Annotated in this window: 58 protein-coding genes, 1 tRNA gene and 2 riboswitches (1 of these 61 running past the window's edge); of the genes, 19 read left to right on the plus strand and 40 right to left on the minus strand. The window is 52.4% G+C overall.

Annotated elements, in window-relative coordinates; genetic code table 11:
• Nucleotides 1-66: 66 nt before the first annotated feature.
• The gene (locus tag ACZ2GZ_RS12710) at nt 67-294 is read right to left on the minus strand and encodes a hypothetical protein (RefSeq protein WP_021065275.1); all 228 of its coding nucleotides are present in this window, start codon (nt 292-294) and stop codon (nt 67-69) included.
• A 329-nt stretch (nt 295-623) separates the two neighbouring features.
• Between ACZ2GZ_RS12710 and ACZ2GZ_RS12715 the strand changes: the two genes are divergently transcribed.
• Entirely contained in the window at nt 624-1,493 is an 870-nt protein-coding gene (locus ACZ2GZ_RS12715; RefSeq protein ID WP_214715530.1) for a hypothetical protein, read from the plus strand.
• 56 nt (nt 1,494-1,549) lie between these two features.
• Here ACZ2GZ_RS12715 and ACZ2GZ_RS12720 read toward each other — a convergent pair whose 3' ends face one another.
• The gene (locus ACZ2GZ_RS12720) at nt 1,550-1,921 is read right to left on the minus strand and encodes a hypothetical protein (protein ID WP_029596068.1); all 372 of its coding nucleotides are present in this window, start codon (nt 1,919-1,921) and stop codon (nt 1,550-1,552) included.
• A gap of 103 nt (nt 1,922-2,024) precedes the next feature.
• Here ACZ2GZ_RS12720 and ACZ2GZ_RS12725 point away from each other — a divergent pair, with 103 nt between their 5' ends.
• Nucleotides 2,025-2,438, plus strand: a complete 414-nt coding sequence (locus tag ACZ2GZ_RS12725) for a VOC family protein (RefSeq protein ID WP_029596069.1) — start codon at nt 2,025-2,027, stop codon at nt 2,436-2,438.
• 9 nt (nt 2,439-2,447) lie between these two features.
• On the opposite strand, the gene ACZ2GZ_RS12730 is transcribed toward ACZ2GZ_RS12725, so the two are convergent.
• Nucleotides 2,448-3,497, minus strand: coding sequence for an NAD(P)/FAD-dependent oxidoreductase (locus ACZ2GZ_RS12730; protein WP_214715532.1), 1,050 nt, complete (start codon nt 3,495-3,497; stop codon nt 2,448-2,450).
• 189 nt (nt 3,498-3,686) lie between these two features.
• Between ACZ2GZ_RS12730 and ACZ2GZ_RS12735 the strand changes: the two genes are divergently transcribed.
• Nucleotides 3,687-4,535, plus strand: coding sequence for an ABC transporter ATP-binding protein (locus tag ACZ2GZ_RS12735; protein ID WP_214715534.1), 849 nt, complete (start codon nt 3,687-3,689; stop codon nt 4,533-4,535).
• A gap of 107 nt (nt 4,536-4,642) precedes the next feature.
• Nucleotides 4,643-5,197: a methyltransferase family protein gene (locus ACZ2GZ_RS12740; protein WP_021065269.1), complete on the plus strand. Its 555-nt coding sequence runs from the start codon at nt 4,643-4,645 to the stop codon at nt 5,195-5,197.
• A 47-nt stretch (nt 5,198-5,244) separates the two neighbouring features.
• Here ACZ2GZ_RS12740 and ACZ2GZ_RS12745 read toward each other — a convergent pair whose 3' ends face one another.
• On the minus strand, nt 5,245-6,054 hold the full coding sequence (locus ACZ2GZ_RS12745; RefSeq protein WP_058765707.1) for a DUF368 domain-containing protein: 810 nt from the start codon (nt 6,052-6,054) through the stop codon (nt 5,245-5,247).
• Between the two features lie 85 nt (nt 6,055-6,139).
• A complete protein-coding gene (locus ACZ2GZ_RS12750) occupies nt 6,140-6,706 on the minus strand; it encodes a GNAT family N-acetyltransferase (RefSeq protein ID WP_470295304.1) in 567 nt (188 codons plus the stop codon).
• A 100-nt stretch (nt 6,707-6,806) separates the two neighbouring features.
• Between ACZ2GZ_RS12750 and ACZ2GZ_RS12755 the strand changes: the two genes are divergently transcribed.
• On the plus strand, nt 6,807-7,556 hold the full coding sequence (locus tag ACZ2GZ_RS12755; RefSeq protein ID WP_029596072.1) for a sugar nucleotide-binding protein: 750 nt from the start codon (nt 6,807-6,809) through the stop codon (nt 7,554-7,556).
• Between the two features lie 20 nt (nt 7,557-7,576).
• On the opposite strand, the gene ACZ2GZ_RS12760 is transcribed toward ACZ2GZ_RS12755, so the two are convergent.
• Nucleotides 7,577-8,824, minus strand: a complete 1,248-nt coding sequence (locus tag ACZ2GZ_RS12760) for a cytochrome P450 (RefSeq protein WP_353048278.1) — start codon at nt 8,822-8,824, stop codon at nt 7,577-7,579.
• Nucleotides 8,825-8,903: 79 nt separating this feature from the next.
• Here ACZ2GZ_RS12760 and ACZ2GZ_RS12765 point away from each other — a divergent pair, with 79 nt between their 5' ends.
• Nucleotides 8,904-9,263 carry a potassium channel family protein gene (locus ACZ2GZ_RS12765; protein ID WP_131472430.1) on the plus strand — a complete coding sequence of 120 codons (360 nt, stop codon included), beginning with the start codon at nt 8,904-8,906 and terminating at the stop codon, nt 9,261-9,263.
• A gap of 18 nt (nt 9,264-9,281) precedes the next feature.
• Here the strand turns inward: ACZ2GZ_RS12765 and ACZ2GZ_RS12770 are convergent, their stop codons facing one another.
• Nucleotides 9,282-10,640, minus strand: a complete 1,359-nt coding sequence (locus tag ACZ2GZ_RS12770) for an alanine/glycine:cation symporter family protein (protein ID WP_021065263.1) — start codon at nt 10,638-10,640, stop codon at nt 9,282-9,284.
• Between the two features lie 129 nt (nt 10,641-10,769).
• Entirely contained in the window at nt 10,770-11,045 is a 276-nt protein-coding gene (yidD, locus tag ACZ2GZ_RS12775; protein ID WP_082665786.1) for a membrane protein insertion efficiency factor YidD, read from the minus strand.
• Between the two features lie 198 nt (nt 11,046-11,243).
• Here yidD and ACZ2GZ_RS12780 point away from each other — a divergent pair, with 198 nt between their 5' ends.
• On the plus strand, nt 11,244-12,026 hold the full coding sequence (locus ACZ2GZ_RS12780) for a pyrroline-5-carboxylate reductase family protein (RefSeq protein ID WP_058765705.1): 783 nt from the start codon (nt 11,244-11,246) through the stop codon (nt 12,024-12,026).
• 37 nt (nt 12,027-12,063) lie between these two features.
• On the opposite strand, the gene ACZ2GZ_RS12785 is transcribed toward ACZ2GZ_RS12780, so the two are convergent.
• From ACZ2GZ_RS12785 to ACZ2GZ_RS12810, 6 genes are all read right to left on the minus strand, one after another.
• Complete coding sequence (locus tag ACZ2GZ_RS12785; protein WP_021065260.1) at nt 12,064-12,768, minus strand: DUF554 domain-containing protein; 705 nt, start codon at nt 12,766-12,768, stop codon at nt 12,064-12,066.
• 159 nt (nt 12,769-12,927) lie between these two features.
• A tRNA-Val gene (locus ACZ2GZ_RS12790) sits at nt 12,928-13,000 on the minus strand.
• Nucleotides 13,001-13,087: 87 nt separating this feature from the next.
• Nucleotides 13,088-13,645: a GNAT family N-acetyltransferase gene (locus ACZ2GZ_RS12795; RefSeq protein WP_029596076.1), complete on the minus strand. Its 558-nt coding sequence runs from the start codon at nt 13,643-13,645 to the stop codon at nt 13,088-13,090.
• Nucleotides 13,646-13,712: 67 nt separating this feature from the next.
• Nucleotides 13,713-14,027, minus strand: coding sequence for a DMT family transporter (locus ACZ2GZ_RS12800; RefSeq protein ID WP_021065258.1), 315 nt, complete (start codon nt 14,025-14,027; stop codon nt 13,713-13,715).
• Nucleotides 14,024-14,353 carry a DMT family transporter gene (locus tag ACZ2GZ_RS12805; protein ID WP_029596077.1) on the minus strand — a complete coding sequence of 110 codons (330 nt, stop codon included), beginning with the start codon at nt 14,351-14,353 and terminating at the stop codon, nt 14,024-14,026. Before ACZ2GZ_RS12805 ends, ACZ2GZ_RS12800 begins: the two co-directional genes overlap by 4 nt.
• Before the next feature lie 11 nt (nt 14,354-14,364).
• Nucleotides 14,365-14,943 carry a TetR/AcrR family transcriptional regulator gene (locus ACZ2GZ_RS12810; RefSeq protein ID WP_021065256.1) on the minus strand — a complete coding sequence of 193 codons (579 nt, stop codon included), beginning with the start codon at nt 14,941-14,943 and terminating at the stop codon, nt 14,365-14,367.
• A gap of 126 nt (nt 14,944-15,069) precedes the next feature.
• Between ACZ2GZ_RS12810 and ACZ2GZ_RS12815 the strand changes: the two genes are divergently transcribed.
• Nucleotides 15,070-15,852 (plus strand): alpha/beta hydrolase, encoded by a 783-nt coding sequence (locus ACZ2GZ_RS12815; RefSeq protein ID WP_214715538.1) that lies wholly within the window; start codon nt 15,070-15,072, stop codon nt 15,850-15,852.
• Nucleotides 15,853-15,893: 41 nt separating this feature from the next.
• On the opposite strand, the gene ACZ2GZ_RS12820 is transcribed toward ACZ2GZ_RS12815, so the two are convergent.
• Nucleotides 15,894-17,132, minus strand: coding sequence for an aminopeptidase (locus ACZ2GZ_RS12820; RefSeq protein WP_214715540.1), 1,239 nt, complete (start codon nt 17,130-17,132; stop codon nt 15,894-15,896).
• Between the two features lie 113 nt (nt 17,133-17,245).
• On the opposite strand from ACZ2GZ_RS12820, the gene ACZ2GZ_RS12825 reads away from it, so the two are divergent.
• The 3 genes from ACZ2GZ_RS12825 to ACZ2GZ_RS12835 all read left to right on the plus strand — a co-directional run bounded on the left by ACZ2GZ_RS12825 (nt 17,246) and on the right by ACZ2GZ_RS12835 (nt 21,311).
• Nucleotides 17,246-17,653, plus strand: coding sequence for a YkvA family protein (locus ACZ2GZ_RS12825; protein ID WP_021065253.1), 408 nt, complete (start codon nt 17,246-17,248; stop codon nt 17,651-17,653).
• Between the two features lie 87 nt (nt 17,654-17,740).
• Complete coding sequence (locus ACZ2GZ_RS12830; RefSeq protein WP_021065252.1) at nt 17,741-18,607, plus strand: YitT family protein; 867 nt, start codon at nt 17,741-17,743, stop codon at nt 18,605-18,607.
• Nucleotides 18,608-18,707: 100 nt separating this feature from the next.
• Entirely contained in the window at nt 18,708-21,311 is a 2,604-nt protein-coding gene (locus ACZ2GZ_RS12835; RefSeq protein ID WP_251135299.1) for a putative bifunctional diguanylate cyclase/phosphodiesterase, read from the plus strand.
• 40 nt (nt 21,312-21,351) lie between these two features.
• On the opposite strand, the gene ACZ2GZ_RS12840 is transcribed toward ACZ2GZ_RS12835, so the two are convergent.
• Nucleotides 21,352-23,421 (minus strand): alpha-amylase family protein, encoded by a 2,070-nt coding sequence (locus ACZ2GZ_RS12840; protein WP_251135300.1) that lies wholly within the window; start codon nt 23,419-23,421, stop codon nt 21,352-21,354.
• Between the two features lie 165 nt (nt 23,422-23,586).
• On the opposite strand from ACZ2GZ_RS12840, the gene ACZ2GZ_RS12845 reads away from it, so the two are divergent.
• Nucleotides 23,587-24,207 carry a CHASE3 domain-containing protein gene (locus ACZ2GZ_RS12845; protein WP_236355795.1) on the plus strand — a complete coding sequence of 207 codons (621 nt, stop codon included), beginning with the start codon at nt 23,587-23,589 and terminating at the stop codon, nt 24,205-24,207.
• Nucleotides 24,208-24,242: 35 nt separating this feature from the next.
• On the opposite strand, the gene ACZ2GZ_RS12850 is transcribed toward ACZ2GZ_RS12845, so the two are convergent.
• Both ACZ2GZ_RS12850 and ACZ2GZ_RS12855 read right to left on the minus strand, forming a co-directional pair.
• A complete protein-coding gene (locus ACZ2GZ_RS12850; protein WP_214715542.1) occupies nt 24,243-26,276 on the minus strand; it encodes a heavy metal translocating P-type ATPase in 2,034 nt (677 codons plus the stop codon).
• A 104-nt stretch (nt 26,277-26,380) separates the two neighbouring features.
• Nucleotides 26,381-26,755, minus strand: coding sequence for an ArsR/SmtB family transcription factor (locus tag ACZ2GZ_RS12855; RefSeq protein ID WP_021065247.1), 375 nt, complete (start codon nt 26,753-26,755; stop codon nt 26,381-26,383).
• A 146-nt stretch (nt 26,756-26,901) separates the two neighbouring features.
• Here ACZ2GZ_RS12855 and yhfH point away from each other — a divergent pair, with 146 nt between their 5' ends.
• Nucleotides 26,902-27,060, plus strand: coding sequence for a protein YhfH (gene yhfH, locus ACZ2GZ_RS12860; RefSeq protein WP_021065246.1), 159 nt, complete (start codon nt 26,902-26,904; stop codon nt 27,058-27,060).
• 34 nt (nt 27,061-27,094) lie between these two features.
• On the opposite strand, the gene ACZ2GZ_RS12865 is transcribed toward yhfH, so the two are convergent.
• The 3 genes from ACZ2GZ_RS12865 to ACZ2GZ_RS12875 all read right to left on the minus strand — a co-directional run bounded on the left by ACZ2GZ_RS12865 (nt 27,095) and on the right by ACZ2GZ_RS12875 (nt 29,132).
• The gene (locus ACZ2GZ_RS12865; RefSeq protein ID WP_029596084.1) at nt 27,095-27,439 is read right to left on the minus strand and encodes a fluoride efflux transporter FluC; all 345 of its coding nucleotides are present in this window, start codon (nt 27,437-27,439) and stop codon (nt 27,095-27,097) included.
• Nucleotides 27,436-27,840, minus strand: a complete 405-nt coding sequence (gene crcB / locus ACZ2GZ_RS12870) for a fluoride efflux transporter CrcB (protein ID WP_021065244.1) — start codon at nt 27,838-27,840, stop codon at nt 27,436-27,438. Before crcB ends, ACZ2GZ_RS12865 begins: the two co-directional genes overlap by 4 nt.
• Nucleotides 27,841-27,929: 89 nt before the next feature.
• On the minus strand, nt 27,930-29,132 hold the full coding sequence (locus tag ACZ2GZ_RS12875) for an ornithine--oxo-acid transaminase (protein WP_021065243.1): 1,203 nt from the start codon (nt 29,130-29,132) through the stop codon (nt 27,930-27,932).
• Between the two features lie 156 nt (nt 29,133-29,288).
• Between ACZ2GZ_RS12875 and ACZ2GZ_RS12880 the strand changes: the two genes are divergently transcribed.
• Complete coding sequence (locus ACZ2GZ_RS12880) at nt 29,289-31,331, plus strand: bifunctional diguanylate cyclase/phosphodiesterase (protein ID WP_058765698.1); 2,043 nt, start codon at nt 29,289-29,291, stop codon at nt 31,329-31,331.
• Between the two features lie 41 nt (nt 31,332-31,372).
• On the opposite strand, the gene ACZ2GZ_RS12885 is transcribed toward ACZ2GZ_RS12880, so the two are convergent.
• The gene (locus ACZ2GZ_RS12885; protein WP_021065241.1) at nt 31,373-32,776 is read right to left on the minus strand and encodes a basic amino acid/polyamine antiporter; all 1,404 of its coding nucleotides are present in this window, start codon (nt 32,774-32,776) and stop codon (nt 31,373-31,375) included.
• Nucleotides 32,777-33,000: 224 nt separating this feature from the next.
• Here ACZ2GZ_RS12885 and ACZ2GZ_RS12890 point away from each other — a divergent pair, with 224 nt between their 5' ends.
• The gene (locus ACZ2GZ_RS12890) at nt 33,001-34,629 is read left to right on the plus strand and encodes a peptide ABC transporter substrate-binding protein (protein ID WP_021065240.1); all 1,629 of its coding nucleotides are present in this window, start codon (nt 33,001-33,003) and stop codon (nt 34,627-34,629) included.
• Nucleotides 34,630-34,742: 113 nt separating this feature from the next.
• On the opposite strand, the gene ACZ2GZ_RS12895 is transcribed toward ACZ2GZ_RS12890, so the two are convergent.
• From ACZ2GZ_RS12895 to ade, 3 genes are all read right to left on the minus strand, one after another.
• On the minus strand, nt 34,743-36,335 hold the full coding sequence (locus ACZ2GZ_RS12895) for a Na+/H+ antiporter NhaC family protein (protein ID WP_214715546.1): 1,593 nt from the start codon (nt 36,333-36,335) through the stop codon (nt 34,743-34,745).
• Nucleotides 36,336-36,447: 112 nt separating this feature from the next.
• A riboswitch (Lysine riboswitch) is annotated at nt 36,448-36,622 on the minus strand.
• A gap of 57 nt (nt 36,623-36,679) precedes the next feature.
• The gene (locus ACZ2GZ_RS12900) at nt 36,680-36,964 is read right to left on the minus strand and encodes a hypothetical protein (protein WP_021065238.1); all 285 of its coding nucleotides are present in this window, start codon (nt 36,962-36,964) and stop codon (nt 36,680-36,682) included.
• 117 nt (nt 36,965-37,081) lie between these two features.
• Nucleotides 37,082-38,791: an adenine deaminase gene (gene ade / locus ACZ2GZ_RS12905; protein ID WP_214715548.1), complete on the minus strand. Its 1,710-nt coding sequence runs from the start codon at nt 38,789-38,791 to the stop codon at nt 37,082-37,084.
• A gap of 120 nt (nt 38,792-38,911) precedes the next feature.
• On the opposite strand from ade, the gene ACZ2GZ_RS12910 reads away from it, so the two are divergent.
• Together ACZ2GZ_RS12910 and ACZ2GZ_RS12915 are read left to right on the plus strand one after the other, a co-directional pair.
• Nucleotides 38,912-39,439: a gamma carbonic anhydrase family protein gene (locus tag ACZ2GZ_RS12910; RefSeq protein WP_029596089.1), complete on the plus strand. Its 528-nt coding sequence runs from the start codon at nt 38,912-38,914 to the stop codon at nt 39,437-39,439.
• Nucleotides 39,440-39,558: 119 nt separating this feature from the next.
• A complete protein-coding gene (locus tag ACZ2GZ_RS12915; protein ID WP_214802928.1) occupies nt 39,559-39,738 on the plus strand; it encodes a hypothetical protein in 180 nt (59 codons plus the stop codon).
• A gap of 143 nt (nt 39,739-39,881) precedes the next feature.
• Here ACZ2GZ_RS12915 and ACZ2GZ_RS12920 read toward each other — a convergent pair whose 3' ends face one another.
• The 11 genes from ACZ2GZ_RS12920 to ACZ2GZ_RS12970 all read right to left on the minus strand — a co-directional run bounded on the left by ACZ2GZ_RS12920 (nt 39,882) and on the right by ACZ2GZ_RS12970 (nt 50,372).
• Nucleotides 39,882-40,430 carry a nitroreductase family protein gene (locus ACZ2GZ_RS12920; protein WP_214715550.1) on the minus strand — a complete coding sequence of 183 codons (549 nt, stop codon included), beginning with the start codon at nt 40,428-40,430 and terminating at the stop codon, nt 39,882-39,884.
• A 117-nt stretch (nt 40,431-40,547) separates the two neighbouring features.
• Entirely contained in the window at nt 40,548-41,840 is a 1,293-nt protein-coding gene (gene lysA, locus ACZ2GZ_RS12925; protein ID WP_058765694.1) for a diaminopimelate decarboxylase, read from the minus strand.
• On the minus strand, nt 41,810-42,898 hold the full coding sequence (gene alr, locus ACZ2GZ_RS12930) for an alanine racemase (protein ID WP_021065232.1): 1,089 nt from the start codon (nt 42,896-42,898) through the stop codon (nt 41,810-41,812). The genes lysA and alr overlap by 31 nt, the downstream gene beginning before the upstream one ends.
• A gap of 13 nt (nt 42,899-42,911) precedes the next feature.
• Nucleotides 42,912-43,838, minus strand: coding sequence for a branched-chain amino acid transaminase (locus tag ACZ2GZ_RS12935; protein ID WP_021065231.1), 927 nt, complete (start codon nt 43,836-43,838; stop codon nt 42,912-42,914).
• Nucleotides 43,839-43,884: 46 nt separating this feature from the next.
• Complete coding sequence (dapD, locus tag ACZ2GZ_RS12940) at nt 43,885-44,592, minus strand: 2,3,4,5-tetrahydropyridine-2,6-dicarboxylate N-acetyltransferase (RefSeq protein ID WP_021065230.1); 708 nt, start codon at nt 44,590-44,592, stop codon at nt 43,885-43,887.
• On the minus strand, nt 44,570-45,319 hold the full coding sequence (dapB, locus tag ACZ2GZ_RS12945; RefSeq protein ID WP_029596093.1) for a 4-hydroxy-tetrahydrodipicolinate reductase: 750 nt from the start codon (nt 45,317-45,319) through the stop codon (nt 44,570-44,572). Before dapB ends, dapD begins: the two co-directional genes overlap by 23 nt.
• A complete protein-coding gene (gene dapA / locus ACZ2GZ_RS12950) occupies nt 45,316-46,197 on the minus strand; it encodes a 4-hydroxy-tetrahydrodipicolinate synthase (protein WP_021065228.1) in 882 nt (293 codons plus the stop codon). The genes dapB and dapA overlap by 4 nt, the downstream gene beginning before the upstream one ends.
• Before the next feature lie 12 nt (nt 46,198-46,209).
• Nucleotides 46,210-47,205 (minus strand): aspartate-semialdehyde dehydrogenase, encoded by a 996-nt coding sequence (locus tag ACZ2GZ_RS12955; protein WP_214715564.1) that lies wholly within the window; start codon nt 47,203-47,205, stop codon nt 46,210-46,212.
• A 12-nt stretch (nt 47,206-47,217) separates the two neighbouring features.
• Entirely contained in the window at nt 47,218-48,417 is a 1,200-nt protein-coding gene (locus ACZ2GZ_RS12960; RefSeq protein ID WP_021065226.1) for an aspartate kinase, read from the minus strand.
• A gap of 114 nt (nt 48,418-48,531) precedes the next feature.
• Nucleotides 48,532-48,712, minus strand: a riboswitch (Lysine riboswitch).
• A gap of 77 nt (nt 48,713-48,789) precedes the next feature.
• Nucleotides 48,790-49,218, minus strand: coding sequence for a GNAT family N-acetyltransferase (locus ACZ2GZ_RS12965; protein WP_214715572.1), 429 nt, complete (start codon nt 49,216-49,218; stop codon nt 48,790-48,792).
• Nucleotides 49,212-50,372: an alanyl-tRNA editing protein gene (locus ACZ2GZ_RS12970; protein ID WP_214715574.1), complete on the minus strand. Its 1,161-nt coding sequence runs from the start codon at nt 50,370-50,372 to the stop codon at nt 49,212-49,214. Before ACZ2GZ_RS12970 ends, ACZ2GZ_RS12965 begins: the two co-directional genes overlap by 7 nt.
• A gap of 96 nt (nt 50,373-50,468) precedes the next feature.
• On the opposite strand from ACZ2GZ_RS12970, the gene ACZ2GZ_RS12975 reads away from it, so the two are divergent.
• Entirely contained in the window at nt 50,469-51,197 is a 729-nt protein-coding gene (locus ACZ2GZ_RS12975) for a GntR family transcriptional regulator (protein ID WP_029596096.1), read from the plus strand.
• A 33-nt stretch (nt 51,198-51,230) separates the two neighbouring features.
• Here the strand turns inward: ACZ2GZ_RS12975 and ACZ2GZ_RS12980 are convergent, their stop codons facing one another.
• The 4 genes from ACZ2GZ_RS12980 to ACZ2GZ_RS12995 form a co-directional block, all read right to left on the minus strand.
• Nucleotides 51,231-52,334: an LCP family protein gene (locus ACZ2GZ_RS12980; protein WP_021065222.1), complete on the minus strand. Its 1,104-nt coding sequence runs from the start codon at nt 52,332-52,334 to the stop codon at nt 51,231-51,233.
• A gap of 151 nt (nt 52,335-52,485) precedes the next feature.
• The gene (nagB, locus tag ACZ2GZ_RS12985) at nt 52,486-53,250 is read right to left on the minus strand and encodes a glucosamine-6-phosphate deaminase (RefSeq protein WP_021065221.1); all 765 of its coding nucleotides are present in this window, start codon (nt 53,248-53,250) and stop codon (nt 52,486-52,488) included.
• Complete coding sequence (gene nagA, locus ACZ2GZ_RS12990) at nt 53,247-54,392, minus strand: N-acetylglucosamine-6-phosphate deacetylase (RefSeq protein WP_470295305.1); 1,146 nt, start codon at nt 54,390-54,392, stop codon at nt 53,247-53,249. The genes nagB and nagA overlap by 4 nt, the downstream gene beginning before the upstream one ends.
• Nucleotides 54,393-54,564: 172 nt before the next feature.
• A complete protein-coding gene (locus tag ACZ2GZ_RS12995) occupies nt 54,565-55,935 on the minus strand; it encodes an MATE family efflux transporter (RefSeq protein ID WP_214715585.1) in 1,371 nt (456 codons plus the stop codon).
• 37 nt (nt 55,936-55,972) lie between these two features.
• Here ACZ2GZ_RS12995 and ACZ2GZ_RS13000 point away from each other — a divergent pair, with 37 nt between their 5' ends.
• A protein-coding gene (locus tag ACZ2GZ_RS13000) for a CHAD domain-containing protein (protein WP_214715587.1) crosses the window boundary here: on the plus strand, nt 55,973-56,152 show its beginning. Its footprint extends 594 nt past the window's final position; only the first 180 of its 774 coding nucleotides appear in the window; its start codon is at nt 55,973-55,975; the stop codon falls past the right edge of the window.

Here is a 56,152-nt window from a genome sequence, read left to right on the forward strand (position 1 = left end):
TTTAGTATAAATCAGATTTGAAACCGCTTCCGTTTTAGATATTGCATTTTTGTGAACGTTTTCACTTTATTCGATGGCATTAATGATTCCAAGACCGATGACGGACAGTAACACGATCAGCACAAAAATAAAGACCATCTCATTCGGGGAGCGAAACCCCTCATATAGTTCTACCGCCTCGTCGACGATGACATTCTCGTGGACCACAATCGGTTCTTCTGTATCCGCTTGAGCCACGAGCGGCGTCCCCGCCAACAGCACTACTATCAACCACAAGCCTGTCAAATATCGCATAGTCGTCTCCTCGGTTCGTTTCTTTACATCAATTATAGCATGTCGATTTCAAAGTCATGACACGGTTTTCTTCGTTTCCCCCCCAGTTAAATAATTCTCACACCCATTTCCGTTTAAAAGATCTAGTTTTGTTTTTTTCGATTCAGTTTGATACAAACCTATTTCTGAAGCCATTCTCCTGTTCTTTTTAAACGGGACTCTCAGGAAAATGCCTTAAATTCATCCCTATTTTAACCAAATAATGTTCATCATTTTAATACAAGCATTTTAAAGTGGTAACGCTTACAATTTAAGGGTGTTCCAATAACTGTAGAAAGTAGGTTGCTTTCATGAAGCACACCTTTATCGTCAAAGAAAGCCGACAACTCAAGCCCCATGAACGGTCCATGCTCCACTCTCTCTATCCAGCAGGTCAACTTCCACATCTTTTCTGTCTGTCTGCTGACTGCTACCACTATACCGGGTGGTTTCGTAACAAGCCAGTCGCCGCTGTCACAGTTGACTGCAAGGATTTCAAAACCTCGCATTTGATTCGCTTGAGCGACACCACTTGCAAAAATCGCATGATGTTAAGTGGTTTAATCGATCAGGTCTTGTTCCAACTTCGATTAGAGGTTCGTCATAACACAACGGTTTCGGTAACTCTCCCAACTGACGCACCAGGCAATTTGTTGAATGGTTTCAAGGACATTGGATTTCTTCCCCACCTCGAGGCGACGTCGTTTGAGTTCCCTTTCGTTCCGTACACAAAAACAACTTTTGACCAATGGCAATTTTGTATAGAGTATCCCGAGACGCATGGAGATTGGTTACGAAAACGAAATCAATATTTCTGGCTCTTGCCTGGAGCCGTCCCCCTTACGGCTCGGGCACTTGATATGCTCCATCGAAGGCAAACAATCTTTTATTCGTTAAAATGGAAAGGCACCGTGGTCGGTACGATGTACGGCGAGATTAAGCAAGGTCGATTGTACCTCCACGAGTTGCATATCGTTGGCCAAAAAGAATTTACTCAAGAAGGCATCTCATTTTTTCAGCAATCATACTATGATAAATTTAAAAAGACAGAATTGATGAGTGTCACTGCCACTTCGATGCAGACACACGTCCTGCACGCTTTATACGAGCAAGGCGCCCGTCCAACGCCATCATCCACTTATACATTATTGAAGTATTTGACTCCAGCGCGAACGGATTAATAAAAAAAACACGAAACGTCCGCGGTCCGTCAATCAGACTCGTTCGTTTCGTGTTTTTATTCGGCAGCGTTTGTCGAATCCATCGCGAGCGGTGGCATCTTTTCAAAGAGATTGGTCCGAAGACCCGTATCACGTCGGTCCAACGATTCAATCCGGTCGAACTGAATTTCACGATCCGTCACACTGAACCAGTACGTGATGTGGGGCTCGTCTGTAAACCGCAGGGCGTAGTTCGAACCGTTCAAGTGAAAGTCCACTTCTGTGGATAGAAGTTCAGATGGGCCAATTTTTTTATGGGTCGTCAAGCGTTCCAGAACGACTTGCTCTTCATTGATCCGATAGTCGACAAACGTCGCAAGTGAGAGTCCAAACACAAATGACACCAGCGCGAACGCGCTGACCAATCCAAGAGTGATCTTTCCGTTCATTTCGCCGTCCCTCCCTCTTTTAGTATATCGGATTCCGACAAAACGTTGTGAAGTGACAATTTGTTCAAGTTTCGTCAAACTAGAGCGAGAGGAGGGAACAACCATGCACATTGACCATACCGGAATCGCCGTCCGTGACTTAGACGAGGCGATCGCATTTTACACGACCGTTCTACAAGGAAAGTTGGTCGACCGTTATACGAACACAGCCATCGGCGTCGAGACGGAGATTGCCGTCATCCACGTGGGTGACGACGTAATTGAACTATTATTGCCGACGAGTCCGACCAGCCCAATCGCTCGCTTCATGAAAGCGCGTGGTAAAGGTGTTCACCATATCGCCTATCGCGTCGAGGATTTGGACGAGTCAATCGAGTCACTTAAACGTGACGGTGTAACTTTTTTAGAGGACACGTTGCGGACGACGGCCAAAGGCCGGCGCCTCATCTATATGGACCCCCGTCATTCCGGAGGCGTCATCGTCGAACTATGTGATTATCCAACAATAAAGCAGTGAGGGCTCCCCTCACTGCTTTTGTAATGCCTGTTCGATGATATCCCGGTTCTTCGTTTTCAATCGTTCGTTATGGGATGATACCATTGCGGTTTTCGTCGCGTCCGGATCGATGAACGTTTTCGCTCGGTTGACAGCGTTGGCCGCATCTTGGAAAGCACCCGCAATCAGATGGACTTTCCCTTCATGCGTCAAAATGTCGCCCGCTGCGTATAGACCTGGCACCGACGACTCACTGCTCGCATTGCCTTTCACGTAAAAATCGTTCACCATCTCGACTTGAAGCTCACATTCCCCGAGAAGCGCTGTATCCTGCTCATACCCATGATTGATGACGACCTCGTCCACTTCCACAACCTCGCGGGCGCCTGTTCCGCAATCGACGAGAGCGACGGCATGAATCGTCGTCCCGTCCCGGGAAATCAAATCCTCGATTTGCGTATGCAATCGACAGTCGACACGTCCACAGAGGAGCTTATCGACTTGCGACTCATGTCCTTTAAGCGCCTCTTTTCGATACGTCAAAATGACACGCTCGGCAATCGGTTCAAGCTCGTTGGCCCAATCAATCGCACTGTTGCCGCCACCCGAAATCAACACCGTCTTCCCTTTGAACGCCATGAGCGATTTGACCGTATAGTGTAAGTTGGAGACCTCGAAGCGCTCCGCTCCGCTAATATCAATTTTCTGCGGTTGCAGGATACCACTTCCTGTCGCGACAATGACCGTTTTCGATCGATGTTGCCCGTGCGTCGTATCCAATACGAAATGGCCATCGTGATCTTTCGTCATCGCTTCGACCTTTTCTCCGAGCACGACGGTCGGGTCGAACGTCAAGCCTTGTTCTACCAGTTGTTCGATGAGTCGAGCCCCGGTCATCGGCGTGACACCCCCGACGTCCCAAATCATCTTCTCTGGATAGACATGGATTTTCCCGCCGAGATGCGGTTGAAACTCAATCAATTTCGTTTTCATCCCCCGCAATCCGCTGTAAAACGTCGCATATAGCCCGGCCGGTCCGCCTCCAATAATCGTTACATCATATAGGTCCTGTTCGCTCATCGTCCTCACCCTTCCTCAAAACTCCTGCGCCATTGATTCTCATTCTCATTCACTATACCGCGAATTAGACCGCTCGACAATCTATTTTGACATCAAACAAACATTGACACGATGTGTCGCACTTGCTATAGTAAACTCGATATTGAGAATCATTATCACGGGCGTCATTTACGGAAAGGGGAATCCATCATGTCACGGATACATACGACGGATATCAAGGTCGGATATGGGGACAAGACGATTGTAAAACAATTGAGCTTGTCGATTCCCGACCATAAAATCACGACGATTATCGGACCGAACGGTTGTGGAAAATCGACGCTCTTAAAAGCGATGACACGGATTCTTTCTCCATCTGCTGGCGCTGTGCATTTAGACGGGGCCGACATCGCGAAATGTAATACGAAAGAGATTGCCCGTAAAATGGCCATCTTGCCGCAAACGCCGGAAGGTGCCGGCGGCTTGACCGTCGGCGAACTCGTCTCCTACGGTCGATTCCCTTATCAGTCCGGATTTGGACGCCTCTCGAAACATGACCATGAAGTCATCGATTGGGCACTCGATGTGACCGGGACGCTCGCTTATAAAGACCGCAGCGTCGACGCCCTGTCTGGGGGACAACGTCAACGCGTGTGGATTGCGATGGCACTCGCCCAAGAGACCGATTTAATCTTCTTGGATGAACCGACGACTTACCTTGATTTGGCCCATCAGCTCGAAGTGCTCGAACTGCTCGAAACGCTCAATCGAGAGCAAGGGCGGACCATCGTCATGGTGCTCCACGATTTGAACCAGGCCGCTCGCTTTGCCGATCATATCGTTGCGATGAAAGACGGCGAGGTGCTCGCGACCGGTTCGGCTGAGGAAGTCATTTGTCCGCTCGTGCTCAGACAAGTGTTCCATATCGATGCCATCATCGGGCGTGACCCCCGGACCGAAAAACCGATGTGTCTCACTTACCATTTGATTAAAGATGAGCTAAAAGAAGCGCCCCCTGCCCAGCAGGCCGCCGCAACTTTGCTTGCCAATGCCCGTTAGGCTTTCTTGACGTCCCGCACATCGCGAGACGTTTTTTCGTCTCCTGCACGTTAGTGAGGAGGAAGACACGGGTAATACATCGAAGGTATTGAAAAAGGAGGCACGTTATGGATTGGCTCGATGGATTATTTGTTCTCACCTCGGTCGCTTGGCTATATGAAATTTGGCGATACCGAAACCGGTCCGAACCGACCGATGGTGCCAGTGAGCACGCCAGTTTTTATATCGTCTCATTGATGATGGTTACCGTATTCGCTATCTCGATCGGACTTTCTGTTTGGACCGATACACGTCAGGCCACACTGCAACGCCTGCTCGGCCTGAGCGGGTTCATCGCCGGTGTCTCACTTCGCTATTGGGGCATCCGACAATTGCGCCATCAGTTCACCCGCCACGTCGTCGTCCGGCCCGCGGATGAGCTCGTCAGTTCGGGACCGTATCGTTATTTACGCCACCCCCTCTACACAGGGCTCTTATTTATCACGTTCGGATTTTCACTCTTTTTCGCACCTTGGACGATTGCTCTCGTCGGTACATGTTTGATGAGTCTCGCTCTCTTATGGCGCATCCATATCGAGGAGAAGATGTTGACGTCTCACTTCGGTGTGACGTATCAGACGTGGGCCAAGTCACGTAAACGCTTGATCCCGTTCATTTATTAAGCAAAAAACATGCACGCTCGTCTTCATTGACGGGCGTGCATGTTTGGTTAAACGGAGAAACGTCCAAGTAGACGGACGATGATGAATCCAGCGAAGAACGAGAAGATACTGAGTATCCACATGATTGTCGTGTCCGGCAGACCTGGGAACACGACCGCAAGCGAGCCGATGACCAACCCGATGATGACCGAAAACGTCATGCCCGGAAAATGACCGAGCAAATAGCGAATCACTTTACTGCTGACGATAAAACCGACGGCCACTCCAAGACCGACGATGCCGATAATGAGCAAGTTCAAGTTCGACAACGCGCTGATGACGGTCGGATACACCCCGATCAAAAGCAATACGAATGAGCCACTGATTCCCGGCAACAACATCGCCATACTGCCGAGCCATCCTGAGAAGAACAAGAGAATCGTCGTCCCTGTCGAGAGTTCCGTGATGATCGCCGTATCTGCTGGTTTGATGATTGCCATGCTGGCCACAAGAATCGCTCCGATGACCATCGCGACGATATGCACCGGTCGCATAATGGCTCTCGTTCGAAATTCAAAGAAGAGCATCGGGATAATCCCGAGAATCAATCCGATGAAAAAGAACTGGGTCGGTTCATAATATTCGAGCAAGAGGAACTCAATCACGCGGCTGAGTCCTAAAATCGCCCCTGCCATTCCAATCCCGAGCGGAATCAAGAACAACAAGTGCTGTTTCCAATGCCGACTGAAGATACCACTGATTGCTTCAATCAAACGGTCATAAATTCCTAAAATGACTGCAATCGTCCCGCCGCTGACGCCAGGAATCAAATCACTCGTTCCCATCGCGATGCCGCGCAACATATTCTTCCACTCCATACACAATCTCCTTTTTCTCTCTCAATGTGATCAAGCATATAGTATAGCCGAGTCCAGATCGGTTTGCATCGGTTTCGTGACGTGTTCAGGCGTTCTCGCTTACCGTAAACGTCATATAATCGAACCGTCCCCCGGATATCTCAATCTCTTTCTCTTTCATAAAGCCGAGACGTTCATACAATCGACCTGCTGCCGGGTTCGTCTGATCGACGTTGAGCGTGACGCGAGGAATGTTCATGGCACGCGCATGAGCAATCGCCTGTTGAATCAAGCCCGTCCCAATCCCGCGTCCGCCGAACGTCGCGTCGACGGCGACCGAGTCGATATACAGGACGTCGCCTTCCGTTTCGACATCCATCTCGTCAGACTGACCGTTTGTCCGGAGCCAAGCTTTAATCGGTTCATCGAGCATTGCCGCCTGCTCGCCATGATACGCAATCAGGATGCCTGCAATCGTCGCATCGGATTCGGCCACCCATATGTTCTCGTAGCTCAAGCGGTTGCCAGGCTGACCAATCCACATCGCGAGTCGAACGAGCATGTGCTCTTGATCGGATGTGCCGGTCAATGAATAGGCGATTTCATGAATCGCCGTATAGACGAGCGGTGCAATCTGCAACTGATCGTCCGGTGTCGCTTTTCGAATATTCATCATTATCGCCTCCACTCAACAGTCTAGCATAAAGCTGTCCACAAAGGGTTTGTCAGTTCATGAAGTGTGGGATGATAGAAACAAAAGGGAGGAATGCATGATGAAAGCAATTTTAACAGGTATGAACGGGACCGTCGCCCCTGTCGTCGCCGAGACGTTAACGCGGCATGGCATCGAGCCCGTGGCCTGGGACCGAACGAAAGTATCGACCACAGATGAGGCCGAGATGCGACGTTTCATCGAATCGGTGCGTCCGAACTACTTTCTTCATATCGGGATGGGTGCCGTCGAATGGGCCGACACGCTAGCTCGGCTATGCGGAGAATATAAGATTCCATTTCTCTTCACGAGCACCGTCTCGGTGTTCTCTGACAACGTGACAGGGCCAATCACACCGGACATGCCTCCTGACGCGACCGATGAATACGGGGCCTATAAGCGGGCCTGCGAAGAGACGATTGCCCGGACCAATCCTGGTGCCCAAATCGTACGGCTCGGTTGGCAAATCGGGCATCGTGCCGGTTCGAATAACATGATGGATTATTTCGAGAACGAGATGAAACGACATGGCGTCATCGTCGCGAGCGCTCACTGGTACCCGTCTTGCTCGTTTTTGGAAGACACGGCCGATGCCTTGTTCGAGATTTTGACGAAGCGAGGGCCCGGGCTGTACCAATTGAACGGCAATTCGAGTCACTCTCTGTATGACATCGCGATGGCGCTCAAAGAGTCACATGATACGTCGTGGCAAATCGAACAGACTGATGAACCGAAACGTGATAATCGAATGGTCGATACGAATATCACGATTCAACCGATTACAAAACGGCTAGCGTTACACACGAAATGAGTCGCCCGCGGGCGACTCATTTATTTGTTCTTTCGAATTTGATTCAGCACGAAACGGCTCTTCGGTAAACTCGGAAAGTCGACAAAGCTATAACTGAGGTCTTGCGGAGGCACCTCGTAACGGTAACGTGTTAGGAACACGTCGATCGTCTCGCGCATGATTGCAATCGTCACGTGCTCCCCCGCACAGCGGTGTCCGAAATCGACATCCCCGCCGCCTTGCGGAATGAACGTGAACGGACTTTCCGTCCAGTCTTTGAACCGATCGGGGTTGAATGTATCCGGTTCCGTCCACAAGGAAGGGTCATGATTCGTCCCATATAAATCGAGCAAGACGAGCGTCCCTTCTTCGAACGTAAATCCGTTCCACTCGAAATCTTGCTTGACCCTCGCAGCGGTCACGGGGAAAAATGGATAAAAGCGTCTCACTTCTTGGACGAACCATGTCGGTTCGGTCTCACCACGCGCCAATCGGTCCCGCGCTTCCGGAAATTGGTGGAGCGCCAATACAGTGAACAACACATAAATCGAGACAGCCACGGTCGGGCGCAATATATTGATTACTTCGACAGCAACGACGTCGGCCGGAAGCAGATGACCCGCTTCATCCCGATGCCAAGAAAATTCGTATAACGCCGTTTGTTCGTTTGGGAGAAGCCGGTTCGTCCGCACTTCTTCGACCATGCCACGCACCCACGCCTCGGCCGAGGAGCGGGCCGCTCGCCCCCGAACATGTTTTGGTCCGAGGGCAGTCCCAGATTCAAATAACAATTTCATCTCGTCCGTCCGACGCGCTACTTCGCTTTCATGGAGCGGGACCCCGGCCCATTCACAGACGGCCCGCATGAGAACTTCTTGCGCCGTGTCATAGAGCACCGTCTCGTCAGCTGCCGCGTCGAGCGCCCGTTCCCACTCCCGGCTGACCAGCTTCGTTAACCGCTTGATATTTTGTGGGAACATGAGCGCCATGAACATCTGTTTGCGATGTGTATGGGCCGAGCCGTCTAACGTCTGCACACCATCCTCACCGAATAGTGTTTTCAGCAACCGTTTCGGTGCCGCATCTTTGCGCACGAACTTGTCCGCGTCATAAAACAAGGCTGCCGCCTCGCCGCCTCCGAGACAGATGACGCGTTCGCCGAGCAAGCGTGTTTCAAACAGAGTGGATTGAAAGCTCTTCCGACGGTTCGGGACGTATAAATATCCTTCCCGTAGGAACGCCAGGCTATGATCGAGCCCTTCTTCTTTTGGAATCAGTCGTGTCATCATGATCATCCTCTCCAGTTTTGCTATAAAGGATGTTCCCCTGTTGCTAGCGAACAAACCTATAGGGAAAGGAGGAAATGAAATGCTATCTTTCATCTTGACGTTCCGGCGCATGTTCCGTGGGATTTGGCGTGGCTTGAAGGATGCGGAGTTTCAAGTCTTGTTCAGTCTCGCCTTCCTGACCATCCTCTCCGGGACACTGTTCTACTCACGCTTCGAAGACATGCGTTGGCTCGATGCCCTGTATTTCAGTATCGTCACACTCACGACAATTGGCTATGGGGATTTTGTCCCGACGACCGATATCGGCAAAGTGTTCACGATCGGCTATGTCATCACGGGTGTCGGCATCATGGTCGGTTTCATCACGAAAGTGTTCGACCATCTTCAACAAGCACGGCTCGAAGAGGTTCGCAAACGCAATACGCCACCGTCCCCGTAAGGATGGTGGCGTATTGGTTTAAGAAGCTTTTCGATTTCGATTTTCGAGTTCGAGCTGTTGATTGAATCGCTTCGTTTCAGCAATGACGACACCCGACAAGAACAGTAAGCCAATCAAGTTCGGGATGGCCATCAAACCGTTGAACACGTCCGAGAGCGCCCAAACCAAGTTGAGGTTCGTCGTCATCGCACCGAGACCGGCAACGAGAACGAACGCAATCCGATAAGGAAGAATCGATTTTTGACCGAACAAGTAATGAATCGACCGTTCCCCGTAGTATGACCACCCGAGCACCGTCGAGTAGGCGAACATGACCAGTCCAATCGTCACGATATAACCGCCGGCCGGTCCAAGGAATTGCTCGAACGTCGCCGTCGTCAATTCGACCCCCTCGAGGCCCGAACCGATTTGACCGCCCATGACGAGCGTGATTCCCGTGACAGAACAGACGATGAGCGTATCGAGAAACACTTGCGTCATCGAGACGAGCGCCTGACGTCCCGGCATATCCGTTTTAGCAGCCGCTGCGGCAATCGGCGCCGAACCGAGACCTGCCTCGTTCGAGAAGACGCCGCGCGCCACACCGTAACGAATGGCGGCCCCGATGGCTCCGCCACCGATCGCTTCGGCACTGAACGTGCTGCTGAAGATGAGGGCGATGGCATCCGGAATGAGCGTGTAGTTCATCACCATAATCAACAATCCGCTGCCGAGATAAAAGACGATCATGACTGGTACGAAGTAACTGACGACGCGACCGATTGATTTGACACCGCCCAAGATGACCGCACCTGTGAAAATCATAATCAAGATACCGGAGACATACAACGGCACGTCAAAGGTCGTCTTGAGCGCCATCGCGACCGAGTTCGTCTGCACCCCGTTCCCAATCCCAAATGCCGCGAGCGAGGCGAATCCTGCGAATGCGACGGCGAGCCAACGTTGCTTCAAGCCACGTTCTAAGTAATACATCGGCCCCCCAGCCATTTGTCCGCGTTCATCGGTCACCCGATATTTAACGGCGAGCACAGCTTCGGCGTATTTCGTCGCCATACCGAAAAATCCGGATACCCACATCCAGACGATCGCCCCCGGTCCACCGAGCACGACCGCGGTCGCAACCCCGACGATATTCCCCGTACCGACGGTTGCTGCGAGCGCCGTCATGAGCGCTTGGAAGTGACTGATATCCCCTTTCGATGTTTTGTCTTGATTTTTAGAAAACGCGAGCTTCAATGCGTACGGCAACTTCGTGACTTGAAGTCCCCCGAGCCGTACCGTCAAGTAGATGCCTGTCCCCACAAGCAAAATCAATAACGGTGGTCCCCACACAAAGTTCGAAATCGTACCGATGAGTTCACTGAACGATTGACTCATTTTGAATTCCCCTTCCCCTTATGTAATCGTACACCTCTATTTTTTCAGAATACTTAGAAGATTGTCAAAAGTATTGTAATAAAACAACAATTTGATTTTTAAGCTGTATCTAAAACAGCGAGCCGCCGGTTAGACGTCTCGCTGAGAAGGGGGTTTTTCACGTTGTAAAGGGGCGCGCCAATCAAATTCATCCGGCACGTAGTCGAGTCCGCCTGAATGAAACGGTTGGCATCGCATTAAGCGGCGAGTCGTCAAATACCCACCTTTAAGGGCACCATGCTTTTCAATCGCCTCGATTCCATAGTGCGAACACGTCGGATAAAAACGGCAAGTCGGCGGTTTCAACGGCGAGATGAACCGTTGATACCCTTGAATCCCCCGCACTAACACTCGTTTCACTCTCATCGCCTCCAGTTTGATTACTGCCATAATAGCTTGCCCGGGCCAGCTTGTCATCTATGGCGCATGCGACAATCAAATGACAAATCGCTCATCTTTTTTTCCTTTGTTTTACAATTTGAGCACGATGGGCGCTATTTGTTGCGTCATTTGTTATGATAAGCAACATGTATACGACCGAATCTATATGAAGAGGTGACGAGAATGAATATTTTAATGGTAGGTGCAGGATCGATGAGTGAGTCACTCGTACGCGGATGGCTTGCCTCAGGTGTGTTGCCTGAACAAATCACGATGACGAACCGGAGTGACCGGACCCGTTTGACAGCGTTACAGGCCGAGCTCGGCGTGCAAATCGTCGACGAAGAGGATGTCAACGCGTATGACATCGTCGTCCTCGCGATGCAACCGGACGGAGTCATTCCTTACGTGCAATCTAAAACGTGGAGCACACCGCTCCTCGTCTCCGTAGCAGCTCATATCGAACCGAGCGAGATTGAAGAGGCGTCAGGTCTCCCTGCCGTCTGCGCGATGCCGAATACCCCAGTCGCTTATCGGAGCGGGATGACCGGACTCTGGTTCGGCCCAGAGACCGATGATACGGTCCGTGAGACCGCGACGGCGCTGTTTGAACGCGTCGGACGGACGGCCGTGACGGATGCGAAGACGATGTCCGCCTTCATGGCTGCCGCCGGATGCAGCCCCGCTTTCTTTTATGAAATCGTCGGTTCGATGACGCCCGTCTTGACCGATGCCGGTTTCGATGAAGCGACGGCGCGCCAAATCGTCGCCCAGGCGATGAAAGGATCGGCTGAACTGTTGCTTCACGAGACACGGCCGACGAACGACTTGATTGCGGACGTGGCCGCGCCAGACGGTCCGACCGACCGCGGTGTCGGTGTGCTCCGCTCGCGCGATTTAGCAGACGTCATGGCTTCTGCCCTTCGCGAAAGTGCGAGAGAAGAAGTCGAACAACCGAAGAATTGAAAAAATCCGAGAAACGCATCGCGTCTCTCGGATTTTTTTATTGGACGATATGTAAAATCGAGACGATGACCGCGACCATCAAGATTCCCGGCAATAAGTTCGCGACACGAATCCGCGTGATGCCGACCAAGTTCAACCCAATCGCGACAATCATGACACCACCGGTCGCCGTCATCTCTAAAATAAAGTCATCCATGAGCGACTCCGGGATGAACTTCATGATTTGAATGGCGAGCAAGGCGATTGCCCCTTGGTATAAGAGAACCGGGACAGCCGAGAACATGACCCCGATGCCGAGCGTCGAGCTGAGGACGAGTGCCGTGAAACCGTCAATCAATCCTTTCGTATAGAGGACGTCATGATCCCCGCGTAATCCGCTGTCGAGCGCGCCGATGACGGCCATCGCCCCAATGACGAAGATGAGCGTCGCCGTGATGAAGCCCTCGGCGATACTTGACTTGCTCTTGCCCCCGAGGCGGCGTTCCAATTGATAGCCGACCTCGTTCAACTTCTCATCGAGCTTCCACCATTCGCCGAGTGCGGCCCCGATGACGAGACTGCCGATGACGATTAAAAAGTTCTCACTTTTCATCCCCATTTGAACGCCAAGCAAGACGACGGCGAGACCGATGGCTGCGGTGACCGTCTCTTTCATTCGTTCGGGGATGCGGTGAAACAAGAGTCCAAGTAATGTGCCAATCACGATCAACGCCGCGTTGACGATTGTTCCGGTTAAGACCATCGTATAATTCCCCGTTTCTGTATGTATTGAGAGGAATATACCAACTGTTTATGTAGGCTGTCAATTGAAAGAAAAACAAAAAAAAAGCCACTTCTCGCAAGAAGTGGCGTCGCGGAAACCCACGTTCCTATGGGTTTCGCATCGGGTTTGGCACCCAAGTGATTCTGACTGGGCTCGAACCAGCGACCTCTACCCTGTCAAGGTAGCGCTCTCCCAGCTGAGCTACAGAATCAGGTCGTGTCCTCTCTTAAGGACACTATTAATATATCAAGAAACTAATGCCTTGGCAACTGTTTTTTAAAACTTTTTTTTACTTTTTTTAACGCGTCATTTCTTCCCGTTTCATATGGCGGCACAACCGTTCTAAATCACCGGCATATACCGAGACGAGCATGCCTTGATATTCGGTATCCCGATCCCAATGCAGTCCGTTCGCTTTCGCGACCCGTTGCGATGGGACGTTATCCGGATGAATCAAGGAAATGATCTCTTTCTCACCTTCTTCGAACGCATGACGCATGAGACGAGCCGCTGCCTCGCGTCCGTAGCCCATATGCCAATGCTTCGGCGCCAACCAATATCCGACTTCAAGTTCAATCGTGCCGTCGAGTTCATGGAGCAACGTGCCGGCATGACCGATTGGCTCGTCATTTTCATGCGACATCAATTTGAGCAACCCGGTTTGACGACCCGTCTGATAGCGGGCCAACTGGCGCTCGAACCATTCGATCGTCTGTTCATCCGTATATGGCTTTCCATCCGGGCTAATGAAACGCATCACGCGCGGATCTTGGAGTAGCGATTTCACGAAATAAAAATCAGCAATCGTGTAAGGTTCGAGTCGTAGACGCTCGGATTGCAGTTTGATATGACTCATCGTCCCCGCCCCTTTCGTTCACAGTCTGAACTATTCAATTCCCGTTTTTATTCGAAGCTAATCCTGATCACGCGACAACTTTTAATCCGATGACACTCCCGATAATAAGCAATAAGAAGAAGATACGCCACCGGTCCCGCGATTCGTTCAAATACAGCATGCCGAGCACGACGCCGCCGGCCGCCCCAATCCCGACCCAAATCGAATATGCCAGCCCGAGCGGGAGCGTCTCGAGAGAGCGCGACAACAAATAAAAACTTAAGGCAAACGTTCCGACGGACAAGATCGACCATTTAACAATCTGATAGCCTTTCGATTTTCCCATCCAAAAGACCGCCATCATCTCGGCAAGACCCGCGCCAATCAAAAATACCCAACTCATGCCGATTCTCCTCCTGTCACTTGTTTCAGTCCAATCACACCGATGAGGAGCGTCGCGATAAAGACGAGCTTCATGCCGGTCAGCGCCTCATCGAACAAGACTGCACCGACGATGACCGTTCCGACGGCCCCGATGCCGGTGAACACTGCATAACCGGTCCCGGCCGGTAACGTCCGGAACGACATCGCCAACAACCCAAAGCTCACAACTAATAAGAGAACGGTCACCACGCTCGGACCGAGCACCGTGAAGCCGTTCGACAGTTTCATCGTCGTGGCCCAGACGATTTCAAGCAGGCCGGCTAGAATGAGCCAAACCCAGGCCATTTGATCTTGTTTCATGTCCATCCGACTCCTTTCTTATAGATGGTGAATGCGGCCTGTTGCCGCTTGACGCGATTCGTCTCGAGCGTGAAGAGTGAGATGAGCGCGCCGTCGAGAAAACAATAGTAGGCATCGTAAACGTCCTCGAGCGACTGTTCGGGTAACGCCCCTTGCTCCATCGCCAATCGAAACTGTTCTTTCTCAAACGCTTGCAAGTCCGTCTCGACCGACCCGAGCGTCGTCTCGATGAACAATCGCAATTCAGGCGGCGGGACGAGCAACATCCGCTTCGTCAGCATCCATGTCTCCTCTTCTTCAAAGAAGCGAATCAACGTCTCGACGATGGCCTCGATCCGTTCGAGCGGTGCCGCGCCCTCAGTGGCGTCCCGCGCTTCTCGCCAGACGCGATCGTAACGATCTGCCATGTCCTCGACGACTTGTTTGAACAATTGCTCTTTTCCTTCGATATGGGCGTATAGCGACGCTTTCTTAATGCCAACATCCTCGGCGAGTGCCGCTAATGATAGTCCTTCATACCCTTCAAGCGCAAAGCGCCGCCGTGCCGCCAGCTCGATTCGTTGTTTCGTATTCATCCGTCATCGACCCCTTTCTTCATTATCACTTTACCTAACGAACGGTAGGTAGTCAAGTGTCGCGATTGCATTTCTCGTCCACACCCGGCAAACTAAAACCAGTTGACTGCGAAAGGAGCGCTTTATATGCTCGACCAATTCAGCTTCACCTTACCGACCGAGGCCATACGTGGCCGGAAGCGGATTGTCCGTGTCTATCGTCCCGACTTCGTGTCGGCTGACGAACGAATCCCGGTCCTCTATATGCACGACGGTCAAAACGTGTTCGACGGCAAGACCGCCACGATCGGCGAAGGTTGGTCAATCGACCGCCACATCGAGGACTTGCAATTGCCGCTCATGGTCGTCGCCATCGCGAGTGCCCCGGACTGGCTCGACCGCTACGATGAGTATTCGTTTTATGAGGATGAGATGCTATATCGCCGAATCGGGCCGGAACTCGCCAAGACACGGCCCACGCTCGGCGGGAGAGGTCGGGCTTACGCCGACTGGCTCATGAAAGAGTTGAAGCCGTGGATTGATGAACGCTACGCGACCGACCCGGACAACGTCGGCGTGATGGGCAGCTCGATGGGCGGGGTCATCTCGCTCTATATGATGACGGCCTATCCGTCCATCCGGCGCGTCGGCTCGCTCTCGACAGCCGCTTGGGCCAATCTCGACTCCCTCATTCGGGATGTGAAGCAGGCCGATGTGACGGCGCGTCTCTATATGGACATCGGGACGAACGAGACGAGCGGACCGATCACGCCCGAGGATTACCTCTATACGAACGCGAAACTCGTCGAGACGGTCGCGCGAACAGGGATCGCCTTCCGCTATGAAGTCGAGCCCGGTGCCGTCCATAATGAAATCGCGTGGCGGCGTCGGCTACCGAACGCCCTCGCCTTCCTCTATGAATTGACATAAAAAAGAGACGAATTCCACGAAGGGATTCGTCTCTTGCTTGATTAAATGACCCAGTTGCCGTCACGCATGATGGCTTCGCGTGAACCGTCTTCGAGTTCGCCGTCGATGTTCATCTCGGCCGAGCCGATCATGAAGTCGACGTGTGTCATCGAGTCGTTCGCACCGTTCTCGGCGAGCTCTTCAGCTGACATTTGCGGTCCGCCTTCGAGACATGTCGAGTAGGCGCGTCCGAGCGCCAAGTGGCATGATGCGTTCTCGTCGAACAACGTGTTATAGAAAAGGAGACCCGAGTTCGAGATTGGTGAGTCGTCCGGCACGAGCGCAACTTCTCCGATACGACGCGCCCCTTCATCGAGGTTCAACAACTCATCGAGTGCCTGTTGGCCTTGTTTCGCTTCCGCCTTCACGACTTTCCCGCCTTCGAACCAAAGCGTGAACCCATCAATCAAGTTGCCGCTGTAGCTGAGCGGTTTCGTGCTCGAGACGTGTCCTTCGACCGAATCTTTATCAGCGAGCGTGAACACTTCTTCGGTCGGCATGTTGGCGATGAAATCGACGCCGTCGATGTTCGGACCGCCGCCGCCAAGGAAGACGTGCTTCTTCGGCAAGCCGATCGTCAATTCCGTGCCCGGTGCCTTGTAGTGGAGCTTCGCATACTTCTTATTCGTGAGTAATGTCGCTCGTTCACGGAGCGATGCGTCATGCGTATCCCACGCCGCAACGACATCCGGTTGGTCCATTCGCGTCGCTTCGAAAATCGCTTTCCAAAGGGCCGGTACAGCGTCTTCACGGTCTGGGAAGACTTTCTTCGCCCACGCTTCCGAAGCGCCAGCGACGATTGACCAGCTGACGTTGTCGCTCATGACGTATTTACGCCATTTGGCAAGTGCCACGCCGGCAGCACGATTCGAGTCCGCGATGCGTGATGACTCAACGCCGTTCAGTGCGTCCGGGTCGTCGCTGACGATTGATAGGAAGGCTGTCTTCTCTTCGGCCAATTGTTCAAAGCGTGCCTTGAGCCATTCCGGGTATTCTTTGAAGGCATCCGCCGGGGCGTTGAAGTAACGGACTTTCGTCGTCTCTTCGTCGCTCCAGTTGACATACACTTGTTTCGCGCCAGCCGCGTAAGCTGCTTTCACGATTTGACGGACGAGCGGTGCTTGGCTAATATCAGCTCGGACTTCGAGCTGTTGGCCCGGCTGAATGTTGACGCCTTTTTTGACGGCAAGCTCAGCGTAGCGGGCAAATTCTGCCTCGGTCGGCATGGTTACAGTAGACATATGTACAGTTCCTCCTTTTTCACTTATTTCTATTTTCTTAAATTTTCGGAAAAGTTGCAACCAAATCGCAAAAACGGGCATATTAGTAGATGAAGACAGAAGGAGGAATATACATGTCAGATTGGAAAACGACGTACACACACTTTTTAACAAGCGCGACCGAGGACTATACCAACAAAGAAAAATTGGGTGACCTCTTGGTCCAAGGTGAACTCGCTCTCGCTAAAGTGACAGTCGATGTCGCGTCAAGCGAGATTAGCAATATCGAACGGGAAGAAGAACTGACGCTCTACTTCCAAATGAAACAATTGCTCAATATGTTGCGCGCCCTCTATAACGACCAGTTCGAGATGCAGCCAGACAAACAGCATGCCCTCGTCGCCGCCGTCCTCTACTTCGTATCCCCATTCGATGCGATTCCGGATGACGCTCCGCTCGGCTTATTCGATGACGCTCAAGTCATCGATTACGTTCATGAACAGCTCGCAAGTGATATCGACCGCTTCCATAATGAATTGTAATCATTCGACGCTTGAAATTCCGACATCGTCGGAGTACGCTTGAATGAGTTTATTTCAAAGGGGGCGTATGGCGCCTAGCCATTATCTATGTACGCAAAAACTAGAAAACGGATCGCCGTCGAGACGACCTTGTTCATCATCGCCGGAACGATTCTACAATCGATTTTTGTCGGTCTATTGCTCAAACCAAACGAAATCGGGTCCGGGGGTATCGTCGGGATCACGTTGATCGTCAATGAACTGTTCAACACGCCGATTGGATTCACGCAACTCGTCTTGAATATCCCGCTCTTCATCGTCGGGATTAAATATCTGGGGAAACGGTTCATTCTCATGACCGGCCTCGTCGTCGTCTTATCATCCATCTTGATTGACACGTTGCCCGTGCTCATCCCGCCGACACCGCTCGATGACCCGCTCGTCGCCTCGGTGTTCAGTGGGATCGTTTCCGGCCTCGGGCTCGCCCTGCTGTTGTTCGCAGGCGCTTCGACCGGAGGACTCGACATTCTCGGGAAAGTCATTTATACGAACAACCGGAACTTATCACTCCCGAAAATCTTTTTGACACAAGATATCATCGTCTATATCCTCGTGTTCATCACGTTCGACATTAAAGCGGTCATGTATGCGCTCGTTCTCAGTTTCGTCCGGTCGCGGACGTTGTTGACGATTCACCGGTTCTTCTCGGCGCAGAAGCAGTGTTTCATCATCTGTAAGAAAGCCGATGAAATCAACCTTGTCATCAAGCAGAACTTGAAACGCGGCGTCACGATTATGGACGCGACCGGCGGTTACTCGAACGACTCGAAGAAGATGTTGTATGTCGTCGTCCAGAACAACGAAATTCCAAAACTGCGTCAAATCGTCTCCGAGATTGATTCAGAAGCGTTCGTCACCGTCTCCGAAATCGATTCGGTCGTCGGTAACTTCAAAGAACATTCGTATACACTTTAATCGACAGCGAGTTGCTGTCGATTTTTTTGTGTAACAAACGCATGAACAATCCGATAATAATGGTGAGCCTCTTAGACATATACAGAAGGAGGTGCATGAGTTGACCAACCACTCGTTGCGCCAAACAGTCCCCGCTTTGCTCGTCGGGACCTTTTTTCTCGGACTTTTATTGATTCTGTTCACCCCTTACGCCTTGAGAGAGACGAGTTTGTTCGTCTATTTCACGGCGGTCACTCTCATCGCGACCGTCTTCAGCGCGACGGCCGTGTTTCAAAATCGTGGGATGCGACGCTACATACATTTACTGATTAGCGCCGGCAATGTCTGCTTCATCGCTTATTTGGTCGGACACCATTTTGGCGCATCGACAGCAATCAACCATATGCCGTTCATTCAGAACTTTTTTTATTTGATTATGTCGCTGATTGTCATCACGCAATCGATTGAAATTCGGACATTGAAACTGCGAACATTCGACATTTTCGCCTTGTTCAGCTTCGTGTTGATCGGGGCGTTGCATCTGTTCATTTATTCGAACGACGGTGGGCGTTATGCGGCTCACTTGAACGGGTTTGAAGAACAGATGGTGTTGATTAGTCTCTACATGATGCTCGGCTTCCTGTACTTGAATCGCATCACCTCGGTCGGCCAAACGTTCCGTGTGCTCTTGTTGATCGGCATTCTCGGCTTCACGACCGCCTCGATTTTGAACCAATTGCTCATCTTCAACGGCATCGGCCATGAGTTGGTGCACCTGCTTCAAGTGAGTAGCATCTTTATCATTTCAATCAGCTACGTGTTCGATGAATCGAGAGAAGATGCCCTCGTCTATGACTCCGTGTTCGACTACGTCGTCTATAGCGCGATCGTCATGCTATTCATGCTCGCCTCGGATCGGCTGCTCGGCACATCTGTGCTCGACTCGATGACGGCGAACGCCGTCTTGTTGCTGCTCATCCGTCAGTTCGTCGTCGCCAAACAAAACGCATTGATCAGTCACCGTTTACATACCGTCAATACCGACCTCGAAGTCGCGGTGACGACGAAGGCGCATGAACTCGAGGTCCGCGAACAACAGTATCGCTCGCTATTCGCCTATCATGCCGAACCGATTTTCTTGTTCGACCTCCATGGCGAAGTATTGTCTGTGAACGAGGCCGGCAGCTCGGTGCTTGGTCATGATACGGAAACGTTGATTGGCTCCAACATTTTAGACATTATCGAACAAAAAGACCGGTCCGCCTATGCGACCGTGTTGCACGATTTAACGAACGGTCGCCCCCGGACGCTCGACGTCGATGTCGTCACCGAAGACGGGGCGAAACGGGTGTGGCAGTTGATGAACATTCCGATGATTATCGACGGCGAAGTCGAAGGCATCTATGCGATCGTCAAGGACATCACGCAAATGATCGTCCAACAAGAACAGATTTATTATCAAGCGAACCATGACAGTCTGACCGGGCTTCATAACCGCTACGCCCTGCAAGAACAGATTGAACGGCTGATCGCGGAAGGACGTCCGTTCTCGCTCATGTTCTCCGACCTCGACGGTTTTAAAGAAATTAACGACCAGTTCGGCCATCATATGGGTGACGAGTTGTTGCAACATATCGGTAAACGTCTGCGGGGCGCCTTGTTGCCGAACGAGTATGCGGGCCGGCTCGGTGGTGACGAATTCATCGTTGTCGCCGAGCATGACGACGATGAGATGCTCGTCGAACGGTTACGGCGCTCCGTCTATCGTCCGCCGTACTTCATGGGCGGGACGCTCGTCGAGATTCACGCGTCCATCGGTATCGTCCGCTATCCTGAACACGGTTCGACGCTCAAGCATTTGCTGTCGAACGCCGACCTTGCCATGTATAAGGCGAAGGACAAAGGACGCAACGAGACCGTTTTGTTCGCTCCTGAATTACGGGCCCACAAAGAAGAGCGCAAACTGTTGATGGAAGGGCTTGATACCGCCCTCGAGAAAGGCGAGATCTCACTTTATCTTCAGCCTCAAGTTGACGCTTCGACGAAAGCCATCATCGGGGCCGAGGCGCTCATGCGTTGGCAACGAGATGGCGTCTTCATCCCGCCAAGCCAGTTCATCCCGATTGCCGAAGAGACGGGGCATATCCATGATCTCGGCCGCTGGATGATTCATGAAACATTCCAATTGATGTACGCATTCGAGCAAGGCGATATCGATTTACCAAAACTATCGGTCAACCTATCCGTCCGCCAACTGTTCGATGAGCACTTAATCGAATATTTGACGACGTTATTCGAACGGTTCCCGATTGAACCTGGCCGACTTAACTTCGAGTTGACCGAGACGGTCGCGGCCCATCAATCCGACCGCGTGTTGACACGGATTCTCGAGTTGAAGGCGCTTGGCATCAAACTGTCGATCGACGATTTCGGTACCGGCTACAGCTCGCTCGCCTACCTCGTCCGCTATCCAATCGATGAGCTGAAAATCCCGCGCGAGTTCACGATGCAACTCGAAGAAAACCGGGAGTATCAGACCGTCACCGCGACCATTGTCGCGATGGCCCGGCAACTCGGGATGGCGCTCGTCGCTGAAGGTGTCGAGACCGAGTATCAAGAGAATTTCTTACGGAAAATCGGCTGTGATTCGATGCAAGGCTATCGCTATGCGAAACCGATGCCACTCGATGAGTTTGTTATTTACTATATGAAGCAGACGATGTAACGAACATGCCCCGAACCGGTATCCGGTTCGGGGCATTTGCTTATTTCATCTCATAAATCTTCACTTCGCCCGGCTTCAAATCGACCCACAGGTCCCAATTCTCGTCGAACGAATGCTCGGCGTACGGCCATGACGTCGGTGAGTACACCATCTCGGCGAAACGGCTCGCGTTCCAGTTGCGGCGTCGTACCCCGTCGAGCGGGACTTTCCCTTGCAACGGTTGGTGCATATCCGTATTGGCCACGACGAGAAGCGTCTCGTTCGTATCCGGACGCAACCAAGCGAGACCGATGAACGGCGCATGCATATGTGCCATGGCGAGCGGTTCGAAATGACTCGGGTTGACCAGGACGTCCAACCAACGACGACGCACCTCGGCCACTTGATGCATCAGTTCGATCATCTCGTCTCGCTCGGGATGATCCCAATGGAACTGGTACGCATCGAAGAAAGCAAGCTTTCCAAAGTATGGATCGGTCGGGAAGAGTTGATACGCTTCTTCCGGTCGGCAGTCGAGCCCGGTGTTCATCGGCTGTGTCTCATACAGTTCGAGTCCAGAGTTCGTCATCGGGACGCCGTTCGGTACGAAGCCGTTCAAGACGGTGAGCAAGCGACTCGCCTGCCGTCCCCCATCTCGTGTCGCGATACGGCGCGTGTCTGCCGTTTCTCCGGCCGCAAACACCGGTAACGGTAAGAAGCGCGAGTCATAAACGAACTGGTGCGTCTCATGTGTATCAAAGCGTGGCTCTTTATAGAACCCGTACCCGATAATCATGTTATAGCCCGCTTCTTTCGCCGCCCACGCACCGATTTCAATCAATTCTTCAGCGATGAAGCTGAAGTTGGCGTCGAGTTCACGCGGTTGCTGTAGAATCCGTTGCGCCAAATCGACCGGCAAGGCGTGCCCCATGTCGATGCGAGCTCCATCAATCCCATATTCACGCTGATAGTGCGGAATGATGTCGGCGAGCATCGCCCAGAGCGGCTCGTTGATTTGATCGCCTCGGAATTGATTCGATTTGATCGAGTCGAACAAGATATAAGGTGCCAAGTTCGCTTCGCTCACGTAAGGTGCTGCCGCTGTCGGGTGGTCCAAGAACAGACGGAAATACGTCACATCTGACCATGGTGGCTGCGGATCATTGATGCAATCGGAGAAGGCTGGAGCGGTCGTCAAGCCGAACTCGCGCTCGATGACGGCAAGCAAGTTCTCTTCTGGATGCTCGAGCAAGTACGCTCTCACCGTCTCCCACTTGTCCGCATCGACGAGATTCGGTGCCATCGAGAAGCGACGTAAGTGCGCCCAGACGTCTTCTGACCCATAAATCATAGGTAAGAAAGCATGCTCTGGTTTCACGTTCTCACCAATTCCTGGTACGTGCGGCGGATGATAGTAATCGAGTTCGGTCACCGGAATCCAATAAAACCATTCCGGATTTTCGAGAATGAGTCGGTTGTCACGAGCACATGTACGCGGGATGACATCGATGACGACACGAATCCCCACCATGTGACATGCTTCGACGAACGCCGCGAACTCTTCTTCGACCGTCAAGCCGTCTCCGGTCAACGTCTCTTTCAGTTCCTCATCGATTCCAAAAAAATCTTGCACGGCATAAGGAGAACCAAATTCGCCTTTTTTGTTTTTATGACTGTGTTGCGAGATTGGCAATAAGAACAATGTGTCGATTCCCATATAAAGGAGATGCGGAATCAACGCGAGCGTTTTGACGAACGTCCCTGTGTCTTTCATGCCGATCGAGTTCTCCATTTCGACATAACCTGATCCATCATGATCCCATGATGTCGACGTCCGGACTTGCATCGAGTAGACCGAGGCCCGCTTGATCCAATCGCCGCCAGTTTGCAAATATCCGTCCGCTTGGGCGACCGATTGATGGTAACCCCGTCCGTCGACCGCATGGGGAAGAATAGCTTTTTCAATCGTCTCGATCAAGAAATCATACGGATTGACCCGTTCGACCCCATCACGTACAGGCTCTGAAGCGAATTGCAGCCGGTTCCATAACGTCGGAATCTCATAATGGACGTTCGTTCGTTTATCTTTCAAGACTTGGTGCAACTTGATTAACGATGAGTTCTCTGGCATGTGTATTCTCCTTGTGAATAAAATCGTTCCTCTATCATTGTAAACGATATCAAGAAACGCATTACTATATATTTATACCTTTACCCGATTTTTTCCTTTTCCAAAAAAATATTTTGCGGTGAAATCAGGAAGTATTGTACGATGTTTACAGAAGGAGGGATGACCATGTCCCAACGAAAATGGCTGACCGTACTCATTTCGTTATCCGTCTTATCCATCCTCGTTCTCGCTAGTTTCGCCTTCCAACTTCGCGACACGACAAGGCAAATCGAATCGATTCACGGTCAACGTCTCGACTCGTATGACGCCATCGAGGATATCATGTATTTCAACATCGAACGAGCCAACGCCATCCGTGGTCTTCTCGCCTATGAAGACCGGCGCTTTTTAGAATCGTATTACAGTATGTCCCAGCAAGCAGAAGAATTGAAAACATCCATTGCGAATGATCCCGGCACTCCGAGCTCACTCATCGATTTGCTCCATCGCGACGGGATTTGGGAGCAAGGGGCTGATCAAGTGCTCGTCCTCTATGAAAGGGGCGACATCGAAGCCGCGACCGACCTCGCTGAAACGATGACTGATCAACGTCAAACGATTCTCGAAGATTTGCGTGCCTTAAAAAAGATGCAGTATGACGACATCCGCAAACAATTGATTGCGACGGAGAATCAAATCGATGTGCTGATGCAAGCGCTCACGTCCATCGCCATCCTCCTTAGCGCTGCGATTATCGTCATTTTATTTTTGATTTTCAAAACACGCAAAAAGAACCGACCCCAGTGAGTCGGTTCCCAGCCTCGAGCATGCTCGAGGTTTTTTTATTTGGCGTGAATCAATCGGGCGGCATTTCCGATAGCGAGTAAGGCGACCCCGACATCGGCAAACACGGCTTCCCACATCGAGGCGAGTCCGAATACGCCGAGTAAGAGGAAGAGCGCCTTCATCCCGAACGCGAACGTAATGTTTTGCCAGACAATCCGTCGTGTCTTTTTGCTCAAATCAATCGCCGCCACAACATCGTGTGGGGCATCATTCATGAGAACAAGGTCAGCTGCTGCGACCGCAGTATCACTACCGACACCACCCATCACGAGTCCGACATCAGCACGCGCAAGCGCCGCCGCATCGTTCAAGCCATCACCGACAAAAGCGACCTTGCCGGTTGTTGCCAACCGCTCGACTTCCGTTACTTTTTGATGTGGAAGCAACTCGCTGTACACTTCATCGATGCCAATCGCTGAACCGACGGCATTCGCGACTTCTTGCCGATCACCCGTCAGCATGACTGTCCGATATCCGTATTGTTTCAACGCACGAATCGTCTGTTCCGCATCCGCCTTCACTTCGTCCCTCAACTCGATTCGTCCGAGCCAGCGATCATTTTTCACGACATGCACAATCGTCCCCGACGTCTCCGTCGGGATCGAGCAGCCCAATTTTTTCATATAGCGGGCACTACCGACGTAAATGCGGTGTTCACCCTCTATAGCCATCAGTCCGTAACCCGGCTCTTCTTGGATTGTTGCGAACGGCGCGACCGGACCGGCTTGCTCGACGATTGCTTTTGCAAGCGGATGCGTCGAAGCCATCTCGACTCGGGACGCAAGTTGGAGCAACTCGTCCTTCGTCAATTCTCCATTCGTCGCGATATCCGTCACTTCAAAACGTCCCGTCGTGAGCGTTCCGGTCTTATCAAAGATAACCGTCTCAACTTCGGCGAGGACGTCCAAATACTCGCCGCCTTTCACTAAAATGCCACGCCGCGAGCCAGCACCAATTCCACCGAAATAACCGAGCGGAATTGAGATCACTAAGGCACACGGACAACTAATGACGAGGAAGATTAAAGCCCGGTACACCCACTCCTCCAAATTTCCGACAAACAATGGCGGGACAAACGCGACCACAGCCGCTAAAACGACGACGATTGGCGTGTACACTTTGGCTAACCTTGTAATCATCTGTTCCGTCTTCGCCTTGTTCATGCTCGCCTGTTCAACGAGGGCAATCATCTTTTGAAGACTCGACTCCGCAGCCGGTCGCTCGACCCGAACTTCGAGCCGCCCTTCGAGGTTGATCATGCCGGCCAATACGTCTTCACCAGGCCCGACTTGGCGTGGCAACGACTCTCCTGTCAGAGAAGCCGTATCCAGTGAGCTGTCCCCTTGTAACACCTGACCATCCATCGGCACTTGTTCACCAGCCCGCACTATGATGACGGAGCCGACCGTTACGTCCTCAGGTCGTTGCTCAACTTCTAGCCCCTCAACAAGAACGCGTGCGCGTGTCGGTTTCAAATTCAATAGCGATTGAATCGACCGCCGTGAAGCGTGGACCGCTTTCGCTTGGAAATACTCACCGAGTTGATAAAACAGCATGACGGCGACCGCTTCCGGATACTCCGAAATCGCAATCGCACCGACCGTCGCAATCGTCATTAAAAATTTCTCATCAAACCATTCCCGATGCCATACGTTACGAAATGCGGCATAGACGACATCATAACCCGCAACCACGTAGGCGATTCCGTACACGACAAGCGAATCGGTATACAGACCGACGAGCAGGAATGCGAATGCAATCCCGAACCGCCATAACAAGCGACTCGACATAGGTACTTCCTCATCATCTTTCACAAAATGAGCACCCGGTTCAATTCGCGCCATCGACGCTTCGATAGCCCGTAGCGTCTCCGTATGATCCTTCGAATCATTCCATTCGATAATCATTCGACTTGTCGCAAAATCAATCTGACAAGCGGCGACACTGTCCTCTCCCGTCACACTCTTCTCGATTTTGGCGGCGCAGTTCGTACATGTAATCCCTTCGACGGGCAATGCATCTCGTTTCATCTTAATTTCGCCCCTTTTATATTCAAACGTTCATTTGAATATATCGTAACGCGGTCGCCTCACAATTACAACCGAAAAAAAGCCGACTGGAATCCCAGTCAGCCTCACGTGTCTGATTCAGTCTCATCTTGCTCGGCGCTATGGGCCATCGCAATCTCGACGAGCAACCGGACGTGGTCATCGTCGAGCGAATAATAAACGACTTTTCCATCCTTTCGATATTTGACAAGTCCTTGCTCGAGCAATGTCCGTAAGTGATGGGACGCCGTGGCATTCGAATGTTTAATCACGGCCGCCACGTCACAGACGCACAGTTCCGCTTCGAGCGTGAGCACGTAGAGCACTTTAAGTCGGGTCGGATCGGCGAACGCTTTGAATAATCGACTGACCCGCGTCGCATCAAGATCGGTCAACGCTTGTTGTAATACCCCGACATCCTCATTCTGAATGGCAATCGTTTCGCATTGGGGTGCTTTCATCCATCTCACCTCATTTTCTATACTCTCATTCTAACAAAATCCGATTTATAAATCTGTTATATATTATTGTTGACTTATCACCCTCTGTTATAATACAATCAAAACAACATAACAGCTACGTTACTTAATTAAAGGGGGCAGTTATAATGAATGAATGGGCAAGCCGACTTGAATCTTCCGTCGAATTTTATCGGAAGTTACCGGACAAGACGTGTCAAGAGTGCGGGAAACAGATGGATGAGCAGTGCGAGTCTTACGAGAACACGTGCCCATCTTGTGCTGAAAAACTCCAACTTAGCGAATAAAACAATCCCTCGGAAACGTGTTCCGAGGGATTTGTCATGGCAGATGATAACCGAGATAGGCCGCCAGCAGACCAAGTACATAGGTCGCAAGCAAATACATCCCGAAACGAAGCCAGTCTTTGGCGACGAACCGCATCACTTCGAGCTTGAACGTCGAGAACGTCGTGAACGAACCGAGAAAGCCGACACCGAGTCCGAGCATGAGCGACGGGCCGGCACTCGACGCATATAAATAGCCGAGACAAAACGACCCACTCACATTGACGAACAGCGTCGCCCACGGGAACATAGATGTCGTCCATGTTTTGACGAGCTGACCAATGCCAAACCGTGCCATCGCTCCAAAGAACGCCCCCAGCATAATGATGGCGATCGTCATCGCACCACCTCTTCTCGCCTGAACTGTTTGAACCGACGCCGTCCGAACCAAAACCCGAGCCACGAACTGAACAGACCGAGCATAAGGCTTAGTGTCACGTAGAGCAAGGCCATGCCAATTGCGCCGGACTCCAGCAACTCAATCGTCTCCACACTGAACGTCGAGAACGTCGTGAACGAGCCGATGAATCCTGTTCCGACCGCGGTGACGACACTCGGGGAGAGTCGTCCGGACCGAAACAAGAAGTGTGTCAGCCAACCGAGCGCGAAACTGCCTGATAAATTGATGAGCAGCGTCCCGAGCGGAAACATACCGACCCAAAACGTCTCGATGCCCGTGCCGATCCCATAACGTGCCAAGGCTCCTAGCGCTCCTGCCAAACCGACGTATACATATAGCATCGCCAGGCCTCCCTTCAAAAAAACACCTGCCGCGCGCACGTCGCGAGACAGGTGTTGAGTCTGTAACCATTATACCAAGCGATGCGTGATCACGAAATAGCTGCTGGTGCGAACACGGCCGAGATGGCCTCGAACGCCTCATCGAGCTCCTCTTTCGTGATGACGAGTGGTGGTGCCAATCGAATCACCGTCTCATGTGTCTCTTTGCAGAGTAGGCCACGTTCTTTAAGCGCCTCACAGTATGGACGGGCTGCTTCCGTCAATTCGATCCCGATGAACAGACCGCGACCGCGCACATCTTTAATGAGCGGATTGTCGATTGATTTCAAACGGTCCATGAAATATGTCCCGAGTTCGAGAGAACGTTGTGGCAACTGCTCTTCTTCTAACACTTCGAGTGACGCGATCGACACGGCCGCCGCGAGCGGATTCCCTCCGAACGTCGAACCGTGTGAGCCTGGATTGAATACACTCAAGACGTTTTCATTGGCCGCCACACACGATACCGGGAACACGCCGCCCCCGAGCGCTTTTCCGAGAATATACATATCTGGCTCCACATCTTCCCATTCGATGGCGAACCATTTACCTGAGCGACCGAGCCCTGACTGAATCTCATCGGCCACAAATAACACGTTATGCTGTTGGCACAGTTCACTGGCTCGTTTCAAGTAACCAGCCGGTGGGATGATGATGCCGGCTTCGCCTTGAATCGGTTCGACGATGAACGCCGCCGTATTTTCAGTGATGGCCGCCTCGAACGCATCGATGTCACCGTACGGCACGACTTTAAACCCTGGCAATAGCGGCCCGAATCCACGTTGGTATTCCGCTTCTGTCGACATCGACACCGCCGCCATCGTCCGGCCGTGGAAGTTGCCCGAGCAGACGATGATTTCCGCTTGACCTGGGATTTGTTTCACTTCATACGCCCAGCGCCGCGACGCTTTGACAGCCGTTTCGACTGCTTCCGCACCCGTATTCATCGGCAACACCATCTCTTTGTTTGTAAGCGCTGCCACTTTTTTGTAGAAACGACCGAGTTGATCATTGTAAAACGCACGTGACGTCAGCGTGATTTTATCGGCTTGGTCCTTAAGCGCTTGAATGATTTTCGGATGACAATGACCTTGGTTGACGGCCGAATAGGCACTCAACATATCCATGTAGCGATTCCCCTCTGGGTCTGTCACCCAGATCCCCCTCGCTTCCGAGATGACGATTGGAAGTGGATGATAATTGTGCGCCCCGAATTTCTCTGTCAATTCAATCACTTCTTGTGTCTTTGACATTTGATTTCCCCCTTATCAAAAAACTATCTTACTCCTTCAGTATATGATGACCGTCTTTCTTTTGACAACGACCAACTTGCCCATTCCTCGGTTTGGCAAAATAAGGTACACTGAACGTAGAATATGATTCATTTGATGTAGATTGGAGGAAACAATGTGGCTTCATTGCGTGATTTGCCGATTGACGAGTTTATCGATGCTTTATCTGTCCCATGCTGTTACATCAATCTCGATGGCAACGTCCTGCTGTGGAACGAATATGCGGAAACGCTGTTCGGATGGGGACGAGACGAGGTGCTTCACCATCCGCTCCCTGTTGTCCAACACTTACAGGATGCGCTTGAATCCTGGTCACCGATGCTCCTTCAATATCCGTTCTCGACGACGGCGATGACGCCGTTCAAACATAAAAACGGATCAGTCGTCTATGCGACTGCTTATTTACAATCTTTTTCCATCAACGACTATACGGGGTACTTCCTTGCGTTCCTGCCGAAAGGATTTGGGCCGCTCATCAGCACGGAACAGTTCAATCTGCTTCACCACTTTCAAGCGATGATTGAACAATCGACGTATTATTTGGCAACAAACGCTTACGGCGAGATTACAGAAATCAATCCGTTGCTATGCGGGTTAATCGGCGCACCCGATCATCAATTCATCGGTCGTAACTGGTTCGAGCTCATCCATCCGTCATTTGAGAATCATCCGCTTGCCGAGGACGTGCTTCAAGCACTTACGACCGACCGCATCTGGAACGGTGAAATGCCTGTCCGTTCCGAGCGGCATGTCCGCAACATGTGTTGGCTCAATTTGACGGTCGTCCCGATTCTGAGTGATGAAGGCGAAATTGTACAGTATACCGCCTTCGGCTTTGACGTCTCAGATAAAAAGCGACTCGAGCAAGAGGTCAATTATCTCGCGTACCATAACGATTTGACCGGACTCTTGAACAAGAAAGGATGGCTCCGTCAGTACAGCCACGTGTTGACGGATGTCGATCAGGGAGATGGCTTGGTTCACGTCGCCTTGTTCGATATCGATCGCTTCAAAATCATCAATGAATCGTTTGGTTCACGCGTCGGCAACGAATTGCTCCTTCAAATCAAGGACCGGGCCGCGCAGTTCTTGCCTGAGACGAGCGTCATGTTCCATCCGTCGGGCGGTTTGTTCGGGTTGATTTTCTTTGAACAGTCGAAAGAAGAAGTGTTCCAGTTGCTGCGCCAACTGCAACATGAATTGCAGCGTCCGTTCCGGATTTATCATCACTCCATCATGGTATCGATTTCCATCGGGTGCGTCTTCTATCCGTCCGCCACATCTTCATTAGAAGAACTGTACACGCGCGCCGAGAGCGCCCTGTTCAAAGGCAAACGAATCGGTGTCGGGACGATCCAGTTCGTCACGAAAGATATGGACGATGCGTTCTCACGTCAAATCCATATCGAGAAAGCACTTTATCAAGCACTTGAAGAAAAACATTTCTATTTAGAATATCAACCAAAATATGAGTTAAAGACTGACACGCTCATCGGGTTCGAGGCGCTTCTCCGTTGGCATCATGATGAACTCGGACAGATCCCACCTTCAGAGTTCATCCCGCTCGCCGAGGAGATGGCACTCATCGTCCCAATCAACAACTGGGTCATTCTCGAGGCGGCCAAACAGTTGAAAGTCTGGCAGCAACTCGTCGACCGCCCGTTGTCGATGGCCGTCAACATTTCACCGAATCAATTCCGGAGCGACAGCTTCATCAATACGCTCCGGAATATCAAGCAACAGCTCAATTTGAACCCGTCCGACATCATCCTCGAGATCACCGAGAGTCTCGTCATGCAGCAGACGGACGAGATTATCGCCCGGATGGATCAAATCAAACGTCTCGATTATCGCCTATCCATCGACGACTTCGGGACCGGCTTCTCGTCACTGCAATATTTGAAGTCGTTCCCGGTCGACGAGCTAAAAATCGATAAAGTCTTCCTCGATGATTGGTTGACGTCGAAGTCACACTTACTCGATGTCATCGTCCACCTCGGCAAGAGCCTGAATCTGCACGTCGTAGCCGAGGGTGTCGAGGATCAAGAGATGCTCGACCACTTGAAACAAACCGCTTGCGACTCGTTCCAAGGGTTCTTGTACGCCAAGCCGCTTCCTCCAATTGAAGTCGTTCGCTTATTGACGGACAACAGTCAATGAAAAAAGTCATCGCGCGTCTCCCGACGTACGATGACTTTTTATTATAGGCTAATTGTCGCCGTCCATAGTCCATAGACACCGTACGTGGCTGCCAAGAGGATGACGACCGCAATCATGTATTGCAACCGGCTGAGGTACGGCCGGCCTTGTTCGCGTTCGGCCAACATGAAGACGAACACGCCTGGCGCGTACAAAATCATGGCGATGAGCATATACTCGACACCTGACGCATAAAGGAGCCAGGCCGCATAAACGGTCGCAATCCCGGACATGACGAGCATCGGGCGTGTTCCGGTCCGCCGTGCCTCTTTCCAACCGAACAAGGCCGAGAACAAATACGGCACGAGCGCCGCGATGCCAGCGATGCTCGAGAGCACCAAGTACGTCTGTTCCGAGAAGAGAGCGATGATGGTGACGAGTTGCGTGAACGCTTGTGTAATGAACAAGGCACTCACCGGCGTCTCATTTCGATTGAGCCGATTGAACAGTTTCGGAAACACGCCGTCACGACTGGCGACGTACGAAATCTCCGTCGCGAGAATCGTCCAACCGAGCAGGGCACCCGAGAGCGAGACGAGGAGTCCGATGTTAATGATGGTCGCACCGACCGGTCCGACGACGGCCTCGAGCACGTACGCCATCGACGGTTCCGAAAGTGCCGCAAGTTGTTCCTGGGTCATCACCCCGAACGATAAAATCGAGATCATCATATAAATGACAAGCGTTCCGACGAGTCCGATCACCGTCGCACGACCGACGTCTCGTTTGTGGCGGGCACGTGATGATAGGACGACCGCCCCTTCAATCCCGACGAACGCCCAAAGCGTCACGAGCATCGTCGACTTCACTTGCGGGAACACTTGTGACCAGCTGAATCCCGATTGACCCCAGAAGTCGATTTGGAACGTATCGATCCGAAACGCAAACAAGATGAGGACAATAAATAAAAAAATCGGGACGAGCTTGGCGATTGTCGTGACGATATTGAGTAGTGCCGCTTCTCTCATCCCGCGTGAGATAATCCAAAACAACCCCCAAATGACGACCGCGCTCATAAGTAAGCGGAACGTCCGGTGCTCGGCCGAAAAGATCGGGAAGAAGTAGCTGAGCGTGCTGAAGATTAACGTGATGTTCGCGACCGTCCCGATCCATGCCGACATCCAGTAGCCCCACCCGCTATTGAATCCGACAAACTTGCCGAATCCTTCTTTCGCATAGGCGTAAATCCCACCTTCAAGTTCAGGACGTGTATTAGCTAAAAATTGAAACACGAACGCGAGCATGACCATCCCGATACCGGTGATCGTCCATCCGATTAACACCGAACCGACTCCAGCACCTTGTGCCATCGCTCCCGGTAAATTAAATGCGCCTCCGCCAATCATCGTTCCAACGACCATGGCAGCGAGCCCAAAAAAGCCGATTCCGGCTGACTGTGACTTCATTTAAAACCCTCCACAAAAAGTTGACGTCTGACGAATAACTATACATCGATAATGTATAATCATTCGATGATTTCCTTATTCTACTGAAACTAATGGTGTTTAGATAGGTGTTTTACTAATGTTTATATTTTCGAATAATTTAAAAAATTTTATTGCGCATTCATCTTGTTTGTAGTTTAATTGCAATATATTCGAAACAATCAGAATTTTCGGGAGGTAACACAATGCGCAACAAAAAATGGTTAGCTTTATCGGGTGTCGCTTTGCTTGCGACAGCAGCATGTGGCGGCGGAGAAGAAACAACAGATTCGTCTGAAGGGTCTTCATCAAGTGATGCGAAAAAGGAAATCACGCTCGTCTCGGCGACAGATTTACCACAGCTCGATCCGACGCTCACAACGGACTCGACGTCAATCATCGTGACGAACAACGTCTTCGAGGGACTGTATCGTCTGGATGAAAATAACCAACCGGTACCGGGAATTGCTGAAGACGTAGAAATTTCAGAAGATGGACTTACATACACCTTCAAATTGCGTGACGCGAACTGGTCAGACGGTTCACCGGTCACAGCTGAAGATTTCGTCTACTCATGGAAACGTGCCCTCAATCCTGAGACAGGTGCCGAGTACGCGTATATCCTTCAAGATTTGAAAAACGCCAATAAGATTCTCGCAGGCGAAGAAGAACTCGATACGCTTGGCGCGAAAGCGCTCGATGAGAAGACACTCGAAGTACAATTGGAGGCACCTGCCCCTTACTTCCTCGGGTTGACAGGATTCCCGACGTACATGCCGCAAAAGCAAGAGTTCGTCGAAGAACAAGGCGAGTCGTTTGCGACAGCTGTCGATAAGACACTTTACAACGGACCATACGTGTTAGATAGCTGGCAAGACAATGAAGGTTGGGTCTATAAAAAGAACCCTGAGTATTGGGACGCTGAAAACGTCAAGATGGATACGATCAACGTCAAGGTCGTTAAAGAAGTCGCGACGGGCGTCAACTTGTTCGAATCGGGCGAAGTCGATTACACGCTCTTGTCATCTGAATTCGTTCCACAATTCCAAGACTCGGATGAGTTCAAGACACGTGCCGACGCACGAATCAACTTCCTTCGTTTCAACCAGAAGAACGAATCACTTCAAAACGTCAACATTCGTGAGGCACTCGCAAAAGGCTTCGATAAGCAAGGCGTCACAGACGTCATCTTGACGGACGGTTCACAGCCGGCCAACTATATCGTCGCGAAAGACTTCACGTTCACAGAAGATGGAGCTGACTTCCGCGAGAAGTATCCAGACCTTCAAAGCTATAACGTCGACGAGGCGAAAGCTGCATGGGAGAAAGGTCTTGCCGAACTCGGTGTCGAGACAATCGAACTTGAGTTCCTCTCACGTGACGAAGAAGCGTTCAAGAAAGTCAACGAGTATATCAAAGGTGAGCTCGAGAAGAACCTTCCTGGCCTCACACTTAACATTAAGCAACAGCCGTTCAAAAACTTCCTTGAACTTGAAGGTGCTGGCGACTATGACGTCTCCGCTGCCGGTTGGGGTCCTGACTATCAAGATCCGATGACGTACCTCGACATGTGGGTCACAGACGGTCCGTTCAACCGCATGGCTTACTCGAACGACGAGTACGACAAGTTGATTCAAGGCGCGAAACAAGAAGCCGATCAAATGAAACGCTGGGAAGCGATGCAAGAAGCCGAACGCATCTTGCTCGAAGATGATTTCGCGATCGCACCGATTTACCAAAAAGGTGAAGCTTACCTTGAGCGTTCAAACATCGAAAACATGTACCGCCACCCGTTCGGAGCTGACGCTAGCTTCAAATGGTTGGACGTCAACTAACCCACAAACCCTGCCGCTTGCTTGCGGTAGGGTTTGTTTGTTGGGGCTATGCCGTTGTGACGCAAAAAAAGGGGACGTACCACGAAGTTGTGGTACGTCCCTTATCTAGATGATTACGCTTCGCGCTCAGCCCGCATATCGGCTGGTACGCGTCCACGTTTTGAAATGATTTGCGCGATCACGAGCAAGACAACGAATGTCGCAAGTGCCGTGAAGAATCCGACCCACATCGAGCCTGAGATACCGAGGACCAAATATCCGACCGCCGACACACTAGCCGCAATCAACGCGTATGGAAGTTGCGTCAACACGTGGTCGATATGGTGCGATCCGGCACCCGTCGAACTGAGAATCGTCGTATCCGAGATTGGTGAACAGTGGTCTCCGAACACCGCTCCGGCGAGAACAGCGGCAAGTGTCGGAAGCAAGAGCTCCGGCTCGACTGCCATAATCAAATCGGCTCCGATTGGAAGCATGAGACCGAACGTTCCCCAGCTCGTTCCTGTCGAGAACGCCATGAGACCGGCGATCATGAACAAGAGGAACGGCAAGTAAGATGGTGAAATCGAATCCGTAACGAAACTTGCCAAGTAGTCACCTGTCTTCATGTCACCGATGACGGCGATAATCGTCCAAGCAAACAACAAGATGAGCACGGCTGGCCACATGGCGCGAATTCCGCCCCATGTCGCTTGTCCATAGTCTTTCGCCGGAATCTTGCGGCCAATCAACAATAAGAGGGCAACAATCAAGCTGATGACAGCACCCGTTACGAGTGAACGTGTCACGTCTGTTGATTCGAACGCTCCGATCAACGAGAAGCTCTGACCGTCAGCGGCAAGCGCCTGTCCGCCCGTGTAGAGCATGGCCGACACCGTCGCGATAATCAAGGCAATAATCGGAACGATCAAGTCACGTACTTTTCCGCCTTCATGTTCGTTCAAGTCTTCACTCATCCCCATCGGTGCACCTTTCGATGTATCGTAGAGCTCCCCTTGGAGGGCACGGAGTTCATGTGTGCGCATCGGTCCGATGGCAAGTCCCGTGTAGGCGACGTAAGCCGTCAAGAGAAGCGCGAATACCGCGTAGAAGTTCATCGGGATGATTTGGATGAACGCTGAGAACGATGAGTAGCTATCAATCGAATACTTCGCCAGGATACCTGCGATGATGGCGATGATATAAGCTCCCCAACTCGAGAGCGGGCTGATGACGCAGACCGGTGCGGCAGTCGAGTCAATCATGTAGGCGAGTTTTGCACGTGATACTTTTTTACGGTCTGTGAGCGGTCGGCTGATGTTCCCGACGGCTAAACTGTTAAAGTAATCGTCGATGAAAATTAAAATCCCAAGTCCGAACGAGACGAGACGAGCACCACGGGCTGTCTTGACGTTTGAAGCGGCCCACTCTCCGAACGCGCGGGCGCCGCCCGACGTTTGGATGATCGATGACAAAATCCCAAGCAAGAGCAAGAACGCAATCAAGAGCACGTTCCATTCATTAATGGCTCCGTCGGCCCAGAATAATGCGATGACGTTCGACCACAAATATTGAATCGATTCGAGCGGGTTAAAATTGTGAAGCAATAAGACCCCTGCAATAATCCCGACACCGAGTGACGGAATGACTTTCCGTGTTGTGATGGCCATAATAATGGCCAATAAAGCCGGTACGAGTGAGAGTACCGAAGTTGAATAATCTACCATGTGATTTCCTCCTCTTTTGTTAGAGATGAGGCCCCCCTATGCTTAAAAAAACGCAAAGCGAGGGCATCGGCAACAAAGCCGACACCCTCGCTGGATGTTCCGTCTTTCTTAGCCGACTTGGAGCGCTCCATACGTAAATATGTATGGCAGTCTGACGGGTATTTCCCGTCAGCCCAGCACAAAGTCAGAGACATGACTTTACACTTCGGCGATCTTGCCTTTCTGTAGTCTTCACCGTTGTCATCCTCGGACTACTTACTCATCAGCATCGCACCTCTACCTCATCGATAGCACGAATATTCATTTAAAGTTACGTCTAAATTATCATAGGTCATAGTGACTAATCAATAGTTTTTTTCATCTCGGATGATTTGTTTCAACACCGCGAGTGCAGCCTGGTCGTCTGACTCGACCGCTTTAAAGAAATCACTAAAGAAATGATATAAGACAAAACGCTCGGCGTGTGACGTCGTATGTTCTTTAATCGTTAAGAAAATAAGGTGACGCAATCGCCGTTTCGTCCGCGTCTCGTCGGGCAATTCTTGACATCGGTCTTGGAAGGCACGATATACAGAATTGATCAAATCCCCATGTTCATCATACGACCGGTTGTAAGCAACTTGTTCCATCTGTGATATCCCCCCTTTCCATATTTACCGATGAAACTTGTCGTAACTATACCAACTTAAGCCGAGCCGTTCAATCGTTTCGGGTCGTTCTTAACAAAAATCATACGTTAGACTGACTTACGACTCGATGAATGAGAACGTCGTCACGTCGAATAGTCCCATATCGGTCAATTTCAAATCCGGGATGACCGGAAGCGCCAGGAACGACATCGTCAAATACGGGTTGAAGTGACGATGGGCCCCGACGACGTCGAGCGCATCGTTCAACTGTTCGAGCACGTCCGCCACTTCCGCATACGGACGTTTCGTCATGAGTCCACCAATTTCAAGCGGTAAGACGGCCAGCACCTTGCCTTCTGACACCGCGACGACCCCACCGCCCACTTTTTCAAGCGTCTCGGCAGCGAGCAACATATCGTCCGGGCTCACCCCGGCGATGACGAGGTTATGGCTGTCGTGCGCGACCGTGGCCGCGAGCGCCCCTCGTTTCAAGCCGAAACCGGTTACCGGTGCGAGGGCCATATGACCCGTCCCGTGGTGGCGTTCGATGACGGCGAGCGTGGCGATATCTTGCTTGAGGTCGGCTCCGGACGCGTCAGGTGTGAAGACCAGACGCTGTCGCTTCGTCAAGAGACTATTCGGCAATACTTGAATCACATCGACCGCTTCTTCCTTTACGGCCAAACGGAACGAATCCGCCGTCAAGTCCGGCAGCTTCAGCTCACCTTTCATCGGTTTCGGCACTTCAATCCCGTCAGCCTCGAACGTCGCCTTACCATCTTTAGCGACGACTTTCCCGTTCACGTAGACGGTGTCAATCGTTACCGATTCGACGTCTGACAAGATGACAAAGTTCGCGCGCTTGCCCGGGGCGATAGCACCCACGTCGGTTAATCCATACGCCTCGGCCGCGTGCAGACTGGCAACGGCATAGGCCGTCTCTGGCTTGACGCCTTGTTTGATGGCCATGCGAATGTTGTAGTCGATCCCACCCTCAACGACGAGATCGTCCAAATGCTTATCGTCCGTACAGAATAAGAACCGGTGGGCGTTGCTCTCCGTGATGGCCCGGCTGACTTTTTCCACGTTCCGGGCAACCGACCCTTCACGAATTTGAACGTAAAAGCCGCGACGCACCCGTTCGAGCGCCTCCTCAGCCGTCGTACACTCATGATCGGTCATGATGCCGGCCGTGCGATACACGTTCAACTGATCCGGGCCAAGACCTGAGGCATGACCGTCGACGACTTTTCCGGCAAGTTCTGTCTGGGCGATCTTTTGAAGCATATCCGCACTCCCCGACTCGACGGACGGATAGTCCATCACTTCGCCGAGACCGTGGACGCCCGGATCTCCTAAAAACGGTGCCAAGTCCTCGGCGTATAGCTTCGCACCTGCGTGCTCGAACGGTGTCGCCGGCACACAGCTTGGGAGCATCATGCGCACATCGAGCGGCAAGCCTTTGGCATCCGCCAACATATACTCAATTCCGAGCGCCCCGTTGACGTTCGCAATCTCATGCGGATCGGCGATGACCGTCGTGACTCCGAGCGGCAGGACCGCCTTGGCGAACTCGTGAGGCGGTACCATCGATGATTCAATATGGACGTGTGAATCGATGAACGACGGTGCGAGCGTCCAGGACGGGTCGTGGTATTCCGTCTCCCCTTCGTAGCCGTCCCCGATGGCCACGATGTATCCCGCATCGATAGCGACATCCGTGCGAATCATCTCACGACTGTAGACGTCGATGACCGCCACATCTTTAAAGACGACCGCTGCTTTCTTTTTCTTCGCCGCGATGTCGATCAAATGTTGTTTCTCCATCTGTGTGTCTCCTTTTTCCTACGTATTTTTACTATCTTAACAAGAATAATCTTTCAGGTGCAATTTCTTTTTCAACTTATGCGACAATGAAAGCATATCTGTTTGAAAGGGGTTACACTTATGCAGTACAAATTAGGCAAATTGATGCCGCAAGTTGACGAGACGGTTTTTCTCGCACCTGGATCCCACGTGATCGGTGATGTCACCATCGGCGCCCATTCCGGCGTCTGGTTCAACACGGTCATTCGAGGCGATGAGGGACCGATTCGCATCGGTTCTTACGTGAATATCCAAGACGGATCGATGGTCCACCAATATGAAGGTTCCCCGACAGTCATTCATGACCGCGTCTCCATCGGACATATGGCGATGATTCACGGCTGTGAGATTGAAGAAGGTTGTCTCATCGGGATGCATGCCACCGTTCTCGACGGGGCAAAAATCGGGAAGGGCTCGTTCATCGCCGCTGGTGCTCTCGTCACACCGAACATGCAAATTCCGGAAGGCGTCATGGTCATGGGCGTGCCTGCCAAAGTCGTCCGTCCGCTCAACGACGAAGATCGCTTCATCATGGAACGGACCGTCAACAAATATGCGAAGCGAGCCGAGCAGTACAGACAGACGTGTGAACCACTGACATCCACATAAAGTTTGTGAAAGCGTTTACAAGATTCATAAAATGTTAACGATTTCCCCGATTTTTCTTTATGTTTCCTTTGTATACTGAGGATGTAGTCAAGCCGACGTGTCGAAAGGGGCCAATTTGTATGTATCCAAATCATGCCGAACTGATGTTAGACTTGTACGCTTCGTCCGTTAACCCAAGCTATTGCCTGCATATCGAGGATTCGTTCGATGATACGCTACAAGGTACACATCGAGAGGTTTGGGAACGACTGCAATTGGATAATAATACAGAGAAAGAAATTAAAACTGAGGGAACGTGAACACAATGATTCCAACGAATGTCATTCAAGACTGGCTTGCAGCCAAGTTAAAAAAATAAACTGAGCGCTCACATGAACGGCTCAGTCTCATTGACCTATAAAGATTGGCCCGGTCGTAGTCACCTACGCTCGGGCCTTTTCGTTCACTCAAAAATTGTCAAACTAGCGTCAATCGATTGACGTTGCTTCGTCGGTGGCACGTCTTCGTAACGACCGAGCTGGAGTAACCCGACAAACGTCTCCCCTTCAGCTCCAATCATCTCTTGAAGCCTGGCATCCTCAAAAATACCGCCCGTCCGCCAGACGAGGCCGATTTGTTGCTCACTACACAATAAATGAAAGTTTTGAATCATCGTCGCTGTCGCGAGTAGCGCATCTTTCTTCCCTTTGTCCGTCTCGAACGCTTTCGTCGTTACATAGACACATGCGGCCGCGTTACGAATCCGCCCGGCGATCTTTTCACGTTTCGATTCCGGTCCATCTTGAAACGCCGGCTCGAGCGCCTGAAGCAAGACGTCTTTTCCATCCCCGTTGAACAAATAGAGATTCCACGGTTCGACTTTGTTATGAAACGGCGCTTGGTGAGCTGACGCCAACAACTCATAGAGTACTTTCGTCGCAATTGGTTCTTCCGTGAATATGCGAATCGTCCGCCGCGATTCAATCAACTGTTGTCCTGCTGTCTTTTCCATTGAAGTCACTTCCCCCTCTGTTCTCTCTCCCCCATCATAATTAAAAGCATTTCTCATTTGAAGAAGAACGACTTCCATTAAAAAACGCATCCCTGAATCAGGAATGCGTTTATGGCGTCACGTCGATTGTCCGACAATCTCACAGGCGACCAAGTCTTCGAGCGTCTGTCTCCGGACGACGAGACGATGTGTCCCGTCTTTCACGAAGACGACGGCCGGGCGGAGCATCTGGTTATAGTTGCTTGCCATCGAGAAGTTATACGCTCCCGTCGCTTTGACGAGCAAGAGATCACCAGCTTCGACCGGCGGGATAAGCGAACGGTTCGAGATGATGTCTCCCGACTCGCAGCACGCCCCGACGATTTTCGCCTCGAGCGTCTTCGCTTCATCCATCCGTGTCGCCGCAATGACGTCATATTCAGCGTCATAGAGAGCGGGACGAATGTTATCCGTCATCCCTCCATCGACCGAGACGTACGTGCGGACACCGCTCACTTCTTTCACCGTCCCGACTTCATAGAGCGTCGCGCCGGCGTTGGCGACGAGCCAACGGCCCGGTTCAATGCCGATTTTCGGAAGCGGCAAGCCGAAGCGTTCCACTTCCGCGACGAGCGTGTCCATCACTTGCGTCATCGTGTCGGCGAAGTCGAGCGGGTCGTCCGACTCGAGATAGGCGACACCGAAGCCGCCACCGATATTCAAGACGTCGGCCGTATACCCCGTCTCTTGACGGATCGTCTCGATGAAGTTGACCATCGTTTTGACCGTATTGATGAACAGCGTCGGTTCTTGAATCTGCGAGCCGACGTGACAGTGAATGCCTCGCAGTTGCAGTCGTTCCGCTTGTAGCGTCGCTTTGATCGCTTCGAGATACGTATCATCATGGGTCGGGAAGCCGAACTTCGTATCGACCCCGCCCGTCTGAATCGCCTCATGGGCGCCTCCTACGACTTGTGGGACGATGCGGAGCAAGACATCGACGTCTACCCCTTGCTCAGCGGCCAGACCCGACAACAGCCCAATCTCACGCATGTTGTCGATGGTGAAGTGGGTAATTCCGTTCTCGAGCGCGAACGTGATGTCCTGCACCGTCTTGTTCGAGCCGTGGACGTGAATCCGGTCAGCCGGGACACCGGCGTGGAGCGCGACGAACATCTCGCCCCGCGAGACGACGTCGATGCTCAGACCCGCTGCCATCACTTTATCGTATACGGCCGCAATCGACATCGCTTTCGATGCGTACAGCGCGTACGTGTTCGGATACTTGTCGAGGAACGCGTTCCGGACAAGGTCGAGACGACGTTCGAGTTCAGGCTCGCTCATGATATAGAGCGGTGTCCCGTACGTCGCTTGAAGTTCACGGACGGACACGCCTTCGATCATACAAACTGATTGGTTGGTGGTGTACATACATTGCCTCCTTCAAAGCGATGCGGGACACGCCATGAGCGTGCGCATAATTGTTCTGAGTTATTGGCGTGACCGGTACGGGTCACGTCATCGATTTTCGTAAGATGGCCATACAGCTCCACACGATCTCCGACTTGTACGGTGTCATCGACGCGTAAAAAACTGTGGCTCATGAAAATGTTGCTGATGAACGGATAGGCTCGTCCTTCGATATGGGCTGGTAAGAAGCGCCGGGCTCGCATGAGTCCGTCACCATAGCCGACCGAGAGTACGGCGATGCGTTCTTTCGTCTCGGCCGTGTAGCCCGTACCGTAACCGACGTGGGCACCGGCCTCGATGTCATGCACGGCGACGACTTCTGTTTCCCAGCGAAACGCCGGGATGAGCCAATCGACCGGTTCGACCGAAGAGTAGCCATAGAGAAAGATACCGACACGGACGTGCGTGCAATGCCCGAGACGCGGATCCGCTTGAAGCGTCGCTGCACTGTTGGCTGCGTGCACGATGTCGAACGTATGCCGCTCCATGAGACGATTCGACCAGTCGGCGAACCGCTCCACGTGCACACTGTGCTCGATTTCGGCGTTATCCGCGTCAGCGAGTGGGAAATGTGTACATAACCCGACAAGATCGAGCCCCTCGTCTTGGCAAAAGGCGACGATGGCCAACGCTTCCTGGAACGTCTTCGCACCGAAGCGGTTCATGCCGACGTCGAGCTTCAAATGAAGCCGGACCCCGTCGAGCTGGTCCCGTTGCGAGACGAGCCAGTCATAGGAACCGATGGCGACGTCAAGTTGGTCACGATGGACGCTTGTCCACTCGTATACCGGGTTCATGACAAGAACACGTGCTTCCGGAGCTGATGCCCGGACCTCGCTCGCCTCGTCAAGCGTCGTCACCATGAAGTGACGCACCCCTTCTTCGTACAGTGTCGTCACAACTGGCTCCATCCCTAAGTTATAGGCGTTGTTTTTTACGACGGCGAACACCGGTCGGCCAAGCGCTTCAATCCGACGTTTGTTTTCGCGAACCGCATTCAAGTCAATTGTGACTCCCATACAAAAAACTCCTTTACTCTTTGACTCCAGCTTTGACGAACGTGACCCAATCACGGTGGCCTGCGATTTGTCCTGTCACAGCCTCACGGTAACGCGAGAGCATATTCGTCGCGACCGTTTGAACGCCGCCACCAATCGAAATATTGTCGATTTCGATGACGCTCGTCACTTCAGCCGCCGTTCCTGTCAAGAAAATCTCATCTGCGACATATAGTTCGTCACGTCCGATGTGGCGTTCGATGACCTCGAACCCTTCCTCACGGGCAAGTTCGATTACCGTTTGACGCGTGATGCCGTCGAGCACCGAGCAATCGAGTGACGGTGTGAAAATTTTGTTTCCTTTTACGAGGAAGATGTTGGCGACGCTCGCCTCGCTGACGTTTCCGTTCATGTCGAGGGCAATCGCTTCGTCATATCCATCACGGACCGCTTCTCCTTTAAGGAGTTGCGAGTTCATATAGTTCGCTGCCGCTTTCGCTTGCATCGGCATCATCGTCGAAGAGACGCGGCGATACGAGGCGACTTTCGCACGGATTCCGACCGTCTTGCTGAAATATTCGCCGAGCGGCCAGCACGAGATCGCGACGTGTACTTTTGTTTCCTGCGTCGGCATGAGTGCCTGCCAAGGTGTGCCGAGGAAAACGAATGGGCGGATGTAACAAGCTTCAAATCCGTTGCGTTCAATCAATTCGATTGTTGCTTGTTCGAGCTCATCGACCGTGTACGGCAAGTCGACGTGATAGTATGCACACGAACGAACGAGTCGCTCCAAGTGTTCACGGAGTCGGAAGATGGCCGGGCCTTCCTCTGTGTGGTATGCCCGAATCCCTTCAAAGAACCCACTACCGTAGTGAATTGCGTGCGTCATGATACTCGTGTTCGCATCACTCGGCTCGATCCAAGCCCCGTCTTGCCACATCCATTGTCCATACTGTTCCATTGTTCAACTCTCCCATTCATTTTTGATATTTTCTGTCTATTATACGTTACAGGGAGCGTAAGTCATCAACAAGTTGTGTTTTTTCTGCGGTTTTTTCATCTTTTTGCTTAATGACGCGGGCTGGTGTACCGGCAACGACGACGCCTGGCGGTACGTCTTGCGTGACGACACTACCTGCTGCGACAACGGCATTTTCACCGATGCGGACGCCTTCCAAAATGACGGCGTTCGCACCGACCATGACACCGTCTTCGATGATGACCGGATCTTTTGAAGGTGGCTCAAGAACACCCGCCACGACAGCGCCAGCGCCAAGGTGGACGTTTTTCCCGAGTGTCCCGCGGGCACCGATGACCGCGTTCATATCGACCATCGACCCGTCACCGATGACGGCACCGATATTGATGACAGCACCCATCATGACGACGACGTTGTTTCCGATTTGAACGTGGTCGCGAATGAACGAACCTGGTTCGATGCGGGCATTCAACTGCGTCGTATCGAGCATCGGTACGGCGCTGTTCCGGCGATCGTATTCGAGGTGCGTGTCCGTGATGACGGCAGCGTTCGCTTCTAGGAAAGCAGCCGCACGTTCAGCCGTTGTAAGGAACAGTTTCGACTCGTCTGTTCCAAAAGCTTTGGCATCTTCGATTGTCAGACCGGCCAATTGACCGTTAACGTACAATTTGACAGGCGTTTCTTTCTTGGCATCTTTAATGTATTGCGCGATTTCATAAGCGTTTGTGAGTAACATGAGTGGCCTCCTCGTATAGGTTCGTTAAATTGTATAGTCCGGCTGGGCGGTCAAGAATCGTTGCCGCCGCAGCGAGTGCCCCGTTCGCGAAGACGCGTTTGGACAGGGCCGTGTGTTTCAATTCAAGCATTTCGTCGTCTCCGGCAAAGAGGACGGTATGTTCTCCAAAAATCGTCCCCCCGCGTACCGAATGCATGCCGAGTTCATCGGCTGCACGCGCTTCGCGGCGCGGTGTCCGGTCATATACCGGTGTCACGTCGCGTTTCGCCTCGATGGCACGGGCGAGCAATTCCGCCGTCCCGCTCGGTGCATCGACTTTTTTGCGGTGGTGCGCCTCAATCACTTCGATGTCATAACCGAGCGTGAGCGGGACGAGTTGGTCGAGCAACTGTTTCAGGAGCGCGATCCCATAAGACGTATTATACGACTGGAAAATCGGGATCTCCTGAGACGCCGCTTCAATTTTGGCGAGCTCTGCTTCCGAGAAGCCCGTCGTCGCGATGACGAGCGGGATTTGCTTGGCTTTCCCGAACGCGAGTACGTCATCCAACAACGCCGGGTTCGAGAAGTCGATGACGACATCGACGTCGGCCTCGACATCTTGTATCGAGACGGGATGTTCCCCTCCGGCCGGTGAGACGATGGCTGCAACGGTCAAGTTTTGTGTCCGGGCGACTTCTTCGACGATCTGTCCCATCGCGCCGTATCCATGAATGAGTAAGTTCACTGTCTCACCTCATTGAACTGCTCCATTGCCGATAACAAGCGGGCCTCGGCCGTCGCGCTCATCGGGACGAGCGGGAGACGTGGTGCACCGAACTCGAAGCCGCGTGCATTCAATGCTGCTTTGACCGGAATCGGATTTACTTCCGCGAACAATTCGTCGATGACCGGGAGCAGTCGGAGCTGCCATGTGCGTGCCGTTTCCAAATCTCCGGCGAGGAGCGCTTCAGCTAATGCGACCGTCGCACCCGGATAGACGTTCGAAAGGACCGAGACAACACCTTGCGCCCCCCAAGCCATATAAGGAAGGATTTGATCATCGTTCCCGCAATAGACTGGGAACCCTTCCGGTACGTGCGCCATCATTTGAGCCATCACTGAGATATCCCCGCTCGCTTCTTTGAGCGCAGCGATGCGTGGGTGATCAGCGAGTTCCCCAACCGTTGCCGGATCAAGGGCGACGCCCGTCCGCGATGGTACGTTGTAGAGCATGAGCGGAATCGGTGACGCGTCGGCAATCGCTGTGAAGTGGGCAATCAGACCCGCTTGCGTCGACTTGTTGTAATAAGGCGTGACGACCATCGCCATCTCGGCTCCGAGTTCGGCGGCCCGTTTCGTCTTTTGAATGCTGAGCGCCGTGTTGTTCGATCCGGTTCCGGCGATGATAACGGCGCGGCCGGCAGCGACTTCAATCGCTTTGACGAGAAGCGTCTCGAACTCTTCGTCCGTGATGGTCATGCCTTCACCAGTCGTTCCCCCGATCACGAGACCGCTGACACCTTCTTTAATTTGATCTTCAATCAACGCTTCCCACGCTGTGAGATTTAGCTGACCGTCTGCTTGAAACGGTGTAGCGAGTGCGGTTGCGACTCCTGTGAACATATAATCTCCCCCTTATTTCGTAGCAGTCTGCCCAATCATGCATTGGGCGATTTGGACGGCGTTCGCTGCCGCGCCTTTTCGAACGTTATCAGCGACGCACCAAAGATGGAACGTGTTCGGCTGTGACTCGTCGACACGGATACGACCGACGTACACGTCGTCTGTCCCGTTCGCATCGAGCGGTGTCGGATAGACGAGCTCCGCTGGGTTATCCATCAAGACGACACCTGGCGCGTCCGCGAGCACGGCTTTCACTTCGGCGAGCGTCGCGTCGCGGTCGAGCGTGACTGTGATGGAGACGGCGTGGCTGTTGCGGACCGGGACACGGACACATGTTGCGGTGACACCGAGGTTCGGCGCGTTTAAAATCTTGCGTGTCTCTTCAATCATCTTCTGTTCTTCTTTCGTATAACCGTTCTCTAAGAACACATCAATGTGTGGCAAGACGTTATCGTAAATCGGATACGGATAGTTCTTCGGCTCTTCCCCACGTGCTCCGCGTTCCAAGTCTTCAATCCCTTTTTGGCCCGAGCCAGAGACGGCTTGATACGACGTATAGGCGACACGCGTCAATCCGTATACTTCCGCGAGTGGTGCGAGCGCGACGACCGATTGGATCGTCGAGCAGTTCGGGTTGGCGATGAGCGTCTTGTCCGGGCTCAGTTCGACTCGGTTCACTTCCGGTACGATGAGCGGAATGTCCGCCTGCATCCGGAATGCACTCGAGTTGTCGATGACGATGACACCTTGTTCACTCAGGCGAGGCGCATATTGTTCACTGATGCTCCCACCGGCTGAGAAGAGCGCGATATCGATTGGGTCCGCATAAATCGCGTCCGACAGTTCCCGGATGACGACGTCCTTGCCGTTCACGTTCACGGTCTTCCCGGCCGAACGAGATGATGCGTACAACATCAATTCGTTAATCGGGAATTCATACTCGGTCAATACTTCAATCATCTTTTGGCCGACGGCACCGGTCGCACCGACGACGGCTACGTTATACATGTGGCGTCCTCCTTATAACTTGAAGCGGGTCGCGATGGCCGCGACGGCTGCTTCGACGTCTTGTTCGTTAATCGTGTACGAGATGCTAATCTCGGATGTCGTGACTTGATAGAATGGGATTCCGCTCTCGCGGAACGTGGCGAACAGTTCGGCTGCGACACCGGTCGCGTCACGCATGCCGATGCCGACGACCGAGATTTTCGCATGCTCGGTATGACGGTCGATTTTGATTTGTGGGAACGTCTCAGTCAGTTCCGCGAGCGCCTCTTCGAGAAACGCTTCTTCATCGAGCGGACAGGTGAACGACAGGAATACTTCACCATCGAACGCGGTCTGACTGATCATATCGATATTGACATGACGCTGTGACAATTTCTCGAAAATGTCGGCAACTCCTGCCACCGAATGTGGAATATGTTTGATTGAGACGCTGAGCACGTTCTTCACGACGCTCACGCTCGTCACCGCTTTTTGTTCCATCGCCTGTGTCATATCCATGATCCATGTTCCTCCTTCGCTCGCAAGCGTCTTTCCTACAAAGATGTTCACATCAAATTTTTTCGCGAGCTCTACGCTACGCATCTCCATCACTTTCGACCCGAGCGCGCTCATCTCCATCATCTCGTCATACGAGACGGTATCTAATCGGCGGGCCGTCGGATGGATGCGCGGGTCAGCCGTATAAACACCGGCGACGTCTGTGTAAATCTCACAGCGTTTGCTGAGGACGGCGGCCAAGGCGACAGCGGTCGTATCCGATCCGCCTCGTCCGAGCGTCGTCACATCACCGAACTCGTTGACACCTTGGAAACCGGCGACGATGACGACGTCATATGTCCGGAGCTTCTCTTCGAGCACTTCTTTGCGAATCGCCTTGATTTTACTTTTCGTGTGAATGCCCATCGTGTCGATCCCGGCTTGTTGTCCGGTAAGCGAGATGGCAGCCACGCCTCGAGAGTTTAAAGCGATGCTGAGCAGGCTGATCGTCTGCTCCTCACCGACCGCGAGCAAGCGGTCCAGTTCACGAATCATCGGGCGTTCCGTGATTTGTTTGGCGAGTGACAACAGTGAGTCAGTCGTTTTCCCCATCGCGGAGACGACGACGACAAGTTTTTCTCCGGCCGCGGCCCGTGTCTGTAAATATTCGGAAATGGCCTGGATTTGTTCAATCGTGGCAACGGAGCTGCCTCCAAATTTCAATACGGTTGTCATCAGGTTCCCCACTTTCATGATGTCCACCAACAGAAAAAGCGGCAGACCGGTAGGAAGCACTCTCCCTACGGTCTGCCGCTTGTACGCGCAGTTGAAAAACGATTAAAGAATCGTTCCGTAGATAGCGCTCCATGGCATTTCATCCATGGCAGTGTAGGCGTTATTCACGACTACCCCAGCCTTCGTTCGTACGCATGCGAACGTCGACTTCGGCGAAATTCCCCTTTCGGCTCGATCCGGAATGCGTCCGTGTCGATCAAGCGTACTCATGTCATTCGCAACCTCTATCTGTCAGTTGTTAGTTTTAGTTATAACAAATGCATCCCGGCTTGCCAACCTTTTTTTAGAAAAAAGGAAAATTTCTAAAAACAATCACCATGTCTTCTTCATCATCCGATGCGGGATGTCCGCGTCTAAAAATTCGTCACCGCACGCCTCGTATCCGAGACGCTCATAGAAAGGGAGTGCCGTCAGTTGAGCGCCAAGTTTGAGCTCATGTAACTCGCTCGTCCGGGCGACGGACTCGATAGCGAGCATAACCTCTTTCGCATACCCGTTGCCGCGCGCCGAAGCGAGTGTGGCGACCCGCTCGACTTTCCCGACCGCGTCACCGATTGGACGCAGACGCGCCGTCGTCACCGGCTCACCGTCCACTGTCCCGACGAAATGGATGCAGTCTGGGTCAAGCTCATCATACTCGATTTCAGGGGCGATGCCTTGCTCGTGAATAAACACCGTCGCTCGCACAACCCGTGCCTGTTCAATCAGTTCTGCTTCCGTGCCGTGCTCAATCTTCAACATGATACCATTCCTTCCTGAAGCCGTTTCACGATTTCTGCCGTCGCGCGTTCCAACTCGATGACCGATTCGAATCGGGCCTGGGCTTGTTTATGACTGCCGCCACCGCGACCGATGCCGAGGTCGTCGAGTGTCCGTTTTAAGAATTTACCGATAGCGATGTCATGTGTCCCGTCATGCATGAGCCATAGCTTTTGACCCGTATGATTGGCTCCGACAGCGATTCGGCCCGTCGCGGCGATGCGTTCGACGATGGTCGTCGTCAACGTCTCCGCTTCCGTCTTACCGATATGGGTGATGACGTAATTGTCTTCCTGCAAAAAGGCAGCGACTTTCGCTTTCGCGACGCGCGCCTCGAGCGCCTTCACTTCCTTGTCCCGCTCGAGACGAAAATTTCGTTCCTCTAGGACACGGGCAGCGACCGTCTCGTTCGTCGTCGATAACGTTTGGTGAATCGTCCGCAACGCCGTCCGTGACGAATGGATGGCGGACAAGGCCCGGTGACCGGCAACATACGTCAAACGAACGTTCCCACGAACTTTCTTCATCGAGGTCACATGGACGATCCCAAGTTGGCCGGTCGTCTCGACATGTGTCCCACCGCACGCGTTGTAATCGAGTCCCTCAATGTCGACGATCCGGATCATCCCGGTGCGATCGGTCGGTTTGCGTAACCGATCGACCTCGACCTCTGCGGACGCGAGTTCGTACGTGGAGACGGGGCGGTTCTCAAAGATGATGCGTTGCACGTCTCGTTCCAACGACTCGATTTGAGTCCAATCGAGCGTCTCTGTCTCGATTTCAAGCGACGACTCCTCTTGTCCGATGCCGAAGCTGAGCGTCTGAATGCCGTATTCGTCTTCCAATAAAGCCGTCAACACGTGCTGAGCCGTGTGTTGAATCGAGTGGTCGTGACGGACCGCTTCATCGACCATGCCGGTCACGAGCGTCCCACGTTCGAGCCCCGGTTCGACTAAATGCCAGACAACCTCCTCGACCCGTTGCACATCGAGAACGGGTTGTCCGTCGAGTGTTCCGACGTCCGGAGGTTGGCCCCCGCCTTCCGCATAAAATAATGTGGATTCAAGCGCGACCCACGTCCCGCGCGCATCGGTGCGCACGTCGGTCACCGTCGTTTCAAATTGCCATGGCTTCATCTTGATCGCCGCCTTTTCTGTAGGGTATGTTCAGACAACTAGTCTAATTTGGTCTATAATAAGAAACACTTACTTTAGCAGTCAGGAGCGATATGCATGTTACAGATTGATAAACAATCACCGCTACCTATTTATTATCAAATCGAAGCCTATTTAAAGCAACAAATAGATGCCGGCGAGCTCCAACCCGGGGAATCCATCCCATCCGAACGGGAGTTTTCCGAGCGCTATAACGTGAGCCGGATGACGGTCCGCCAAGCGATCACAAACTTGGTCAACGCCGGTTATTTGAGCCGTCAAAAAGGCCGAGGCACGTTCGTTGCCAACAAGAAAATCACGATGGCCTTGTCCGGATTGACAAGTTTCTCGGAAGAAATCAAACATCGGGGCATGCGTCCGTTTAGCCGCCTGTTGTCGTTCCAGACGATTTCAGCCCCGGCCAAAATCGCCCAAAAATTGAGCGTCGCGCTCGACACGCCCGTCTATGAGATGCGACGTCTCCGTCTCGCCGATGAGAACGTGCTCGCCCTCGAGACGGCATACATCCCGGTCGCCTTACTACCGAACTTGACCGAGACAGATGCCGTCGGTTCGATTTACGAGTTCGCCGAGCAGTCAGGGCTCCGGTTGAAGAATGCGACCCAAACCCTCGAGGCGAGGAGCGCGGGACCGGAGGAAGCAAAGCTGTTGACGATTTCTCCGAACGCCCCTGTGCTCTTAATCGACCAACGGACGTATCTCGAGAACGGGGACATGTTCGAATATAGCCGTTCCTTGTTCCGCGGCGACGCCTACTCGTTCACCGTTGCGATGGAACGCACATAAAAAATGGTTTGCCGCGGACGGCAAACCATTTTTTTATTGTGCTTCATACGTGATTCCGGCTGGGTCGTACATATACGTCTCAAGCTCGGTATCGGTCATCGGCTCGACTTCATTCCCGGCATCGGCCTGTTGGACGCGGTAACGAACTTCTTCGAGCAACGGCTCGTTCAAGAAGTAATAGAAATGACCGTCGACACCGCGGGCCCCTTCACCGGTCAACTGATATTGAACCGTGTTGTTGAGGGCGCCGACGTCCTCGATTAAACGCATATAATCGTTCGGACCGAGCGTCGTCTGCATGTTGTCCCCGACTGCTTTCAACACTTTGTCGTAGTTGTTGATGAGCGACGTGCCGAGCGCTTGGTCAAGGACGGCATTGATGACTTCCATCTGACGCTGTCCGCGACCGATGTCTCCGCGTGGGTCGTCATAGCGGTTACGGACGTAAGCGAGTGCCTCTTCGCCCGATAACTGCTGAAGCCCTGCTTCGACTTGGACGACTTCTCGTGAGGCGTCGTAACTCTTCTGTTCAGACGAGAACGGGACGTCGATTTCGACCCCGCCGACGGCATCGATGAAGTCGACGAACCCTTGGAAGTTGAGGGAGACGACGTGGTCGATGTCGATGCCGACCAAGTCTTCAATCGTGTTCGTCGCCATCCGCATACCGTTGTTCGGGTTCGATTCATCCATCGACCCGAAGTAATAGGCGTGCGTGATTTTGTCTTGATCGAGACCCGTCTTACCGTACGGGATATTGAAGCCCGTATAGTCGATGTTGACGTACGAGTCACGCGGGATGCTGAGCATCGTCGTCTGTTTGTTTTTCTTGTTCAGAATGACGACAATCATGACGTCAGACCGACCATACTCGCCGCGCGCTTTCTTCTGCGGGGACAAGTCCGTCCCGAGCACGAGGAAGCTCTCGGTATCCTCTTTATCAAATCGAGTCGGTTCGATAGTCGGATCATCCTCAAGCGTCACTTGAGTACCTGACAGCATGTTATGCGCTTTATAAAAAGCCGTTCCATACATGCTTGAGCCAACGATGACGGCAATCAATACAAGGGCGCTGAACAGCTTATAAAACGCAGACGGGCCTTTGCGCCGTCTACGAGCTTGGGTTCTTGAATTCATGAGTTTCTCCTTCGCGATCGAATGATATGAGCTTCACCTATTATAGAGGAAACCTCGACTTTTGTCGAAAACGTTTTGATTACAAATCCATTTCCATACAATTTCCCACAGTTAGCGAGAAAAAAACCTGGAGACACTTGTCTCCAGGTCATCAAGCTCGAATCGAAAAGAATCGGTCGGCCGCTTCACTGCCACGCGCCTGTAACACATTGCTACAAGCCGAGGCCGCTTCGGCATCGAGCACGATGGTCACACTTGGATGCGCCTGTAAGATGGAAGCCGGCCAGTCAATCGTCGGCACGCTCTCAATCATGTGATGCACGGCTTCGGCTTTACGGGTACCGGTCGCGACGAGGACGATCTCGCGTGCGTTCATAATCGTATCGAGTCCCATCGTGATGGCCTGCGTCGGCACGTCTTCGATTGAATCGAAGAAACGGCGGTTCGCTTCACGCGTCGACTCGGTCAGTTCGGTCACATGCGTCTTCGCATCGAGCGCGGTACCCGGCTCATTGAAGGCGATATGTCCGTTCTCTCCGATGCCTAGCAATTGCAGGTCGACACCAATCGAGCGGACGAGCTGTTCATAGCGAGCCGCTTCCGCTTCCGGGTCGGCCGCGTCACCATGAGGCAGATGGCTCTGTTTGAATGGGATGTCATTGAACAGCTTCTCTTCCATGAAGTGATGATAGCTTTGCGGATGACTCGGCGCGAGCCCGATATACTCATCAAGATTAACGCTCGTCACATGACTGCAGTCGAGCCGATCTCGTTTGAACATCTGATACATCCCGACCGGTGTACTGCCTGTCGCGAGTCCGAGCACGAAATCGCGCTTCCCGGCGACCCGCTCCTTGATGAGTGTATATGCGATTTCTTCTGCGTCCGTCGGTGTGTTCGCCACTAATATGTTCATTGCATGTCCTCCTTCGAATAACTGACCTGTCCTTGATGAATCGTCGTTATAACCGTCATTGCGTCATCCCAAATGACGAGATCCGCGTCGAAGCCAGGCGCGATGGCCCCTTTGTTCGTCAAGCCGAACTCACGCGCTTGGTTCGCTGACGTCATCTTCACCGCTTCTTGCACCGTGCATCCCGTGTATAACAGCATGTTGCGGAACGCCGCGTCCATCGTCAAGACGCTGCCGGCCAAGTTCCCGGCTTCGAGTCGAGCCGCCCCGCCTTCGACGATGACCGGTTGACCCCCGAGTTCATAACGGCCGTCCGGAAGACCTTTGGCGCGCATCGCATCCGTAATGACGACGAGACCGTCTGCCCCTTTCATGCGATAGGCGAAGTCGACCATCTCGTGACGGCTGTGAATCCCGTCTGGAATGATTTCAACCATGACGTCCCGCTCCAACAGACAATAGCCGACCGTTCCCGGCTCCCGATGATGAATCCCTCGCATCTGATTGTATAAGTGCGTGCCATGCTTGACGTTCGCTTCCTTGTTCTCGGCAAACGTGGCGTTCGTGTGTCCGGTCGATCCGATTGCACCGGTTTCACCCATCACCTGTTCAAGCTCACGTGCTCCCGGACGTTCCGGCGCATACGTGACGAGGCGAATGTGACCGCCCGCCTCCTGTTGCCATGTGCGGAATTGATTTGCATCGGGATCGATAATATATTCGGCCGGCTGTGCCCCCGCATTGTCGACGTTGACGAACGGTCCCTCTAGATGGATGCCGACGAGTGACGTGTCTCCCGCCTCGATGACAGTCCGGGCTGCTTGCAACGCCTTCGTAATGGCAGTCGGTGACTGTGTAATCGTCGTCGCAAAATAAGACGTCACACCTTCAGCGAGCATCGAACGGCTGAGATGACGTAGTCGATCCACGTCCGCATCCATCGTATCGACGTCGTAACCGCCGTGGATGTGGACGTCAATCATGCCTGGCGTCACGAGTGCCCCACGAACGTCAATCTCTTTATCTGTTCCTGCCTGATAGTCCTCCATCGCACCGACGCTCACAATCGTCGTACCCTCGAATTGGATATAGCCTCGTTCCCACGTTTCGTCCCCCGAAACGATGTGTGCATTGATGATCACCATAATCGGTCATCCACCTTTCTTCAAGTAGCTTCATCGTTATCATATCAAAAACCAGTATAGTTGTATAGACCAATATTACTAACTGACAAACTCGATTTCCCCAGTTCTTTGCCCATCCTGTTTCCCCCTCAAACAACAAACAGGCTGACGCCGTAGCGTCAACCTGTCTCGGTTAGGATGTTTCGTTCGTAATCGGTTGGGCCTCATACCGTTTGACGATATGAATGAGACGCATGACCAGCAACACGGCTCCGGCCGCTAGACCCGCAATCAAACCAATCCAATAGCCGTCCGGTCCGAAACCGAACTGTTCGGCAAGCGCATAGCCGAGCGGGAGGCCGATGACCCAATAGGCGATGAGCGACAAGATGAGCGTCACGTTGACGTCCTTGAACCCGCGTAAAATCCCTTGAATCGGGGCGGCGACCGCATCCGATAATTGGAAGAAGACCGCAAAAATCATGAAGTGGGCCGCGAGTTCCACGACGGCCGCATCGTTCGTATAGATGGCCGCAACCCGTTCATTTTGCCAAAACAGAAGCGCTCCCGAGAATGATGACACACCGAGACAAAGGACGATACCGATTTTGGCATAGCGTACGGCATCCTTCAGCCTCCGGGCCCCGAGCTCATAGCCGACGACAATCGTCAGCGCGCTCGACGCGGACAACGGCAACATATAGACAAATGAAGCGAAGTTGATGGCCGCTTGGTGGGCCGCGACGATATTGTCTCCATATTCACTCAAGAGCAACGTCACCGCCGCAAAGATGCTCACTTCCGCAAAAATGGCGAGACCGATCGGTGTCCCGAGCTTGAGCAGTTCTTTCTGGCTCGGCCAGAAGATACGCTCCACTGAGCGCAAGAAACGATATTCAAGGAAAGGCTTGCCGTTCCGGACAAACGCGAACGCCATAAAGAAGAGCAACCAATATGTGATGGCCGAGGCGATTCCCGCCCCGACACCGCCATAGGCCGGGACGCCGAGTTTTCCAAAGATGAAGATGTAATTTAATCCGACGTTAATGGGTAACCCTAATAGTATAAGTAGCATCGAGATTCGCGTTTTGCCGAGCGAGTCCATGAGCGTGCGTAGCACGTTGAACAAGAACATCGGCAACACCCCGAATCCGAGTGCGAGCAAATACCCTTTGGCAATCCGTTTCCCTTCCTCACTCAGTCCCATGCCGTCGACAGCCGTCGGGACGAGCCAAAAGCCGAGCACGAGCGTCGCGATGCTCAGACCGATCGCTAAGTATACGCCTTGGTACAGCGTCCGTTGAATCTGCTGGATATTGCGGGCCCCGAGCGCCTGGGCGACGATTGGGGCGACAGCGAGCAGAATCCCGCTCAACCCCGTATACACCGGCATCCATAAACTCGACCCGACACCGACACCCGCCAAATCGACGGCGCCGGCTCGGCCCGACATGACTGTGTCAAAAAAGCTGATTAAGTAAAAGGACACTTGTGTCACCAAAATCGGGAAGAAGATGGTGAAGAACAGTTTGATTTTTTCATTTAGTGAATGTGTTTGATACATGGGCAACCTCATCTCATTTCAGAAAGGAAAAATTAGAATGAATCAACGGAATGCGGAAAAATTAAAATATGAGCTGTTAGAGACGTGGAACACGTTCAATCATTATATGACCGAGGCGCTCACGTTTCAAAACAGTGAAGATATCCACCAAGCCCGGGTCCATCTACGCAAGCTATTGACGTTCATGCAACTGTACGACACGAAGCCTTCGACGTAT

This window comes from Exiguobacterium sp. KKT215 (genome assembly GCF_055635335.1).

Coding starts and splice junctions, on each gene's coding strand:
- yhfH (WP_021065246.1), top strand. CDS start 26,902: ATGAATGAATGGGCAAGCCGACTTGAATCTTCCGTCGAATTTTATCGG.
- lysA (WP_058765694.1), bottom strand. CDS start 41,840: ATGTACACCACCAACCAATCAGTTTGTATGATCGAAGGCGTGTCCGTC.
- ACZ2GZ_RS12770 (WP_021065263.1), bottom strand. CDS start 10,640: ATGAGTCAATCGTTCAGTGAACTCATCGGTACGATTTCGAACTTTGTG.
- ACZ2GZ_RS12865 (WP_029596084.1), bottom strand. CDS start 27,439: ATGACGATCGCCATCATTATGCTGGGGGCGTTCTTTGGAGCGATGGCA.
- ACZ2GZ_RS12935 (WP_021065231.1), bottom strand. CDS start 43,838: ATGGAACAGTATGGACAATGGATGTGGCAAGACGGGGCTTGGATCGAG.
- ACZ2GZ_RS12780 (WP_058765705.1), top strand. CDS start 11,244: ATGAATATTTTAATGGTAGGTGCAGGATCGATGAGTGAGTCACTCGTA.
- ade (WP_214715548.1), bottom strand. CDS start 38,791: ATGGAGAAACAACATTTGATCGACATCGCGGCGAAGAAAAAGAAAGCA.
- ACZ2GZ_RS12875 (WP_021065243.1), bottom strand. CDS start 29,132: ATGTCAAAGACACAAGAAGTGATTGAATTGACAGAGAAATTCGGGGCG.
- ACZ2GZ_RS12765 (WP_131472430.1), top strand. CDS start 8,904: ATGCTATCTTTCATCTTGACGTTCCGGCGCATGTTCCGTGGGATTTGG.
- dapD (WP_021065230.1), bottom strand. CDS start 44,592: ATGTTACTCACAAACGCTTATGAAATCGCGCAATACATTAAAGATGCC.
- ACZ2GZ_RS12710 (WP_021065275.1), bottom strand. CDS start 294: ATGCGATATTTGACAGGCTTGTGGTTGATAGTAGTGCTGTTGGCGGGG.
- ACZ2GZ_RS12725 (WP_029596069.1), top strand. CDS start 2,025: ATGCACATTGACCATACCGGAATCGCCGTCCGTGACTTAGACGAGGCG.
- ACZ2GZ_RS12960 (WP_021065226.1), bottom strand. CDS start 48,417: ATGACAACCGTATTGAAATTTGGAGGCAGCTCCGTTGCCACGATTGAA.
- ACZ2GZ_RS12855 (WP_021065247.1), bottom strand. CDS start 26,755: ATGAAAGCACCCCAATGCGAAACGATTGCCATTCAGAATGAGGATGTC.
- ACZ2GZ_RS12815 (WP_214715538.1), top strand. CDS start 15,070: ATGCTCGACCAATTCAGCTTCACCTTACCGACCGAGGCCATACGTGGC.
- ACZ2GZ_RS12895 (WP_214715546.1), bottom strand. CDS start 36,335: ATGGTAGATTATTCAACTTCGGTACTCTCACTCGTACCGGCTTTATTG.
- ACZ2GZ_RS12755 (WP_029596072.1), top strand. CDS start 6,807: ATGAAAGCAATTTTAACAGGTATGAACGGGACCGTCGCCCCTGTCGTC.
- alr (WP_021065232.1), bottom strand. CDS start 42,898: ATGGGAGTCACAATTGACTTGAATGCGGTTCGCGAAAACAAACGTCGG.
- crcB (WP_021065244.1), bottom strand. CDS start 27,840: ATGCTATATGTATACGTCGGTTTGGCAGGAGCGCTAGGAGCCTTGGCA.
- ACZ2GZ_RS12785 (WP_021065260.1), bottom strand. CDS start 12,768: ATGGTCTTAACCGGAACAATCGTCAACGCGGCGTTGATCGTGATTGGC.
- ACZ2GZ_RS12920 (WP_214715550.1), bottom strand. CDS start 40,430: ATGGAAAAGACAGCAGGACAACAGTTGATTGAATCGCGGCGGACGATT.
- ACZ2GZ_RS12795 (WP_029596076.1), bottom strand. CDS start 13,645: ATGAGTCATATCAAACTGCAATCCGAGCGTCTACGACTCGAACCTTAC.
- ACZ2GZ_RS12840 (WP_251135300.1), bottom strand. CDS start 23,421: ATGCCAGAGAACTCATCGTTAATCAAGTTGCACCAAGTCTTGAAAGAT.
- ACZ2GZ_RS12800 (WP_021065258.1), bottom strand. CDS start 14,027: ATGAGTTGGGTATTTTTGATTGGCGCGGGTCTTGCCGAGATGATGGCG.
- ACZ2GZ_RS12760 (WP_353048278.1), bottom strand. CDS start 8,824: ATGATGACACGACTGATTCCAAAAGAAGAAGGGCTCGATCATAGCCTG.
- ACZ2GZ_RS12995 (WP_214715585.1), bottom strand. CDS start 55,935: ATGTATCAAACACATTCACTAAATGAAAAAATCAAACTGTTCTTCACC.
- ACZ2GZ_RS12745 (WP_058765707.1), bottom strand. CDS start 6,054: ATGGAGTGGAAGAATATGTTGCGCGGCATCGCGATGGGAACGAGTGAT.
- ACZ2GZ_RS12890 (WP_021065240.1), top strand. CDS start 33,001: ATGCGCAACAAAAAATGGTTAGCTTTATCGGGTGTCGCTTTGCTTGCG.
- ACZ2GZ_RS12730 (WP_214715532.1), bottom strand. CDS start 3,497: ATGAGCGAACAGGACCTATATGATGTAACGATTATTGGAGGCGGACCG.
- ACZ2GZ_RS12830 (WP_021065252.1), top strand. CDS start 17,741: ATGTACGCAAAAACTAGAAAACGGATCGCCGTCGAGACGACCTTGTTC.
- yidD (WP_082665786.1), bottom strand. CDS start 11,045: ATGAGAGTGAAACGAGTGTTAGTGCGGGGGATTCAAGGGTATCAACGG.
- ACZ2GZ_RS12910 (WP_029596089.1), top strand. CDS start 38,912: ATGCAGTACAAATTAGGCAAATTGATGCCGCAAGTTGACGAGACGGTT.
- ACZ2GZ_RS12720 (WP_029596068.1), bottom strand. CDS start 1,921: ATGAACGGAAAGATCACTCTTGGATTGGTCAGCGCGTTCGCGCTGGTG.
- ACZ2GZ_RS12845 (WP_236355795.1), top strand. CDS start 23,587: ATGTCCCAACGAAAATGGCTGACCGTACTCATTTCGTTATCCGTCTTA.
- ACZ2GZ_RS12825 (WP_021065253.1), top strand. CDS start 17,246: ATGTCAGATTGGAAAACGACGTACACACACTTTTTAACAAGCGCGACC.
- ACZ2GZ_RS12715 (WP_214715530.1), top strand. CDS start 624: ATGAAGCACACCTTTATCGTCAAAGAAAGCCGACAACTCAAGCCCCAT.
- ACZ2GZ_RS12810 (WP_021065256.1), bottom strand. CDS start 14,943: ATGAATACGAAACAACGAATCGAGCTGGCGGCACGGCGGCGCTTTGCG.
- nagB (WP_021065221.1), bottom strand. CDS start 53,250: ATGAACATATTAGTGGCGAACACACCGACGGACGCAGAAGAAATCGCA.
- ACZ2GZ_RS12735 (WP_214715534.1), top strand. CDS start 3,687: ATGTCACGGATACATACGACGGATATCAAGGTCGGATATGGGGACAAG.
- ACZ2GZ_RS12740 (WP_021065269.1), top strand. CDS start 4,643: ATGGATTGGCTCGATGGATTATTTGTTCTCACCTCGGTCGCTTGGCTA.
- ACZ2GZ_RS12885 (WP_021065241.1), bottom strand. CDS start 32,776: ATGAAGTCACAGTCAGCCGGAATCGGCTTTTTTGGGCTCGCTGCCATG.
- ACZ2GZ_RS12915 (WP_214802928.1), top strand. CDS start 39,559: ATGTATCCAAATCATGCCGAACTGATGTTAGACTTGTACGCTTCGTCC.
- ACZ2GZ_RS12850 (WP_214715542.1), bottom strand. CDS start 26,276: ATGAAACGAGATGCATTGCCCGTCGAAGGGATTACATGTACGAACTGC.
- nagA (WP_470295305.1), bottom strand. CDS start 54,392: ATGGTGATCATCAATGCACACATCGTTTCGGGGGACGAAACGTGGGAA.
- ACZ2GZ_RS12980 (WP_021065222.1), bottom strand. CDS start 52,334: ATGAATTCAAGAACCCAAGCTCGTAGACGGCGCAAAGGCCCGTCTGCG.
- ACZ2GZ_RS12805 (WP_029596077.1), bottom strand. CDS start 14,353: ATGGCCTGGGTTTGGCTCATTCTAGCCGGCCTGCTTGAAATCGTCTGG.
- ACZ2GZ_RS12750 (WP_470295304.1), bottom strand. CDS start 6,706: ATGAATATTCGAAAAGCGACACCGGACGATCAGTTGCAGATTGCACCG.
- dapA (WP_021065228.1), bottom strand. CDS start 46,197: ATGTTCACAGGAGTCGCAACCGCACTCGCTACACCGTTTCAAGCAGAC.
- ACZ2GZ_RS12900 (WP_021065238.1), bottom strand. CDS start 36,964: ATGGAACAAGTTGCTTACAACCGGTCGTATGATGAACATGGGGATTTG.
- ACZ2GZ_RS12970 (WP_214715574.1), bottom strand. CDS start 50,372: ATGAAGCCATGGCAATTTGAAACGACGGTGACCGACGTGCGCACCGAT.
- ACZ2GZ_RS12820 (WP_214715540.1), bottom strand. CDS start 17,132: ATGTCTACTGTAACCATGCCGACCGAGGCAGAATTTGCCCGCTACGCT.
- ACZ2GZ_RS12955 (WP_214715564.1), bottom strand. CDS start 47,205: ATGTATAACGTAGCCGTCGTCGGTGCGACCGGTGCCGTCGGCCAAAAG.
- ACZ2GZ_RS12965 (WP_214715572.1), bottom strand. CDS start 49,218: ATGTTGAAGATTGAGCACGGCACGGAAGCAGAACTGATTGAACAGGCA.
- ACZ2GZ_RS12975 (WP_029596096.1), top strand. CDS start 50,469: ATGTTACAGATTGATAAACAATCACCGCTACCTATTTATTATCAAATC.